Source organism: Sphaerisporangium krabiense (genome assembly GCF_014200435.1).
Taxonomy (GTDB): Bacteria; Actinomycetota; Actinomycetes; order Streptosporangiales; family Streptosporangiaceae; genus Sphaerisporangium; species Sphaerisporangium krabiense.
In genome coordinates, this window is the sequence record NZ_JACHBR010000001.1 from 5,242,511 (window position 1) to 5,299,184 (window position 56,674).

General features: G+C 72.0%; 49 protein-coding genes and 1 pseudogene (2 of these 50 cut by a window edge). 31 read left to right on the forward strand and 19 right to left on the reverse strand.

The genetic code is table 11. The features are described 5' to 3' along the window. Window positions 1-1,133, reverse strand: the 5' portion of a protein-coding gene (locus tag BJ981_RS23020; protein WP_184613626.1) for a serine/threonine protein kinase. The gene continues 820 nt to the left of window position 1, outside the view; the window shows 1,133 of its 1,953 coding nt (coding positions 1-1,133); its start codon is at window positions 1,131-1,133; its stop codon lies off the left edge, out of view. A gap of 403 nt (window positions 1,134-1,536) precedes the next feature. On the opposite strand from BJ981_RS23020, the gene BJ981_RS23025 reads away from it, so the two are divergent. From BJ981_RS23025 to BJ981_RS23045, 5 genes are all read left to right on the forward strand, one after another. After that, window positions 1,537-4,392, forward strand: coding sequence for a DEAD/DEAH box helicase (locus tag BJ981_RS23025; protein WP_184613628.1), 2,856 nt, complete (start codon window positions 1,537-1,539; stop codon window positions 4,390-4,392). A 241-nt stretch (window positions 4,393-4,633) separates the two neighbouring features. Next, window positions 4,634-6,520 (forward strand): DUF2075 domain-containing protein, encoded by a 1,887-nt coding sequence (locus BJ981_RS23030; protein ID WP_184613630.1) that lies wholly within the window; start codon window positions 4,634-4,636, stop codon window positions 6,518-6,520. Window positions 6,521-6,954: 434 nt separating this feature from the next. Next, window positions 6,955-7,776, forward strand: coding sequence for a CPBP family intramembrane glutamic endopeptidase (locus BJ981_RS23035; protein WP_184613632.1), 822 nt, complete (start codon window positions 6,955-6,957; stop codon window positions 7,774-7,776). Further along, the gene (locus BJ981_RS23040) at window positions 7,773-8,930 is read left to right on the forward strand and encodes a sensor histidine kinase (RefSeq protein WP_184613634.1); all 1,158 of its coding nucleotides are present in this window, start codon (window positions 7,773-7,775) and stop codon (window positions 8,928-8,930) included. Before BJ981_RS23035 ends, BJ981_RS23040 begins: the two co-directional genes overlap by 4 nt. Then, a complete protein-coding gene (locus tag BJ981_RS23045; protein ID WP_184613636.1) occupies window positions 8,927-9,586 on the forward strand; it encodes a response regulator in 660 nt (219 codons plus the stop codon). The genes BJ981_RS23040 and BJ981_RS23045 overlap by 4 nt, the downstream gene beginning before the upstream one ends. Before the next feature lie 15 nt (window positions 9,587-9,601). Here BJ981_RS23045 and BJ981_RS23050 read toward each other — a convergent pair whose 3' ends face one another. Both BJ981_RS23050 and BJ981_RS23055 read right to left on the reverse strand, forming a co-directional pair. Continuing rightward, entirely contained in the window at window positions 9,602-10,390 is a 789-nt protein-coding gene (locus tag BJ981_RS23050) for a TetR/AcrR family transcriptional regulator (protein WP_184613638.1), read from the reverse strand. 145 nt (window positions 10,391-10,535) lie between these two features. Continuing rightward, window positions 10,536-10,739 carry a hypothetical protein gene (locus BJ981_RS23055; RefSeq protein WP_184613640.1) on the reverse strand — a complete coding sequence of 68 codons (204 nt, stop codon included), beginning with the start codon at window positions 10,737-10,739 and terminating at the stop codon, window positions 10,536-10,538. 445 nt (window positions 10,740-11,184) lie between these two features. Here BJ981_RS23055 and BJ981_RS39690 point away from each other — a divergent pair. Both BJ981_RS39690 and BJ981_RS23065 read left to right on the forward strand, forming a co-directional pair. Beyond that, window positions 11,185-11,544 (forward strand): annotated as a pseudogene (locus BJ981_RS39690) (GDSL-type esterase/lipase family protein); the annotation flags it as partial. A gap of 152 nt (window positions 11,545-11,696) precedes the next feature. Then, window positions 11,697-11,942 (forward strand): hypothetical protein, encoded by a 246-nt coding sequence (locus BJ981_RS23065; protein WP_184616459.1) that lies wholly within the window; start codon window positions 11,697-11,699, stop codon window positions 11,940-11,942. Window positions 11,943-12,033: 91 nt separating this feature from the next. Here BJ981_RS23065 and BJ981_RS23070 read toward each other — a convergent pair whose 3' ends face one another. The 4 genes from BJ981_RS23070 to BJ981_RS23085 form a co-directional block, all read right to left on the reverse strand. After that, window positions 12,034-12,693 (reverse strand): hypothetical protein, encoded by a 660-nt coding sequence (locus BJ981_RS23070; RefSeq protein ID WP_184616460.1) that lies wholly within the window; start codon window positions 12,691-12,693, stop codon window positions 12,034-12,036. Between the two features lie 125 nt (window positions 12,694-12,818). Next, a complete protein-coding gene (locus BJ981_RS23075) occupies window positions 12,819-13,529 on the reverse strand; it encodes an NADPH-dependent F420 reductase (protein WP_184613642.1) in 711 nt (236 codons plus the stop codon). A gap of 91 nt (window positions 13,530-13,620) precedes the next feature. Then, on the reverse strand, window positions 13,621-14,304 hold the full coding sequence (locus tag BJ981_RS23080; protein WP_184613644.1) for a response regulator: 684 nt from the start codon (window positions 14,302-14,304) through the stop codon (window positions 13,621-13,623). A gap of 80 nt (window positions 14,305-14,384) precedes the next feature. After that, window positions 14,385-15,626, reverse strand: a complete 1,242-nt coding sequence (locus BJ981_RS23085; RefSeq protein ID WP_239139001.1) for a sensor histidine kinase — start codon at window positions 15,624-15,626, stop codon at window positions 14,385-14,387. A gap of 175 nt (window positions 15,627-15,801) precedes the next feature. Here BJ981_RS23085 and BJ981_RS23090 point away from each other — a divergent pair, with 175 nt between their 5' ends. The 3 genes from BJ981_RS23090 (at window position 15,802) to BJ981_RS23100 (ending at window position 18,458) form a co-directional block, all read left to right on the forward strand. Then, window positions 15,802-16,839, forward strand: coding sequence for an AF_0692 family protein (locus BJ981_RS23090; RefSeq protein ID WP_184613653.1), 1,038 nt, complete (start codon window positions 15,802-15,804; stop codon window positions 16,837-16,839). 111 nt (window positions 16,840-16,950) lie between these two features. Next, window positions 16,951-17,511: a dihydrofolate reductase family protein gene (locus BJ981_RS23095; protein ID WP_184613655.1), complete on the forward strand. Its 561-nt coding sequence runs from the start codon at window positions 16,951-16,953 to the stop codon at window positions 17,509-17,511. A 131-nt stretch (window positions 17,512-17,642) separates the two neighbouring features. After that, entirely contained in the window at window positions 17,643-18,458 is an 816-nt protein-coding gene (locus BJ981_RS23100) for a DUF899 family protein (protein WP_184613657.1), read from the forward strand. A gap of 25 nt (window positions 18,459-18,483) precedes the next feature. On the opposite strand, the gene BJ981_RS23105 is transcribed toward BJ981_RS23100, so the two are convergent. The 4 genes from BJ981_RS23105 to BJ981_RS23120 all read right to left on the reverse strand — a co-directional run bounded on the left by BJ981_RS23105 (window position 18,484) and on the right by BJ981_RS23120 (window position 21,983). Then, on the reverse strand, window positions 18,484-18,840 hold the full coding sequence (locus BJ981_RS23105) for a nucleotide pyrophosphohydrolase (RefSeq protein WP_184613659.1): 357 nt from the start codon (window positions 18,838-18,840) through the stop codon (window positions 18,484-18,486). Between the two features lie 26 nt (window positions 18,841-18,866). Continuing rightward, window positions 18,867-19,217: a DoxX family protein gene (locus BJ981_RS23110; RefSeq protein WP_184613661.1), complete on the reverse strand. Its 351-nt coding sequence runs from the start codon at window positions 19,215-19,217 to the stop codon at window positions 18,867-18,869. 145 nt (window positions 19,218-19,362) lie between these two features. Next, window positions 19,363-20,409 (reverse strand): class A beta-lactamase, encoded by a 1,047-nt coding sequence (gene bla / locus BJ981_RS23115; protein WP_184613663.1) that lies wholly within the window; start codon window positions 20,407-20,409, stop codon window positions 19,363-19,365. Between the two features lie 269 nt (window positions 20,410-20,678). After that, window positions 20,679-21,983 (reverse strand): serine hydrolase domain-containing protein, encoded by a 1,305-nt coding sequence (locus BJ981_RS23120; protein WP_184613665.1) that lies wholly within the window; start codon window positions 21,981-21,983, stop codon window positions 20,679-20,681. A 277-nt stretch (window positions 21,984-22,260) separates the two neighbouring features. On the opposite strand from BJ981_RS23120, the gene BJ981_RS23125 reads away from it, so the two are divergent. Both BJ981_RS23125 and BJ981_RS23130 read left to right on the forward strand, forming a co-directional pair. Then, the gene (locus tag BJ981_RS23125; RefSeq protein WP_184613667.1) at window positions 22,261-23,994 is read left to right on the forward strand and encodes an ABC transporter ATP-binding protein; all 1,734 of its coding nucleotides are present in this window, start codon (window positions 22,261-22,263) and stop codon (window positions 23,992-23,994) included. A 25-nt stretch (window positions 23,995-24,019) separates the two neighbouring features. After that, on the forward strand, window positions 24,020-26,008 hold the full coding sequence (locus BJ981_RS23130; RefSeq protein WP_184613669.1) for an ABC transporter ATP-binding protein: 1,989 nt from the start codon (window positions 24,020-24,022) through the stop codon (window positions 26,006-26,008). A gap of 7 nt (window positions 26,009-26,015) precedes the next feature. Here BJ981_RS23130 and BJ981_RS23135 read toward each other — a convergent pair whose 3' ends face one another. From BJ981_RS23135 to BJ981_RS23145, 3 genes are all read right to left on the reverse strand, one after another. Next, entirely contained in the window at window positions 26,016-27,113 is a 1,098-nt protein-coding gene (locus BJ981_RS23135; protein WP_184616337.1) for an ADP-ribosylglycohydrolase family protein, read from the reverse strand. Between the two features lie 90 nt (window positions 27,114-27,203). Further along, window positions 27,204-28,088: an SCO6745 family protein gene (locus BJ981_RS23140; protein WP_184613671.1), complete on the reverse strand. Its 885-nt coding sequence runs from the start codon at window positions 28,086-28,088 to the stop codon at window positions 27,204-27,206. 261 nt (window positions 28,089-28,349) lie between these two features. Continuing rightward, window positions 28,350-29,261, reverse strand: coding sequence for a hypothetical protein (locus BJ981_RS23145; protein ID WP_184613673.1), 912 nt, complete (start codon window positions 29,259-29,261; stop codon window positions 28,350-28,352). Between the two features lie 240 nt (window positions 29,262-29,501). Between BJ981_RS23145 and ppk2 the strand changes: the two genes are divergently transcribed. The 4 genes from ppk2 to BJ981_RS23165 all read left to right on the forward strand — a co-directional run bounded on the left by ppk2 (window position 29,502) and on the right by BJ981_RS23165 (window position 34,035). Continuing rightward, the gene (gene ppk2 / locus BJ981_RS23150; protein WP_184613675.1) at window positions 29,502-30,350 is read left to right on the forward strand and encodes a polyphosphate kinase 2; all 849 of its coding nucleotides are present in this window, start codon (window positions 29,502-29,504) and stop codon (window positions 30,348-30,350) included. A gap of 336 nt (window positions 30,351-30,686) precedes the next feature. Then, entirely contained in the window at window positions 30,687-31,805 is a 1,119-nt protein-coding gene (locus BJ981_RS23155) for a glycosyltransferase (protein WP_184613677.1), read from the forward strand. Next, window positions 31,802-32,767, forward strand: coding sequence for an SGNH/GDSL hydrolase family protein (locus BJ981_RS23160; protein ID WP_184613680.1), 966 nt, complete (start codon window positions 31,802-31,804; stop codon window positions 32,765-32,767). Before BJ981_RS23155 ends, BJ981_RS23160 begins: the two co-directional genes overlap by 4 nt. A gap of 83 nt (window positions 32,768-32,850) precedes the next feature. After that, entirely contained in the window at window positions 32,851-34,035 is a 1,185-nt protein-coding gene (locus BJ981_RS23165) for a glycosyltransferase family 4 protein (RefSeq protein WP_184613681.1), read from the forward strand. Here the strand turns inward: BJ981_RS23165 and BJ981_RS23170 are convergent. Continuing rightward, window positions 33,993-34,850: an NAD(P)H-binding protein gene (locus BJ981_RS23170; RefSeq protein WP_184613683.1), complete on the reverse strand. Its 858-nt coding sequence runs from the start codon at window positions 34,848-34,850 to the stop codon at window positions 33,993-33,995. The genes BJ981_RS23165 and BJ981_RS23170 overlap by 43 nt on opposite strands. Before the next feature lie 338 nt (window positions 34,851-35,188). On the opposite strand from BJ981_RS23170, the gene lepB reads away from it, so the two are divergent. Then, window positions 35,189-36,037, forward strand: a complete 849-nt coding sequence (gene lepB, locus BJ981_RS23175) for a signal peptidase I (RefSeq protein ID WP_372436882.1) — start codon at window positions 35,189-35,191, stop codon at window positions 36,035-36,037. A gap of 25 nt (window positions 36,038-36,062) precedes the next feature. Here lepB and BJ981_RS23180 read toward each other — a convergent pair whose 3' ends face one another. After that, the gene (locus tag BJ981_RS23180) at window positions 36,063-37,136 is read right to left on the reverse strand and encodes a glycoside hydrolase family 18 protein (protein WP_239139000.1); all 1,074 of its coding nucleotides are present in this window, start codon (window positions 37,134-37,136) and stop codon (window positions 36,063-36,065) included. 407 nt (window positions 37,137-37,543) lie between these two features. Between BJ981_RS23180 and BJ981_RS23185 the strand changes: the two genes are divergently transcribed. From BJ981_RS23185 to BJ981_RS23220, 8 genes are all read left to right on the forward strand, one after another. Next, window positions 37,544-38,608, forward strand: coding sequence for an NrtA/SsuA/CpmA family ABC transporter substrate-binding protein (locus BJ981_RS23185; RefSeq protein ID WP_184613685.1), 1,065 nt, complete (start codon window positions 37,544-37,546; stop codon window positions 38,606-38,608). Window positions 38,609-38,612: 4 nt separating this feature from the next. Further along, window positions 38,613-39,497 carry an ABC transporter permease gene (locus BJ981_RS23190; protein ID WP_184613687.1) on the forward strand — a complete coding sequence of 295 codons (885 nt, stop codon included), beginning with the start codon at window positions 38,613-38,615 and terminating at the stop codon, window positions 39,495-39,497. Then, window positions 39,494-40,234, forward strand: a complete 741-nt coding sequence (locus BJ981_RS23195) for an ABC transporter ATP-binding protein (RefSeq protein ID WP_184613690.1) — start codon at window positions 39,494-39,496, stop codon at window positions 40,232-40,234. Before BJ981_RS23190 ends, BJ981_RS23195 begins: the two co-directional genes overlap by 4 nt. A gap of 17 nt (window positions 40,235-40,251) precedes the next feature. After that, window positions 40,252-41,295: an ABC transporter substrate-binding protein gene (locus BJ981_RS23200; RefSeq protein ID WP_184613692.1), complete on the forward strand. Its 1,044-nt coding sequence runs from the start codon at window positions 40,252-40,254 to the stop codon at window positions 41,293-41,295. Continuing rightward, window positions 41,292-42,359: an LLM class flavin-dependent oxidoreductase gene (locus BJ981_RS23205; protein WP_184613694.1), complete on the forward strand. Its 1,068-nt coding sequence runs from the start codon at window positions 41,292-41,294 to the stop codon at window positions 42,357-42,359. Before BJ981_RS23200 ends, BJ981_RS23205 begins: the two co-directional genes overlap by 4 nt. Then, window positions 42,349-43,518 carry an LLM class flavin-dependent oxidoreductase gene (locus BJ981_RS23210; protein ID WP_184613696.1) on the forward strand — a complete coding sequence of 390 codons (1,170 nt, stop codon included), beginning with the start codon at window positions 42,349-42,351 and terminating at the stop codon, window positions 43,516-43,518. The genes BJ981_RS23205 and BJ981_RS23210 overlap by 11 nt, the downstream gene beginning before the upstream one ends. Window positions 43,519-43,567: 49 nt before the next feature. Further along, window positions 43,568-44,485, forward strand: coding sequence for an aliphatic sulfonate ABC transporter substrate-binding protein (locus BJ981_RS23215; protein WP_184613698.1), 918 nt, complete (start codon window positions 43,568-43,570; stop codon window positions 44,483-44,485). A 117-nt stretch (window positions 44,486-44,602) separates the two neighbouring features. Next, on the forward strand, window positions 44,603-45,463 hold the full coding sequence (locus tag BJ981_RS23220) for a PHP domain-containing protein (protein WP_184613701.1): 861 nt from the start codon (window positions 44,603-44,605) through the stop codon (window positions 45,461-45,463). 7 nt (window positions 45,464-45,470) lie between these two features. Here BJ981_RS23220 and BJ981_RS23225 read toward each other — a convergent pair whose 3' ends face one another. After that, a complete protein-coding gene (locus tag BJ981_RS23225) occupies window positions 45,471-46,253 on the reverse strand; it encodes an aminotransferase class IV family protein (RefSeq protein ID WP_184616340.1) in 783 nt (260 codons plus the stop codon). A gap of 145 nt (window positions 46,254-46,398) precedes the next feature. Here BJ981_RS23225 and BJ981_RS23230 point away from each other — a divergent pair, with 145 nt between their 5' ends. The 3 genes from BJ981_RS23230 (at window position 46,399) to BJ981_RS23240 (ending at window position 51,409) form a co-directional block, all read left to right on the forward strand. After that, window positions 46,399-47,004, forward strand: coding sequence for a cadmium resistance transporter (locus BJ981_RS23230; protein WP_204070000.1), 606 nt, complete (start codon window positions 46,399-46,401; stop codon window positions 47,002-47,004). A 326-nt stretch (window positions 47,005-47,330) separates the two neighbouring features. Continuing rightward, window positions 47,331-49,991, forward strand: a complete 2,661-nt coding sequence (ppdK, locus tag BJ981_RS23235) for a pyruvate, phosphate dikinase (RefSeq protein ID WP_184613703.1) — start codon at window positions 47,331-47,333, stop codon at window positions 49,989-49,991. Window positions 49,992-50,170: 179 nt separating this feature from the next. Continuing rightward, the gene (locus BJ981_RS23240; protein WP_184613705.1) at window positions 50,171-51,409 is read left to right on the forward strand and encodes a deoxyguanosinetriphosphate triphosphohydrolase; all 1,239 of its coding nucleotides are present in this window, start codon (window positions 50,171-50,173) and stop codon (window positions 51,407-51,409) included. Window positions 51,410-51,439: 30 nt separating this feature from the next. On the opposite strand, the gene BJ981_RS23245 is transcribed toward BJ981_RS23240, so the two are convergent. After that, a complete protein-coding gene (locus tag BJ981_RS23245; protein ID WP_184616342.1) occupies window positions 51,440-52,318 on the reverse strand; it encodes a M23 family metallopeptidase in 879 nt (292 codons plus the stop codon). A gap of 154 nt (window positions 52,319-52,472) precedes the next feature. On the opposite strand from BJ981_RS23245, the gene dnaG reads away from it, so the two are divergent. The 3 genes from dnaG (at window position 52,473) to BJ981_RS23260 (ending at window position 56,462) form a co-directional block, all read left to right on the forward strand. Beyond that, window positions 52,473-54,365 (forward strand): DNA primase, encoded by a 1,893-nt coding sequence (gene dnaG / locus BJ981_RS23250; protein ID WP_184613707.1) that lies wholly within the window; start codon window positions 52,473-52,475, stop codon window positions 54,363-54,365. Between the two features lie 145 nt (window positions 54,366-54,510). Beyond that, a complete protein-coding gene (gene rpoD, locus BJ981_RS23255) occupies window positions 54,511-55,641 on the forward strand; it encodes an RNA polymerase sigma factor RpoD (protein WP_184616343.1) in 1,131 nt (376 codons plus the stop codon). 341 nt (window positions 55,642-55,982) lie between these two features. Continuing rightward, window positions 55,983-56,462: a hypothetical protein gene (locus BJ981_RS23260; RefSeq protein ID WP_184613709.1), complete on the forward strand. Its 480-nt coding sequence runs from the start codon at window positions 55,983-55,985 to the stop codon at window positions 56,460-56,462. A 109-nt stretch (window positions 56,463-56,571) separates the two neighbouring features. Here the strand turns inward: BJ981_RS23260 and BJ981_RS23265 are convergent, their stop codons facing one another. After that, window positions 56,572-56,674, reverse strand: partial view of a YtxH domain-containing protein gene (locus tag BJ981_RS23265; protein ID WP_184613711.1) — the 3' end only. It continues 200 nt past the right edge of the window; the window shows 103 of its 303 coding nt (coding positions 201-303); its start codon lies beyond the right edge, outside the window; the stop codon is at window positions 56,572-56,574.

A 56,674-nucleotide genomic window follows, 5' to 3' on the forward strand; every position in this document is an offset into this window, starting at 1 on the left:
GGAAGATTCGGAGCCTGTGGCATTGCAGGTGTCTTCAGATGCACTGATTCCGGCGGTTCGGCGGCACCGGCACCGGCACCGGTCTGCGTGTCCGTCACAGCGGTGGGCGAGGCCACGGATGCGCGGACCGACGGGGTCGTGGACTCGGTCCTGTCGGAGTCCGCGGCGGAGAACAGCGTAGGGGGAGCCGCCGCGGGCGGGCTTGAGGAAAGCAACTCGGTGGCGGATGGGGCGGGCCAGTCGGACGCCTGGTCCTTCGGCATCACCCACGTGCGCTGGAGCAGCGTTGTGATGTCGGAGGTGGCAGGCGCCTGCTTCCCCTCCTCGGTTCGCCAGATACGGGTGACCGTGGCCAGCACATCGTCGGCCGCCGGCCTTGCCTCCGGTTCCTTGGCGAGCGCACGGCCCACCAGAACGCGCAAGCCCTCGGGTACGGCTTCAAGGTCCGGGGTCTCCTGCCGTACCCGATAGGCCAGTACTTCCGGACGGCCGGTGCCATAGGGAGGCTCGCCGGTAGCGGCGAAGAGCACCAGCATGCCCCAGCCGTAGACGTCGGCCGGGGTTCCCACCAGGCCATCCCCGTACTCCTCCGGACTGATCCAGCCGGGGGAGCCGATCAGCGTGCCGGTGTGGGTCATCGCGGTGTCGTCCAACACTCTGGCGATGCCGAAGTCGATCAGGCGCGGTCCTTCCGAGGAGAGGATCACATTGGACGGCTTCAGGTCGCGGTGAACGACGTCCGCGGCGTGCACGGCCACCAGCGCCTCGGCGAGCCCGGCGGCCAGACCGTACAGCGCGTCGCCGCTGAGCGATCCCTGCGCCCGTACGTGCTGTTCGAGCGTGGGGCCGGCGATGAACTCGGTGGCCAGCCATGGACGCTCGGTGCCGGGGTCGGAGCCGAGGACGCGAGCCACGCAGGCACCGTCCACCTCACGCAGTACGGCGATCTCCCTGCTGAACCGCCGCCGGAACTCCAGGTCCGTCGACAGCACCTCGTGCACGAGCTTGAGGGCGACCCGTTGCCCCGTGTCGTCCACCCCCGCGTAGACCGAGCCCATGCCGCCCGCCCCGAGACGTCCCACAACTCGGTACGGACCGATCTCCTGGGGATCGCCCGCTGACAGCGACTGCACGCGCCCTCCGGATGACGTGGGTGGTCGGAAATTCGATGTAAACCGCCCATCTCCCATGGGCGTCATCAGATCGGCGCAGTGAATCTCCTGGCGGACGTGCAACAGGGCTTTGGTGGCGGCCAAAGCGTCTCGGCCGAGTGGGAACACTGTTTCTCATGGCTGTGAAGAATCGACCGGAGCGGCTATTAGAGCGCACGTGACGGTGAAACGCAAGTGACGCGGGAGGCTTGGACAGGACATCTCGTCTCCTCTATCTTCATCATCGTCTTCCTTCGGGCAGGCGTCGGTGAATAACGAAATTCAGTCGGTTATCCGGCGGCGCAGGCCGACCACGGCGGCCGGCAGTGGACGGCCGCACTGCTGCGCCGGCCGGTGTCGGAGCGCTGACCAGGAGCGGGGCGACATGGGGATAGGCGCGAAGCGGAAGCTCATCGATATCATCCAGAAAGCGTTGTCCTCTGGTCCGATGACGCAGGATGCTCTGCTCGAGAGCGTTCATCGGGCCGGTTTACGACGAGTCGACGTGGGCGATCTCTACGAGGTCTGTGCCCGGCACTCACTCGCCGAGTTCAGGGACGGTATATGGGTGCCGCGTATTCCTGTGACGTCCGAGGGCAACGCCGTACCCCCCGAGGACTCTTCAAAGGAACAAACGTATAAAGACGGCGTGCTGCATCGGCCTGATGAAACGGAGGCCGCCGCCGAAGCGGAGCGGCTCGTCCGTCAGTTGGGACTTCCCGCCGTCGAGCCGGCGCCGCCACCTGGCCCCGTGCCCAGTGGGTGGGCGGACGCGGCGAAGGACGCGGCTCGTGCTTTCGGTGATGAGCTCCAGGCGGTCTCGAAACGCCGCACGCAGACGGACGTTCCGCTCACCATGGGCAGTGAGGCCGGACAGGCAGGAGGCCGGAAGATGATGCGCTTCGAGGCGGAGGGAGATGTGGGCGTCACCGAAGGCACTCCCGCCCTCCTGGTCATCAGACACGCGCACTTCGAGGTCGAGGTCGTTTCCATGTTCGGCAACGTCCTCACGCTGTCGGCGCCTTCGGACACTCCACTGGTGAGTGAGGCGACTCTGCGCATCGACCTTTCATGGCTGCTGGTCGCCCAGAGCCGGCGTCTGAGCGAGCTGGCTCATGGTGGGCCGGGCTTCGACGCCGGCGCGGCCTTGGCGGCCGTGACAGCCGGCGAGCGTCACGTCATGGCATCCCAGGCCGAGTTGCCCGTACAGGCGGTGGACGGGTTGAACGAAGGTCAGCGCGACGCGGTGAACCTGGCGCTCAGACCAGGGCTCACCTGGCTCTGGGGACCGCCTGGCACAGGCAAGACGACGACGATCTCCGCTCTCGTAGCCGAACTGTGCGCACGGAGAATGCGCGTCCTGCTCGCCGCGCCGACCAACGCGGCGCTGGACGTGGCGATCGGGGCGGTGTTGAAGAAACTTCCCGGCGCCGCCGAGGGGATGCTGGTACGCCTCGGGCAACCGGCGGACCCGTCGCTGGTCGACAGGAACGCCGGCCGGGTCCTCGTGGACGAGATAGCCGCGGCTCGCGGAGCACCGGTCGCGCGGCGACGCGTGGAGGCGGGTATAGAGCTCAGGAGCTGCCGCCAGACGCTGGCCGCGCTCAAGCGTCGCCGTGAGAAGTTGACGCCCGAGGAAGAGGCCACCCGGCTCGGAGCCGAGACGAAGATCACCTATCTCCGGGCTCTCCAGCGGGAGCTGGACAGGTGCATGGGCGAGGTGCGCCGCCAGGTCTGCAGGGAGGCCGCCATCGTGGCGGCCACCGCCCACCAAGTGGTCCTCGAGACGCTCAAAGAGCTGACGTTCGACGTGGTCATCCTGGACGAGGCCAGCATGACCACGGCGGCGCTGGCGATGCTGGTGGCGGGCGCCGGACGAGGCCACACCGTCATCGCGGGTGACTTCCGTCAGCTTCCGCCGATCGCCGTCGCCGAGACCCCGGCGGCGCAGGAATGGCTGAAGCGAAGTCCGTTCGAGAAGGCGGGCATCTCGGCGGCCGTCGCCCGGGGGCGCCCGCCCGCATCCTTGGCGGCGTTGACCGAGCAGTACCGTATGCGCGCGCCCATCGGCGACGTCGTCAGTACCGCCTTCTACCCGGAGAGCCCTCTGGTCACGGCACCCGCCGTGAAGACCAGGGCGGTACGGAGCCGGGTCTCATGGGCGGGCAGTCCTCTGGTGTTCGTGGACACCTCGAATCTGCGAGCGCGGACGGCCCGCAGGCAGGGCATGCACTCCAGGTACAACCTGATGCACGCTCAGCTGGTCGCCGCGATGGTGGGGGGCGCCACCGCCGATCTCCACGATCTGGCTTTGATCACTCCCTTCGCGCCTCAGGCACGGCTTCTGGAGTCGCTGCTGCCGGACGCCCATCTCGACGAGTGGGCGGCCTCTACCGTCCACCGTTTCCAGGGTGGTGAGCGTGACATCGTCGTGTACGACACGGTCGACACCGGCCACGGCGTCTCGCCGATGCATCGGTGGTTCACGGAGGGGAGCGCGGGCAGCGAGGGTGCCCGCCTGCTCAATGTCGCGGCCAGCAGGGCCCGGGACGATCTCGTCGTCATCGGCGCCCTCGACAGCCTGCACCGGCGTGGTGCATCTCGTGACGCCGTATGGACGTTCTTCGCCCACTTGCTCGACCGGGCCGACCGACTCCCGTGGGAGAAGCTGCTGACCTCTTCCGGTGTCACCGAACTCGTGTCGGCTGCGGCGGTCGCGGAGCGGCTCGGTGACGACCTGGCCAGGGCCGCGACCGTCGAGATGTGGCTTCCGCGGGCGCCGTTGCGTGAACTGCCCGGCCTCATTCCCGCCCTGAGCGCTGTACGCGGCGCGGATCCGGAAACCGAAGCCGTGACCGTCTGGGTAGAGCCGGACCAGGACGGCTATCTGCCGGCCGAAGCCCTCCGCGCTCGGCGTGAGGGTGTCAACATCCGGCCGCTCACGCCGATCCTGGAGTCCGGCGCGGTGATCGGCGACGTCGTCTGGTCCTCGTCCGGGACGCTGCTCGGTGGCACGCCGGGAGTGGTGTTCCGCACCGAGCATCGTGTTTTCGCCGACGCGGTGCGACGCGCGCAGCGACGGCGTTCCGGGAGGATCCCCGGAACGGGACAACTCGGCGATGACTGCGGTCGCTGCCAGCGGATGATGGTCCGTACCGAGGCCGGTCGGCGAGGTGGCACGGACCTCAGATATGAGTGCGCCGTGTGCGATCACCCTTCGAGGAGAAGCCCCAGACGGTAGAGAGCGAAGGCGACGACGGTCTTGGGTGGAGCGTCTGCGGTGACCAACGGTCAGGGAAACATGGCCAAGACGCTGCTGTGGGTTGGACCTGGGAACCCTCCTGATTGAGCCGATATTTGCCGCTTGATCGCTGTAGCCTGCCTGACACATAAGTGATGCGGCCCGACGGGCTTCCGCTGATCTACTGATCACGGACATGCCCCCATACCGCACGAGAATTCGTGCTGCGTGGGGGTAGTTCGTGACGGCGTTTCGGCAATCTGCCGAGGGTTTGGTCAAGCTCGCGTCGGAGTCGCTCCCGGAACGGCGGTTGAGTGAGCGACTTGTCGAACATCTGCGGATGACCACCGGAATCACACCCTCGCAGTCCGAGCGCCGGTCGTGGGACCGCAGCGTTCCCGTGCTCGCGAACGACCTGGTCGACGCAGGGCTTGGCGCGGTCGAGATGATGGTCGAGTACCAGCTACCCCTGACCAGCAAGCGAGCCGACGTGGTGCTCGCCGGCGTCGATCGCCGGACGGGCGGTGACGCCTACGTGGTCGTCGAGCTCAAGCAGTGGAGCCAGGCCGACCTTTACGAGGACGATCAGAAGCTGGTCCTGGTCGGAGGCATGTCCCAGCCGAAGCTGCACCCTTTGCTGCAGGTTCAGGGGTACTGCGAGTACATCGCCGACTTCGCCGCTGTTCTAGGGGGCGACCAGGAGGCGATCGGGGGCGTCGCCTATCTCCACAACGCCGCCGACCTCGATGTCCGCGACCTGTACGACCTCGTCCACGACGATCGCAGCCGGATGTTCACCAAGACCCGGCGAGGGGCGTTCCTCGAGTACCTCCAGGACCGGTTTGCTCCGCGGCCCGGCGCGGAGGCCGCCGACCGGCTGCTCACCACCGCCGTGCGCCCCTCCAAGCAGCTCCTGAAACTCGCCGCCGCGGAGATCAAGGACCGCGAGCAGTTCAAGCTGCTCGCGGAACAGCGCCTCGCGTACGAGCTCGTCCTGCACGACGTGGAGCAGGCCCGCCGGTCGAACTCCAAGGAAGTCGTCATCGTGTCGGGCGGGCCCGGCAGCGGGAAGAGCGTCATCGCGTTGGCGCTGCTGGGCGAGCTGACGCGCCAGGGACGGACGGCCTTCCACGCCACGGGGTCCAGGTCGTTCACGCAGACCATGCGCCGCTATGTCGGCAAGGGGTCGAAACGCGTGCAGTCCCTCTTCAAGTACTTCAACGACTTCGCGAAGACGGAGCCGAACGAATTCGAAGTGCTGATCTGTGACGAAGCACACCGGATCCGCGAGAACTCCTCGAACCGCTTCACGCGACGCAGCGACCGCACCGGCCGCCGCCAGGTGGATGAGCTGATCGCGGCCGCCCGCGTTCCGGTCTTCTTGCTCGACGAGCACCAGGTCGTACGTCCCGGAGAACTTGGCACGGTCGCGGACATCAGGAAGCACGCCGAGTCTCTTGGGCTGCGGGTACACGAGGTGTCGCTCGACGCGCAGTTCCGCTGTGGAGGCAGCCGGACGTACGAGAACTGGGTGCTCGGTCTTCTGGGGCTGGGCGGACGTACTCCCGAGGAATGGACGGGCGACGACCACTTCGAGGTCACTCTGGCCGACTCACCGCACGACTTGGAGGCGTTGCTGCGGACCAAGCGCGACAGCGGCTACTCCGCCCGCATGACCGCCGGCTTCTGCTGGAAGTGGAGCAACCCCAAGAACGAGGCCTTGGTCCCCGATGTGCGGATCGGTGATTGGGAACGTCCGTGGAACGTCAAGGACGAGCGGGCCGTGGGCGACGCCCCGCCGAGCGCGCTGTGGGCCACGGAGCCCGGCGGCTTCGGCCAGGTGGGCTGCGTCTTCACCGCCCAGGGCTTCGAATACGACTGGAACGGCGTCATCATCGGCCCGGACCTCGTGGCTCGTGACGGCAAGCTGGTCACGGTCCGCTCTGCGAGCAAGGACCCGGCGCTCACGAAGAAGGTCAGTGACGCGGAGGCGGACCGGCTGATCCGCAACAGTTACAAGGTGCTGCTCACCCGCGGCATGGTCGGCACCGCGATATACGCCGTGGACCCGGAGACCCAGCGGTACTTCGCCACCATGATCGACCAGCCGCAGACAATCGCGGAGTGAGTTCATGGGCGTGCCTGCGGTTCGATTGCGGATATCGGCACGGGGCCACGCCCTCCGTCCTGCTGGATCAGAACATGCTGAACCGTGCTGGTTCCCCGAGGACGGACGCCGCTCCGTCCAGGTCGGCGAGGCGGGCGGCCAAGGTGGCGGTGGCGAGGCGGTGGGGGAGGGCGACGCTGAACTTCAGGCCGCTGAGCGCCCATGGGTGCGGCTTTTCATGTGAATCGCCGCGTGGCCGATGATGAGGCAGGTGCCGAAGCCGAGTGTTAAGAGGGGACGACCGCCCAACGAATTGCAGGGGCGGCTGTCCCCCGTGCGAGCTACCGGTGAATGTCCACCGTGCGGGGACGATTGCGGATCGGCGAATCCCTAGCGTTACTCGGCGAGCGGCGGTGTCTTCGTCGCTGAGCCCCCACACGTGTAAGGGAGTCGTCATGCGGTTGTTGAAACAGCTCGTGCCCGTCGCGCTGGTCGCGTTCGTCGGCGTCGCGGTCGTGAGTGCGGTGAAGGGGAACGCGTTTCTGGCGCTGCCGCTCGGCGTGGCGACGGCCGTGGCCGCCGTGCTCGTGTACGCGCGGGTGGTGCGGTGGTCCGAGCGCCGGACGCCGATGGAGGTGGCGGCGGAAGGCGCCGCGGGCGGCATCGCACGAGGGACGCTGGTCGGGGTCGCGCTGTTCGCGGCCGTCATCGTCAACATCGCTCTGGTGGGCGGCTACCGGGTCGACGGTCCGGGTTCGCCGGCGGGCGCGGCCGGGCTGCTCGGCCTCATGGCCGCCGTCGCGGTGACGGAGGAGCTGCTGTTCCGCGGCATCCTGTTCAGGATCGTCGAGGAACGCTTGGGAACGTGGCCGGCGCTGGCGCTGACCGGGGTGCTGTTCGGCCTGTCGCACCTGTTCAACGAACATGCCAGCTTGTGGGGCGCGATCGCCATCGCGATCGAGGCGGGCGGCATGCTCGCCGCCGCCTACGCCGCCACGCGCACCCTGTGGGTGCCGATCGGCGTGCATTTCGGCTGGAACTTCGCGGCGGCCGGCATCTTCGGCGCCGAGGTCTCGGGCAGCGGGACGCCGCAGGGGTTGCTGCACGGCGTGACGTCGGGTCCCGGCCTGCTCACGGGCGGTGAGTTCGGGCCGGAGGGGAGCCTGTACGCGGTGGTGGCCGGCCTGCTGCTGACGGGCGTGTTCATGTGGATGGCCCATCGGCGCGGCACCATGGTCCCGCTCCGGCGCCGGGCGACCGTTACGCTCGCCGAATGACCCATCTACGACGGCTCGCCGACCTGTGGCGGCGGTGCGATGTCGTGGTCAGGGATCTGCCGCTCGTGCTGCTGCTGGCCGTCGCATCGCTCCTGCCGGCGCTCCACGGCAAGGGGACGCAGGTCGGAGACCTCCCGGCCCGCCCCTTCGACGCGCCGGCGCTCGTGCTGATCGCTCTGGAATGCCTTCCGCTCGCCGTGCGCCGGCGGTGGCCGGCCGCGAGTCTGGCTCTGGTGTCACTCGGCTTCGCCCTCGACCAGCTCAGCGCCTACCACGTGTTCGCGAGCAACGCGATGCCCATCGCGCTCATCAGCGCGGGCGCCCACCTGGAGCGCCACCGGCGTGTCACCGTGGTCGTCCTGTCCCTGGCGTACGTGCCGCTGGCGCTCGCGGTCGGCCGGCTGGGCGCGACCGAGAGGCCGGAAGGGTACGTGGTGTTCTACCTGGCCTTAGCCCTCGCGTGGGGCACCGGGGCCTGGCTGCGCTCCACCCGCGCCGCCGAGGCCGAACGCCGCCGCCACGTCGCCGAGGCCACCCGGACCGCCGAACGCACCCGGATCGCCCGCGAACTGCACGACGTCGTCACCCACCACGTGACGGCGATGGTCGTGCAGGCCGAGGCCGCACGCTACCTGACCGCCGCCCCCGACCGCTTCGACGCGGCGCTGAGCAACGTCGCCGACACCGGCCGGCGGGCCATCACCGACCTGCGGCACATGCTCGACCTGCTCAAAGCCCCTCACGACACCGACGTCGGCATGCCTTCCGCCGGTGGGCTCCACACCCTCGTGGAGCGGACCCGCCAGGCCGGGCAGCCGGTGGACTTCTCCGAAGAGGGGACCCCGGCGGAATCGGCGGGCAGCGCCGAGTTCGTCACCTATAGGGTCGTCCAGGAGGCCCTGACGAACGCCCTCAAACACGCCCGCGGCAGCCCCACTGTGGTTTCGGTGCGCTACGGCGAGAAGGAGATCAGCGTGGAGGTCGGCACCGGCCCCGGCATCGGCCCCGGGGCCGCCTCCCCCGGTGGGAGCGGGCGGGGTCTGGCCGGGCTCCGCGAACGGGTGGAGGCCCTGGGCGGCGAGTTCAGCGCCGACCGGGGGCCGGGCGGCGGCTTCCTCGTACGGGCCCGCATCCCCGCGGGGAGCCCGTCGTGACCGCGCCGATCCGGGTGCTGGTCTGCGACGACCAGGCGCTGATCCGCACCGGCTTCGCGACGATCATCGACGGGCAGCCCGACCTGGAGGTGGTGGGCGAGTGCGGTGACGGCCGCACCGCGGTGGATCTCGCCCAGCGGCTGCGCCCCGACATCGTGGTGATGGACGTGCGGATGCCGGTGCTCGACGGCATCGAGGCGACCCGCCTGCTGGCCGGCGCCGGGGTGGAGCATCCGGTCAAGGTGCTCGTGGTGACCACGTTCAACCTGGACGAGTACGTCTACGAGGCGTTGCGGGCCGGGGCGAGCGGGTTCCTGCTCAAGGACGCCCCACCGGCGCAACTGCTGCACGGGATCCGCATCGTCGCGGCGGGCGCCGCGCTGCTGGCACCGGAGGTGACGCGGCAGCTCGTCGGCCGGTACGCGTCGCGGATCCGCCCCGCCGAGGCCGCGCCGGAGCACGCCGCGCTGACGCCGCGTGAGCTGGAGGTGCTGCGACTGATCGCCGACGGCCGGTCCAACAGCGAGATCGCCGCCACGCTGGTGATCAGCCAGGAGACCGTCAAGACGTACGTGTCGCGCATCCTCACCAAGCTCGACCTGCGCGACCGCGTGCAGGCGGTGGTCTACGCCTACCGCAGGGGCCTGGTGACCTGACCCGCGGCCCGGCCGTTACCGCGGATCGTGAGGCGTCTGATCGACGGCCGCCTCGCTGGATGGATGGCGGGTGGTGATGCCGGTGAGGACGAGGTCGATGCCGGCGAGGAACTGTTCGCGGTCGTCGTGCCCGCGCATCTGCTCGGCGATGGCCCGGACGAACGGGTATTCGCCGGGGTCGAGGTCCTGCCAGGCCTTGGACGCGGTGTCGAGGAACCGGGTGCGGTCGGCTTCGGAGAGGGGGGCGCTGTCGTCCCCGGTGTGCTGGGAGTTCTGCGTGGTGGCGCCGAGGATGTAGTGGATCAGCGCCGAGGACGTGGTGAACCAGTCGCCTCGCGGTACGCCCAGTGTGCGGATCGGCCGGCCGATGCTTTCGAACATCCGCAATGTCACCGGTCCCCAGGGGTTGCGGATGAGCTGCGCTCCGATCTGGGCGGCGAGCCATGGGTGTTCGGTGACCGCGTCGAACAGGGAGAGCGCGACGGCGCGGATCTCGTCCTGGGGTGTGCCGCCGGCCCTTCCGGCGTCGGTGGTCTCCGCGCCCTCGGCGGGCTCGGCCGGCGGGGCGGGGCGCGTGGGCAGGGCGGCGGCGAGGACGGTGTCGGCCGCCGCGTCCAGCAACTCGTCCATGGTGCCGATGTGCCAGTAGATCGCGCCGGATCCGGTGGCCAGGCGGCGGGTCAGCGCCCGGACCGTCAGGGCGTCCTTCCCCGCCACGTCCAGCAGTTCGACGGCGGTCTCCACGATGAGCTCCCGGGTGAGCACCTGCCTGCGTCGCGGTGAGCGAGGTTTCCGTACGGCCATGCTTGACATTCTGGCATGTTCTGGAGCATCGCTCCAAGATGGAGCAGTACTCCATGTTGGAGCGATGCTCCAGAATGCGTCTGGGCTCTCATGCGGCGGTCTTGACCGAAGGACCCGAAGGAGGCGCGACACGCGTGACGCGTTGTCACGCGGTCATTCGTAAATTGCAACCATTGTTACGCCACGTCCTGATCTCATGCTGACCACCGCGATAGTGACGTGCCTCGCTCCCGCCCTGTTGGCGCGAGCGGCCGACCGGGATGTCACCATCACCCTCAACGCCGGCCGGGGAGATCACCACCGCCGGTTTCTGGCAGACGATCGCCGGCACGGCCATCGGCGTGATCATCGGCTACGGGATCCAGGCGCTGTGCGTCGCCTCGCTGACGGCCAGCGGAGTGGGCGCCGCGATCATCCCGGTGGTCTGCACTCCTCTCCAAAGCGCGCTCACCGGCATCATGTCGCCGCTCCTGACTCACGCGTTCGACGAAGACCTGGGCAGCATTGAGGCGACCAGGGACATCATCCTGGGCGGGCTACTGGGGCTGGCCGGGGGGTATACCTGGGAGAAGTATCTCCTTCCGTGGGCGAAGAACGGGTTCCCCGCGGCCATCAAGAAGGCCGGCGGGTGGATCAGGAATCAGGTGCCCCGGCTCGACCGCTGGTTCGGTGGCACCGTCGGCCAGAGAGTGCAAGATCTCGGCGGGCGGTTCGAGGACCTGGAGCAGCTGATCGCCGATGAGACGGCGGCATGGGCCGGAGTCGGATCGAACCTTCAGCGGGAGCTGCGCGTCATGCCGCTGGGCGACTCCATCACCTATGGCACGGGCAGTTCGAACGGCGGCGGTTACCGGCCGACCCTCGACAGGCTGCTGCGAGAAGACGGGGCCGGCGTCGCGTTCGTCGGCTCGCAACGCTCCGGTCCGGCGCCCGACGCCCACGAAGGACGCCCCACCTGGACGATCTCCCAGCTCGCCGCCATCACGGACTCGGCGATGGCCACGTACCGACCGACCGTGGTGCTGCTGCACATCGGCACCAACGACATGAGCAACGGAGACGACCCGGCCAGGGCGTCGGCCAGGCTCGGCGGCCTCATCGACCAGATCCTCCGGGCCGACCCCAAGGTGATCGTCCTGGTCTCGACCCTCGTCCCGTCCTACTGGGGGCCGACCCAGACGAGAATCCCGCGGTTCAACGAGGCGATCCGATCGGAGATCGGGGCGCGGTGGGGATCCGGCAAGCACGTCTCCATGCCTTCACCGGCGCGCCGAAACTCGCACCCAGCGGTGTCGGGTCCTTCTACATGCGCAAGAACCACTTCATCCAGGCATGGTGCAACGACAGCGATGTACGGCGCCGCGCCGTACAGGAACGCGTCCTCGGCATGGCACGCCTGTACGAGGTACGAACCCGAGCCGACCTGGCGGCTCGCGCCGAGGCACTCGCAGGTCAGTTGGAGGTGCCGCCCCCCTCCATGGACGACCTACGTGCCTACGCGCGGACGAACGAGATGCGCGATCACTTACGTCACTTGGACGCCCTCGAATGATCCTGTCTTTTCCTGGGCTCGCTCGCGATGTGGCACGCCGCCAAGCTCACGTCTTACCCTGCGCCGGCGAACTGCGGTTCGGCACGGTGAGTCAGGTCAACGGCACCATGTCGTCGATCAGGATGAATTTGTTGCCGGTCGCGTAGGTGACCTGGAAGTCGCGGCGCAGGCCGATGGCGGCTGCGGAGAAGTAGAGAGGGCGGTGCCGGAGCAGGTACTTGGCCTTGCGGAGTGGGTCGTTGCCGCGATCCGGCGCGTCGAGGTCGACGCCTGCGTGACCGTGTGCGGCGAGGCGTTGCAGGAAGGCGGGTATCTCGGCGGCGCGTTCCTGGACCTCGATGTCCCACTGCAGCGTTCCGCTCGCGTCGGAGACGGTGATGTCCATGAGCCGGTCCTCCATGGCGATGAGGTATCCCTTGGGAGCCAGTGCCGCATAGAGCCGGGCGTATTCCACGGCCTGGACCAGATACTCCCAATTGATCGATGGCGTCCGCTGTTCGTTATGGCGGCTTACCCAGGCGTAGGGCCCCTTCCCGGGCGCCAGACCGAGCAGCGTGAAACGGTAGCCGCCGACCGGCTTGATGACTCCATCATGGTGGGCCGCCGCGACCAAGGCTCGTACCCCTGCGGGAACCCTTTGATGGACGGCGGCGAAGTAGGAGTCGGATACCTCGGGATAATTCCACTCCTGGCACGCCGCGCGCACCCATCCATGAACGAGGCTCAGGAATGCGTCTTCTGTCACGCCCACCCCGCAACTCTGCCATGGGAGCCTCTGCCATCACAGATCCGTGAACAGCGTTCAGATCACAGGTTTCCGCTTGTGACGGACTACGCGGAATCACGGCGCCGACCCTGGGCCGGCGACGACGCCCGTCAGTCCCGTGCGGTGTCGCTGTGGCGGCGGGCGCGGGAGAGGGCGGTGCGGAGGGTGTCGGCGGTGACGGGGGAGCCGGGGTCGTCGGCTGTGAGGCCGAGGTTTTGGGGGTTCTTCGCGTAGAGGGTGGCGTAGGCGGGGGTGTCGCGTTGGAAGCGCCAGCCTTCGGACAGGGGGCCGGCGTCTACGGTGTCGAAGCCGAGGGTGTCGAGTAGGGCGGTGACGGCGGCTTTGGCGGTGGGGTCGTCACCGGCGATGGGGAGGGCTGAGCGGTCGGGGGCGCCCGCGGGGCGGGCTAGGGCGGTCAGGTGTTTGAAGTAGATGTTGTTGAACGCCTTGACGACCTTGGAGTTCGGCAGGTGCCGCTGGACCAGTTCGCTGGTGGTGGTCTGGTCGGTGTCGAGTTCTGGGATCTGGCCGTCGCGGGCCGGATAGTAGTTGCCGGTGTCCAGGACGATCTTGCCTGCCAGCGGCTCCGCCGGGATCTGGCGGTAGGCGTGGAAGGGGACGGTGACCACGACCCAGTCGCCTGCCGCGGCGGCCTCGGACGGGGTGGCGGCGCGGGCGCGCGGGCCGAGTTCGTCGACGAGTGCGGTCAGCGTGTGCGGGCCACGGGAGTTGCTCAGCACGACGTCCAGGCCGGCGGCGACCGCCAACCGGGCGAGGGTGCCGCCGATGTTCCCACTGCCGATCAGTCCGAGAGTCGTCATGACCGCGACAACCAGGCTCCGGGACCCCGTTATTCCTACCTGGAATGTGCCACGGCCCCAGCCGTCATCATCGAGCCGACGTTCCGGGCGGTTAGCCGAAGGCGGCGTCGTGGACGATGAGGGCTAGTTGGACGCGGTTGTCCAGGTTTGTTTTGGTGAGGATGCGGGAGATGTAGCCCTTCACGGTGCCGACGCTCATGTGTAGTTCCGTGGCGATCGTCGCGTTCGGCTTGCCCTGGCCTACTGCCAGGGCGACCTCGCGTTCTCGGTCGCTCAGCCGTGTCAGTATCTGACGGGCGTCGGCACGGCGTTGGTTCTCCTCCTCGGGCATCAGGTGGGCGATCAACTTGCGGGTGACGCTCGGCGACAGGATCGGTTCGCCCGCCATGACCTTGCGGACGGCGTCCACGATGCCCTCGGGTGGGGTGTCCTTGAGGAGGAAGCCGCTCGCCCCCGAGCGCAGCGCCCTGAACACCAGGTCGTCGGCGTCGAACGTGGTGAGCACCAGCACCTCGGGCGCCCCGACACCGGCCCGCAGCCGCCGGGTCGCCTCGATGCCGTCGAGGCCGTTCATCCGGATGTCCATGAGCACCACGTCCGGCCCGTGCTCGGCCACGGCGCTCCGCACCTCGCCGCCGTCGGCGACCGCGCCGACGATGTGCAGGTCGGGGGCGGCTCGGAGCATCAACGTCAGACCGGCGCGCACGAGGGGGTCGTCGTCCACGATCAGCACCCGGATCGGCGCGCTGCTCCCGTCGGCTGTCACCCGGGCCATGCTAGTCAGGGCCTCACCGCGGCGTGGCCACGTTCTCACGGCGGTGTCGGTCATGTTCTCACGGTGGAGTGCCCACGTTCTCACAGTGGCCACGGCAGCCGGGCCGTCAGCCGGAACCGGCCGTCTGCCGTCTGCCCGTACTCCAGCCGGCCACCGGCCAGCGACGCCCGCTCGGCCAGTCCGGCGAGCCCCGCGCCGGCCCCGGTCGACGCCAGTCCGGCCGGCTCCGCCCCGGACCCAGTCCCCGCCGATCCGGCCGGCCCCGCGCCGGACCCGGTCCCCGTGAGGGCGGTCGGTCCGCCGTGCAGCGGGTTGTGTACCTCGACCACGAGTTCGGCACCGCTCGTGCCCGAGACGAGCACGGTGACGGGCTGTCCGGGTGCGTGTTTGCGTGCGTTGGTGAGGCCTTCCTGCACGATTCGGTACGCGGCGCGGGCTACCGCGTCCGGCGTCTCGGACAGGCGTATCCCGTGATCGCGCAGTTCGACCCGCATCCCGGCCCGCCGCGACTCCGCCACGAGCGCCCCGAGGTCCGCCCCGTCGGCCGACGGCGACCCGGTGTCCCGTGCCGGGTCGCGGAGGACCGAGACGACGGTCCGTAGCTCCTCCAGTGCCAGGCGGGCGCTCGACCGGATCACCCCGGCCGCCTCCGCGACCTCGGCGGGCGTCGCGTCCCCGTTGAACTCCAGGGCGCCCGCGTGTACCACCAGCAGCGACAACCGGTGGGCGAGGACGTCGTGCATCTCCCGGGCGATCCCGAGCCGTTCGGCGCGGCGGGCCTCATCGGCGCGCAGCCGCTGGTCGGCCTCCGCGCGGCGGGCCCGTTCGGCGAGCGACAGCACCAGTTCCCGGCGGGTGCGCGCCAGCATCCCCCACGCGGTCACCGCCACCCCGAACAGCACCCCGACCAGCGCCCACACCGGATACGGCGCGAGCCCGGGCGGCCGCAACGCGAACCTGACCAGGGTCGCCGCCACCCCCGCCGCTCCCACCGCGATCGCCACGCGCGGCCGCCGGTACAGGGCCGCGATCAGCGCGGCGATCCCCGCCGCCACCGACGCGGACGCGGCGGGCACCGACAGCGCGATCACCCCCAGCCCCGCGGACACGGGCCACCGCCGGCACAGCCACACCCCCGCGCAGGCCAGCGCGCCGCCCACCAGGTCGGCGACGAGGTACCAGCCCGGACCGCGCGCCAGGTCGCCCCAGACCACCGCCACCGCTCCGGCGAGCGCGGGCACGAACCCGCCCAGGTCCACGATCCGGCCGCGCCGCGACCACATCCCGCCGATCCGCACCTCGTCCGCGCTGGTCAGGAACACAACCGTCGATCGTAGCCCGCGCCGGAGCCCCGGAGGAGAAACCGAGGTCGCCGGCGGAGCACGACGAAAGTCGCCAAGAGGGGGGCCGGAAGTGTCCGGCGGAAGCGACCTGGGCTGACACGTTCCGGCCGTCCGCCGGCAGAGGCGGGCTCTCGCCGCCCGGCACGCTGGCCCCATGAACGCACGCGACCTCCCCAAGGGCCGCCGGCGCGCCGCGTCGCTGCTCGCGGTGATCACCCCGGTCATCGCCGAGCTGACGCTGGGCAACCCGCCGCTCAGCAGGATCTGGCTGATGCTGCTGTGGATCCCGATCTACGGCGCCGGCACGGTGCTGATCCGGGAGCTGGTGCGACGGCGCCGCGGGGGCTGGCCGTCGATCCTGCTGCTCGGACTGGCGTACGGCATCGTCGAAGAGGGACTGGTCCTACAGGCGCTCAGCAGCCCGACCATGTACGGGGTGGCCGGGTGGGCGCCGAGGTTCCTCGGGATCAACAGCGCCTACGCCGAGCTCAACCTGGTCTACCACGCCGTGTTCAGCGTGGCGCTGCCGATCCTTCTGGCCGACCTGGTGTTCCCGTCCCTGCGTGACCGGCCGTACCTGAAGCGGACGGGGGTCGTGGTGGCCGGAGTGGTGTTCGTGCTGGGCGGGCTGCTGTTGCGGGTGACCGTGGCGACCTCCATCGACCCCGGTTACCAGGCGCCGGTCACCGTGCCGGCGGGGTGCGTGGCGGCCGTGGCACTGCTGGCGGTGGTGGCCCTGCGCGTGCTCCCGCCCCCTGCCCTCGACGCGTCCGTTGCCTCTCCATCGTCGGTGGACGGTACGCGGGCCGGGGCGGTGCCCGGATCCTGGGCGGTGGGGGGCTTCGGGGTGGTGGCGGGGTTCGGGTATCTGGCGCTGCTGTTCCCGTTCGGCGGGGCCGATCAGCCCGCCTTCACGCATGGCGGCTGGGTGGCGGCGCCGATGCTGGGCGCGGCGGTGCTCGCGGTGGTGGCCGGGTGGCTGGTGCGCCGGTGGACGGCGAGCGGCGGGTGGACGGACCGGCACGGCCTCTGCCTGGCCGGCGGGGCGCTGGTGGGGCACACCGCGTTCGGAGTGGTGGCCAACGCCGCCACCCTCGCCGACAAGCTGGAGCTGTCCGCGCTGGGGCTGGTCACGGTCGGTCTGCTGGCGCTGCTCGGCCGCCGTCGCCCGGCTCCGGCGCGGACGCGGTAGCTCGAAGAAAAATCTTGCCGCCAGATGTAGAGGACCTCGTCATGGCTCCGACTCACCTGCGAAGGCGGAGAGAACAGAAGCCGGACATACATCAGCAGAAGGAAGAAAGACATGCGTAAGATCATTTTCTGGGTGCACACCTCGATCGACGGCCACATCGACGGCCCGAAGGGTGAATTCGACTGGCCCGTGATGGGCGAGGAGCTGTCGGCGTACTCCGAGGCGCTGAGCGACCGTTGCGACACCTTCCTGTACGGGCGCGGCGTCTGGGAGGGCATGGCGGCCTTCTGGCCGAACGCCGAGTCGATGTCGGACCACCCGCACGTCCTGAAGTTCGCCCCTCTCTGGCGCGAAACGCCGAAGATCGTCTTTTCGAGGACGCTGAAGGAGGCCCACTGGGCCACCCGGATCATCGGCGACGACCTCGCCGAGCAGGTCGCCGAGCTCAAGCGGCAGGACGGCAAGGACCTGCTGCTCACCGGCGGCTCCGGCCTGGCCGCCGCGCTGACCGACCACGGCCAGATCGACGAGTACCACATCGCGGTGCACCCGGTCGTGCTCGGCGGTGGCCGGCCGCTGTTCGTCCCGCGCGACGAGCGCCTGGGGCTGCGGCTGACCGAGTCGCGCACCTGCGATTCTCAGGTGGTGGTGATGCGGTACGACCGCGTCTAGCGGAGTGTGGCCGGGACCGCTCGGCAAGACGAGCGCCGACCCCGCCACGGCCCCCTACGCACCCACGTTGTACCGCCGCGCCGTTACCGTGTCTACGGCGCCGCCCGGTACGAGACACCACGGAGGACACCATGACCACCATGCCGAGTGACCCGGCCGCCGCGCTGCCCGGCCGTCCGCCCATCGTGGACCTGGCCACCTGGCAGGCCGCCCGTGACGAGCTTCTGGTCCGCGAGAAGGCCCACACCCGCGAGGGCGACGCCATCGCCGCGGCCCGCCGCCGGCTGCCGATGGTGGAGTTCGACGGCACGGTGGAGGTCGTCGGACCCGACGGGCCGGTCCCGTTCCTGGACCTGTTCCAGGGCCGCGAGGAGCTCGTGGTCTACAAGCACATGTGGTACGACGGCGCGCCGCACCAGGGCCAGTGCGAGGGCTGCACCACCACGGCCTGGGCCGTGAACGACGCGGTCTACCTCAACGCCCGCGGCGTCTCGTTCGCCGTCCTGACCACGGGCCGTTGGGACGAGGTGGCCCCCTACGTCGGGTTCATGGGTTACACCCAGCCCTGGTACTCGGTACGCGACGTGGAGGAGCCGGTCGGCGGAGAGATGGGGTACATCGCCTCGTTCCTGCGCGACGGCGACCGTGCGTTCCTCACCTACTCCACGACAGGCCGGGGCAACGAGCCGGTCAGCGGGTTCCTGGGCCTGCTCGACATGACGCCCTACGGCCGCCGCGAGGCGTGGGAGGACAACCCCGAGGGCTGGCCCGAGGCCCCGCAGGTCGGCGCCCCGGTCGGCGGGCATGGCGCGCCGATCTGCTGGTACTGGCGCACGGGCGCCGACGGCGTCGCCACCTGGGGCCCCACCAGCCGCCCCGCGCCGCAGTGGACCCGCCCCGGCGTGACCCCCGAGGACGACCTCGGCCGGAACGGCCACCACCACTGACGCGCCGACATCGACGGCCGGGCGCTCAGGTGAGGGGCGGGGCCTTCCTGGCCGAACCGCGGTATTCCTCCACGGTGTAGCGCCTGTCGCTCTCGTCCAGCTTGGCGTGTGCCGCCTCCAGGAGGTCGATGTCCAAGGCGTCGGCCAGGCGGACCAGGTAGAGCAGCACGTCGCCGATCTCGGCACGCACCCGAGCCGCCGCCTCCGGATCGTCCATGACCGTGGACGATTCCGCGGGCGTCAGCCACTGGAACTCCGCGAGCAGCTCCCCGGCCTCACCGGCCAGCGCCATCACCAGATTCTTCGGCGTATGGAACCGCCCCCAGTCCCTGACCCGCACGAACTCCCGCAGCCGCTCGGCCAGCCCGTCAAGCTCACTCATGCGAGCACGCTACCGGTACGACCGAATCACCTGATCAAGAAAAGGATGAAGGTGGCCAGGGCCAGGGCGAGGTAGGTGGCGGGGAAGGCGAGGTTGTGGAGGACGTGGGTGCGGAGGTGGACGGCTACCGCGCCGATGAAGAAGAGGACGAGGCCGGTGGCGGCGGCAGGGCCGATCAAAGGGAGGCCCAGCAGACCGAGGAGGAGGCCCGCGGCGCCGGCGGCTTTCAGGGCGGCGAGGAGAGGGATGAGGCGGTGGGGGACTCCTACCTCGGCCGAGTTCGCGAGGACGAACTCGGCTCGGCGGAAGTCGGCCACGGCTATTCCGGCGTTGGCGATGATCGTGATGATGGTGACGATCACGTAGGCGGTGTGCATTCGTCCGTTCCCCCGTGCGGAGCCGACAGGTCATCCCTGATGACGTCGCCGCCGCGGGAAAGGTGACCGGGGGAGGAGCGGACGCGCGCCTGTGCCGCGTCTCAGCTTGCCGAGGGCGCGGGTGAGGGGCGGGTCCTGAGGCGGGTCACAGCTTGCCGAGGGCCCGCGCGAGGATGGTGGCGGAGGTGGCGACGGTCTTGTCGTCGTAGGGGGCGTCGGCGGCGTGGCGGCTGGTGTAGATGGCCATGATCAAGGGTGCGCCGCCCGGCGGGTGGGCGATGGCGATGTCGTTGGCGGAGCCGTAGGACGAGGATGAGCCCGTCTTGTCGCCGACCAGCCAGGTTTCGGGGAGGCCGGCGCGGATGCGGGTGTCGCCGGTCTTGTTCGCGCGGAGCCAGGCGTTCAGGCGGGCGCGGTCCCGGGGATCGAGTGCGTGACGACCGGCGGGGCCAGGCGGGGGTGCGGTGGTGAGTTCTCGCAGGGTGCCGGCCATGGCGGCGGGGGTGGTGGTGTCCCGCTTCTCTCCGGGGCGCCACTCGTTGAGCTCGGTCTCCCGTCGGTCGAGGCGGGAGACCTTGTCGTCGAGCGCGCGGAAGTAGCGGGTCAGCCCGGCCGGTCCGCCGATCTGCTTCAGCAGCATGTTGGCCGCGGTGTTGTCGCTGCGGGTGAGGGCGGCCTCGCACAGCCGGGCGACGGTCAGGCCGTCCTTCACGTGCTTCTCGGTGACCGGCGAGTTCGGCTTCACCTCGGCTCGCGTCCAGTGGACGACCCGGTTCATGAGGCCGGGGTCGGACGTGCGGGCCTTGTCCAGGACGGCCGCGGCGGCCGTCGCCTTGAAGGTGGACAGCATGGGAAACCGTTCGCCGGAGCGGTGGGCGAACGTCCTGCCGGTGGCCGTGTCGATGGCGTACGCGCCGATGCGGCCCTTGAACGACTTCTCCAGCGCGCGCAGGCGGCGGCGGGCGTCGGCCTCGCGGGAGGGGGCCTGAGGGTCTTCGCGGACGGACGGCGCAACCGCGGCCGTTCCGGGCGGCGTGGTCCCGGCCGTTCCGCGCGGGGCGGTCGTGGCGGGCGTCCGGGGTGTCGCCGAGGCCGAGGGCGTCCCGCAGGCGGCGCCTGGCAGCAGGAGGGAGATCGCCAGGCCGGTCGCCTTGAGGGCCGCGGCGACGCGGCGGGGTGACGGGTCTCGCATTTCACTTCCTTCGCTCTCGATCGACGGAGTGAAAGAAGGACATCAGACCGAAATGGAGACCGTCCAATATCGACGGCGGTCGATCATTGATATCGGTCTCCGTATCGGCACTGTTCAGGGCACGGTTTCATGGCCTGTGCCGCAGGGATTTCCCGGTCGGGTCCCCGGCTCGTCCGCCGGTCGTGACCTCCCGCCGATGCGGTACCCCGCCGGTCCGGTGTTCCGGCGGGCGCGGGAGAAAGGTGGCCGTGCGCGCCCGCCGGAGTTCGCTAGCGGGTCTTGGCCGCGAGGCTTTCGGTCGGGAAGGGGGTGAAGGGAAGCCGGGTGAGGGTCGTCGGGGTGGAGGGGCCGCAGAGGGCTTGGAGGATGTGGGTGCCGAGGGCCAGGTCGATCGGGTGTTCCTCGACGTTCCCGTTCTCGTCGATGCGCTGGTACTTCATGAGGTTGATGCCGAGCGAGACCTGGCGCGCGCCGTCGGGGCTGGACAGGGAGAAGGTGCCCGCGCCGAACACGGCGCCGTCGTGGCCCCAGAACTGGCCGCAGGGCATGTTCTGCGCGTAGATGCCGAGGCCGTAGCGGATGACCACGTTGCCGTTCTCGTCGGTGACCGGGACGGTGCGCTGCATCTCGGCCAGTTCGCGCTGTCCGAGCAGGTGGCCGCTGAGCAGCGTCCGGTAGAAGGTGTTGAGGTCGCTCATCGTGGAGACGACGGCGCCGGCCGTGGAGTACCAGGAGCCGTCGTAGACGCTGTAGTCGCGCGGCGGGTCGATCAGGCCGTAGAGCGACTCGTACATCTTGGAGTGCGGCCCCGGGATGAACGGGGTGCGGGGGATCACGGTGTCCTTCAGCCCCGCCTTGCGGATGACCTCGCGCGTGATGTACGTCGCGGCGTCGGTGCCGGTGACCTTCTCCAGCAGGAGGCCCGCGATGACGTAGTTGGTGTTGGAGTACGACCAGACCTTGCCCGGCTCGCCGGTCGCCGGGGCATTGAGGCCGATCCGCGCCAGTTCCTCGGGACGGGCGGTGCGGAACCGGTTCTCGTCGAGGCTCGCCGGGGATCCTTGTGCGAGAGAGGGGAACGCGCCGAGGATGTAGTCCCCGATGCCGCTGGTGTGGTTCAGCAGCATGCGGACCGTGACGGCCTGGCCGCGCGGGCCGGGCACCAGGTCGGGCAGGTAGCGCCCGATCGGCGCGTCCAGGTCGACCCGGCCGCGGGCGACCTGCTGGAGCACGGCGACGGCCGTGAAGGTCTTGGAGATGCTGCCCACCCGTTGCAGCATGCCGGGGGTTACCGGCCGTTTCGTCCGGACGTCCGCGACCCCGGCCGCGCCCTGCCATCGTTCCCGCGTGTCGCGCACGCTGGAGTAGGTGCCGTACATGCCGGCGTCGACGACCGCGCCGAGCGTCCTGGCGAGGGCCTGCCGGTCGAGCGCGGTACCGGCGGGCGCGGTCCGGGGGGGCAAGGTCTGCGCGGTCGCGGGTGGCGCGGTGACCGCGGTCCAGGTTAAGAGCGCGGTGCCGGCGCCGAGTACGGCGGTGACCGCCTTGCGGAGGGAGAAGCGAGCGAACGCCATCGCGGGTGTTCCTCCTGTGATCCGGATTGGTTGCGTCGCTTCGAGCCTCGCAACCGTTCGCGGGCCGCTCCTCCTCTTCGGGACGGATCTTTGACATCGTCCTTCGTCGTACCGTGAGCTGAATGGTCAGCCGGATAGACCCCGGTGGACGGGGCGTAATGTCGGTTCCGCCGCGTTCCGCTGACGGAAAAACCAGAGGAGCCGCTGACAGGTGCTGCTATAGCCTGACCCGAGTGACTTCGTCCTCTAGTCGTGCCGGGGTCGCCGGGGTGGACCCGTGCTGAGCCGGTTGTTGCGCACCCACCTACGGCCCCACGCGGCGGCGCTGACCGCCGTCGTCGTCTTCCAGCTCATCGGCACCATCGCCGCGCTGTACCTGCCCAGCCTCAACGCCGACATCATCGACCAGGGCGTGGCCAGGGGCGACACCGGTTACATCCTGACCGCGGGCGGCTGGATGCTCGCCGTCTCGCTGCTGCAGATCGCCTGCTCGATCGCGGCGGTCTACTACGGGGCCAGGGTGGCGGCCGGGTTCGGGCGTGACGTGCGGTCGGCGGTGTTCCACCGGGTGGTCGGGTTCTCGACCCGTGAGGTGTCGCAGTTCGGGGCGCCGAGCCTGATCACGCGGACCACCAACGACGTGCAGCAGGTGCAGATGCTCGTCGTGATGACGTGCACCATGCTCGTCTCCGCGCCCATCATGGGGTTCGGCGGCGTCATCATGGCGCTGCACCAGGACGTCGGCCTGTCCTGGCTGATGCTGGTGTGCGTCCCGGTGCTGCTCGCCTCGATCGGGCTCATCGTCGTCCGCATGGTGCCGCAGTTCCGCGCCATGCAGACCCGCATCGACGCGGTCAACCGCGTGCTGCGCGAGCAGCTCACCGGCATCCGGGTCGTGCGGGCCTTCGTCAGGGAACGCGAGGAGACCCGCAGGTTCGCCGAGGCCAACGACGCGCTGACCGGGACGGCGCTGCGCGTCGGCCGGCTCACCACGCTCATCTTCCCGACCGTGATGCTGATCCTGAACGCCTCCAGCGTCGCGGTCCTGTGGTTCGGCGCGGCCCGGGTGGACAGCGGCGAGATGCAGGTCGGCGCGCTCACCGCGTTCCTCATGTACCTGATGCAGATCCTCACCGCGATGATGATGGCCACGTTCATCTCCATCATGATCCCGCGCGCCGCCGTCTGCGCCGAGCGCATCGTCGAGGTGCTGGACACCGAGTCCTCCGTGCGCGCCGCCGAGCGTCCCGTGACGGAAGGGCGCACGCGGGGCGAGCTGGAGTTGCGCGACGTCGGGTTCCGGTACCCGGGGGCGGAGGCGTCCGTCCTGTCGGGCATCTCCTTCCGCGTCGCGGCGGGCACCACCACCGCGATCATCGGCAGCACCGGCTCGGGCAAGTCCACGCTGATCTCCCTGGTGCCGCGGCTGTTCGACGTCACCTCCGGCGTGGTGCTGGTGGACGGCGTTGACGTCCGCGAGCTGGAGCCGCAGACGCTGTGGACGCGCATCGGCCTGGTGCCGCAGAAGCCGTACCTGTTCAGCGGCACCGTGGCGAGCAACCTGCGGTACGGCAACCCCGACGCCACCGACGAGGAGCTGTGGGAGGCGCTGGAGGTCGCGCAGGCCCGCGACTTCGTCGAGGAGATGCCGGAAGGGCTGGAGGCCCCGATCGCGCAGGGCGGCACCAACGTGTCCGGCGGGCAGCGGCAACGCCTGTCCATCGCCCGCGCGCTGGTCAGCCGGCCCGAGATCTACCTGTTCGACGACGCGTTCTCGGCGCTCGACCTGGCCACCGACGCCCGGCTGCGGGCCGCGCTGCGCCCGCACACGGCCGAGGCCGCCGTCGTCATCGTCGGCCAGCGGGTGTCCACCATCGCCGACGCCGACCAGATCATCGTCCTGGACGACGGCGTCATCGTCGGGACCGGGACGCACGAGCACCTGCTGGACACCTGTCCGACCTACGTCGAGATCGTGGAGTCCCAGATGACCGCGGAGACCGCCGCGTGAGCCGGATCCGGGAAGAGGGGGCACAATGAGCGACCGGACCGTGGCGCCCGCGCGTCCGAGGCCGCCCGCGGGCGGCGGCCCGTTCGGGCGGGGGCCCTTCGGGGGCGGGATGCCCGCGGAGAAGTCGATGGACTTCGGGCCGTCCGCGCGGCGGCTGATCCGCCGGTTGGACCCCGAGCGCCCGCGGATCCTCGCGGTGATCGCGCTCGCCGTGGCCGGCGTGGCGTTCTCCGTCATCGGGCCGAAGATCCTCGGCCACGCGACCGACCTGATCTTCAGCGGCATCGTGAGCAGGCAGTTCCCCGCGGGGACGACCGCCGAGCAGGCCGTCGCGGCCGCACGGGCCTCGGGCAACGGCAATCTCGCGGACATGCTCGCCCGCATGCACCTCGTCCCCGGCCACGGCATCGACTTCGCGGCGCTCGGGACCACCCTGGCGTGGGCGCTCGGCCTGTACGTGGCGGCGTCGGCGTTCATGTGGTTGCAGGGCTACCTGCTCAACGACGTGACCCAGCGGACGGTGTACCGGCTGCGGGCGGAGGTCGAGGACAAGCTCAACCGGCTGCCGCTGAAGTTCTTCGACGGCCAGCCGCGCGGCGAGCTGCTCAGCCGCGTCACCAACGACATCGACAACGTCTCCCAGACCCTGCAGCAGACGCTGAGCCAGCTGCTGACCTCGCTGCTGACCGTCGTCGGCGTGCTCGCCACGATGATCTTCATCTCGCCGCTGCTCGCGGTCATCGCCCTGGTCACCATCCCCGTCTCGATGGTCGTCACCAGCATGATCGCCAAGCGGTCGCAGAAGCTGTTCGTCGCCCAGTGGGCGCACACCGGCTCCCTGAACGCCCACATCGAGGAGGCGTTCACCGGCCACGAGCTGGTCAAGGTGTTCGGGCGCGGCCCCGAGGTCGAGGAGGTCTTCCGGCAGCGCAACGAGGAGCTCTACAAGGCGGGCTTCGGCGCGCAGTTCATCTCCGGCGTCGTCATGCCGACGATGATGTTCATCGGGAACCTCAACTACGTCGCCATCGCCGTCGTCGGCGGCCTGCGCGTCGCCACCGGGGCGATGAGCCTCGGCGACGTCCAGGCGTTCATCCAGTACTCCCGCCAGTTCACCCAGCCGCTCACCCAGGTCGCCTCGATGACGAACCTGCTGCAGTCGGGCGTGGCGTCGGCCGAGCGGGTCTTCGAGCTGCTGGACGCCGAGGAGCAGACCCCCGACCCGGCCGAGCCCGCGCTCCCCGCCGCCCGCCGCGGGCGCGTGGAGTTCGAGAACGTGTCCTTCCGGTACGACCCCGAGCGGCCCCTCATCGAGGACCTGTCGCTGGTCGCCGAGCCGGGGCACACCATCGCGATCGTCGGCCCGACGGGCGCGGGCAAGACGACGCTGGTCAACCTCGTCATGCGCTTCTACGAGCTGGACGCCGGGCGCATCACCCTGGACGGCGTCGACATCACCGCCATGCGCCGCGAGGACCTGCGGGGGAGCATCGGCATGGTGCTCCAGGACACCTGGCTGTTCGGCGGCACCATCCGCGACAACATCGCCTACGGCGACCCCACGGCCACCGACGAGCAGATCCACGCCGCGGCCAGGGCCACCTACGTCGACCGGTTCGTCCGCACCCTGCCGGACGGCTACGACACCGTGATCGACGAGGAGGGCGGCAACGTCAGCGCGGGCGAGAAGCAGCTCATCACCATCGCGCGCGCCTTCCTCGCCGACCCGTCGCTGCTCATCCTGGACGAGGCCACCAGCTCGGTCGACACCCGCACCGAGGTCCTGGTGCAGCACGCCATGGCCGCGTTGCGCGCCGACCGGACCAGCTTCGTCATCGCCCACCGGCTCTCCACGATCCGGGACGCCGACCTGATCCTCGTCATGGAGGCCGGGCGCATCGTCGAGCACGGCACCCACACCGAGCTCCTCGCCGCCCAGGGCGCCTACCACCGCCTGTACGCCTCCCAGTTCGCCGGAGCCCTCACGGGGGACCCCGCGCCAGCCGGGGGGTGACAGGTTCTCAGAAGCCGGGATAGGCGTCCGGGTCGGCCTGGCCGGTGGTGAGCCAGGCCGTCAGGTCGTCCGCCAGCGCCGTGATGGTGTCGCGGCCCTCCAGCCGCGACACCCAGCGCCGGGGGAGCGCGGCCTCGCCGTGCAGCGCGCCGAGGATGTTGCCGCAGATGGCGCCGGTCGAGTCGCTGTCGCCTGAGTGGTTGACGGCGAGCAGCAGCGCGCGCTCGGCGTCGGCCTCGTGCGCCAGCGCGCAGTAGACGGCGATCGCGAGCGCCTCCTCGGCCACCCACGCGCCGCCGAGCCGCTCCACCGCCTCGGGCGTGGGGTCGCCCTTGGCGGCCAGCTTGACGGCGGCGTCGAGCGCGGCGGTCGTCTCGGCGTTCGACGGCTGCTCCGCCAGCAGGGCGAGCGTGTCCCGCAGTGCCCCGGCGAGCGTGCCGCCGTAGGCGATGGAGGAGACCAGGGCGGCGAAGGCGCCCGCGGCGAGATAGCCGGTGGGGTGGCCGTGGGTGATCTGCGCGCACGCGGCGGCCAGCCCGAACGCCCGGCGGGGATCGCGGAACGCCAGGCCGAACGGCGCCGACCGCATGACGGTGCCGCAGCCCTTGGAGTCGGGGTTCACCGCGCCCGGCGTCCCCGGCGCGGCCGGCGCGCCGAGGTCCTGCCCGAGGCCCGACAGGCAGGCGTTGCCCGGCGCGCGCTGGTCGTACAACCACGCCTGCTCGCGCAGCCGCCCGCTGCGCACCCGGCCGTCGGCGGGAGGCGGCGCGCCGAACCGCTGGGTGTCCAGCCAGCGCAGGTAGGCGTCACGCACGACGCTCACCTCGCCGTCCGGATCCCCGGCGGCCCGGTCCCGGGCGCGGACGCCGGCGCGGATCAGTCCTTCCACCGTGAACAGCGTCATCTGGGTGTCGTCGGTGATCAGCCCCGCCCGTCCCCGCCGGTCGGGGACGAAGTCCGTGATGCCGCCACGCCCGTGCGCCGCCCGGATGCCCGCGATGGAGTCGAACTCGATCGGCGCGCCCAGCGCGTCCCCCACCGCCCCGCCGATCAGACAGCCGCGCACCCGGCCGCCGAACTCCAGCCCGCCGACCATGTTCACCATGCCCGCCACGATGATCCCCTCTCCGCCGGATAGAGCGACCGTAGCGGGATCGGGGGACGCATGTGACCGGTCCGGCGGCGGGGGCCGGCCTCAGCGGGACGGAGCGGGGATCCTGCCGATGCCGAGGGTGTTGGAGGACGGGAGCAGGCCCGACTCCAGGGCGGAGATCAGCAGGGGCATGAGGAGCTTGGCGAGCCGCTCGCAGCGCTCGGCGCCGAGGGCGCGCCACGGGGCGAAGGCCAGGTCGTCGGTGATCCGCTCGATCGACTCGCGCAGCTCGCGGCAGCGCTCGGTCGCGGCGCCGTCGCCGTCCAGCAGGCCGCGGGCGGCGAGCCGTTCGCACGCGGCGGCCCACTCCTCGTCCGTCCACCCCCGGCTCGCGAAGGTCTCCACCGGCGCGGCGCCGATCGCCGCGAAGGACACGAGCGCCTCGCAGGGGTCCAGGCCCGCGGTCAGCAGCGCCGCGACGTGCGCGTCGCCCCGGTGCTCGCGCAGCACGGCGATGGCCTGCCACAGCACCAGGTGCGGCTCGTCCGGCCACGGCTGGGCGGCGTTCGCGGCGGCGAGCGGGCGACCGGCGTGCGCGGCGGCCTCGGCGGCCTCCCGCAGCAGGCGCGCGGCCTCGGCGATCCCCGGGTCCCGGAGCCCTTCCTCGCCCAGCAGCGCCCGGTACATGCGGTCGACGGCGCGCGGCCGGGCCTCGAGAATCCGTGCCGGGGGCGCGACCGTCCAGGAGGCGGGGACGTGCTCGCCCACCATGCGCGGGCTGAAGCTGTAGAACGTGGACGCGACCAGCTCCGCGCCCGGCGCGCCGAGCGGCGCCGAGCGCCAGGCGAAGTAGCTCGGCCAGCGGCTCTCCACGTCGAAACCGAGCGCCGCCGCCTCGGCGAACACCTCGGGGGAGTACCAGAACGGCGCGTGCACGGGTTCGATCTGGTGCCACATCCGCCGTGCGAGACCGGGATCCTGGGTCATCCGATTTCAACCTTTCCTGCCAAGCACCCCTTCGGCCGCGGGGCGCCGCTCGACGTGCGCCTCCAGGGTGTGGCCTGGGCATGGTCCCGCGCCATGCCGTGCGGAACGGGCGGCGGGCGGTCCTGACCTCGGAAGGCACCTCATTTAAACAGCTCCGCTATCCAATGACCCCGCCGGGTACCGCACAGTGGCGCGCCGGTCGTATGACGCCACCACGGCCGGGCGGACGCGGAACGGCCTGAGCGGCAGGCGGCCGGGACGTCAGTTCGACGCGTTCGCGCGTTCGCGGGCCTGGCGGGTCTCGGCGGCGGTGTCCAGGAGGTAGCCGACGGTGCGCCGCGGCGCGCCGTCGCCGGCGGGGCGGTGACGGAGCAGGTCCTGCCGGACCTTTTCGCCCTCGCCGCGCAGCACCCGCAGCAGCAGCGCGTCCTTCTGGCTCGCGGGCAGGGCGGCGATCCAGGGCGCCTGGTCGACGGGCGTCTCGGCGGACGCGGCGACCGCGAGCAGGTCGGGGTCCAGGCGGAGGAACTCGGCCAGCGCCCGCTGCGGCTCGGTGAGCCGGTTCAGGCCGGACGGCACCGGAGGCTCGTGCTCGTCCTCGAAGTCCTCCTCGAACGCGTCCTCGTCCCGCTCCCAGGAGCCGACGGCCGCGAGCCAGGCCAGATAGAGGGGGCGCAGGTCGCCGGAGGCGAGCTCGGCGCGCACGCCCGTGACGGCGGAGGAGGACCCGCCGCCCGCCACGGTCCCGGCGGCCTTCCCCGGGTCGCCGGCGCGCGCGGTCCCGTTGACCAGGGCGGTCCCGTTCGCCGCGACGGCCCGGGTGTCGCCGTCCTGGCTGATGAGGTCGATGATGAGGTGGTCGCCGGAGGAGGAGACCCACGCGTCCACCTGGTCGTCGACCAGGTACGCCTCCACGGCGGGCAGGCCGGGCGCGTCCACGGGCAGGCGCAGCATCACCTCGCGGGTGCCCGCGCCGTCGGTGTAGAGGTGCGCGTCGTAGTAGCGCTCCAGCACCGCCGGGACGTCGCCGCCGAAGTCACCCGAGTCGTAGGAGTCGGCGAAGCGGGTCGCGGTGACCTCCGCGGTGGCCGACATGGCACGGACCTCCGCCTGTTCGTCCGGGGCGAGCGGGTGGTCCAGTGCGAGGAACTCGTAGTGCCGGTGATCGCTCATGAATGCCCGCCCGTCGGAGGTCGAAGAGAGGAGCGGCCGCCCGCCGTTCCGGGCCGCCGGTGGGTGATCGCCGTCGCGGCCGCCGCTCCGCTGTCCGGTACGGCCGGGTTGGTGCTGATCACGGGCGACGAGCATAGTAGAGGACGGCGCACGGCGTGCCGGGATCGGCGCGTCCCCGCCGCGTGCCTCCCGGGGCGGGACGGCGGGGGAGTGCCGGGACGGAACGGGAAGGTGGTCCGCATGGGCGGCGACGGTGGCGCGGGAAAGAGCGCCGAGGCCAAGGGGAAGGACGGGCGGCTCCGCAAGAAGGTCTACGAGGCCGAGCTGTTCCGCCTGCAGGGCGAGCTGGTCAAGCTGCAGGAATGGGTGCGGGCCGAGGGCGCGCGGCTGGTCGTGCTGTTCGAGGGCAGGGACGCGGCCGGCAAGGGCAGCGCGATCAAAAGGGTGACCGAGTACCTCAACCCGCGCGTCGCCCGGATCGTGGCGCTCCCGGTGCCGAGCGAACGCGAGCGCACCCAGTGGTACTTCCAGCGGTACATCCAAGAACTCCCGGCCGCCGGGGAGATCGTGCTGTTCGACCGGAGCTGGTACAACCGCGCCGGCGTGGAACGGGTGATGGGGTTCTGCACCCCCGAGGAGTACACGCGGTTCCTGCGCCAGTGCCCGCTGTTCGAGCGGCTGCTCGTGGAGGACGGCATCCTGCTGCGCAAGTACTGGTTCTCCGTCAGCGACGCCGAGCAGGAGCGCCGGTTCCGGTCGCGGCTGGAGGACCCCATGCGGCGGTGGAAGCTGTCCCCGATGGACATGGAGTCGATCACGCGCTGGGAGGACTACTCGCGGGCCAAGGACGAGATGCTGGTGCACACCGACATCCCGGAGGCGCCGTGGCACGAGGTCGAGAGCGAGGACAAGCGCAGCGCGCGGATCAACATGATCGCGCACCTGCTCGGCAGCGTGCCCTATCACGACGTGCAACGCCCGCCCCTGGAGCTCCCGCCGCGCCCGCCGTCGTCCGGCTACCGCCGCCTGCCGCGCAACGAACGCGGCCGCGTCCCCGACCACGCCGCCACCCTGCGCGCCCACGCCTGACACGTCCCGCCGAGCACTGACCTGAACCGGTCGACCCGGTCCGGTCGGGAGCGGGGAGGGGGAGGGGCCCGTATCGGCGGCCCAGCGAGCGCGCGGGCCGGCCCCGGTCGGCCGCGCGCCCGCGCCTGACGCCGTGTCGGCGCGGCCCACCGTCCATGCCGGAGTGGGACCGTCCGGGGGTCCAGGGCCGCGCCGGCCGTTGCCGGGAGGGGCGGCGGGGTGGGCACGGGCATGTTGGGCAAGGTTCTTAATTACGCAATATCGGGTTATCTCTACTGGTAGTCGGCACGCTCATCATTCGTCCCGTAGGCATCGAGAGGTGTACGGGGATGGCAGATGAGGATCGTCCGGCTGGCCAATTTCGTCGCCCCCCGGTCGGGCGGGCTGCGCACCGCGCTGAACGAGCTCGGATCCGGCTACCGGGCCGCCGGGCATGAACCGATCCTCGTGATCCCCGGCCCGGCGGCGGCCACGCGGGACACCCCGGCGGGCACCGTCATCACGATTCCCGGCCCGGTCGTCCCTGGCACGGGCGGATACCGGGTCCTCACCGCCCGCCGGCCGCTGCGGCGCCTGCTGGACGCGCTGCGTCCCGACCGGCTGGAGGTGTCCGACCGCACCACCCTGCGCTGGACCGGCCGCTGGGCGCGGTCGCGCGGCGTGCGCTCGGTCATGGTCTCGCACGAGAGCCTCGACGGCCTGCTGCGCCTGTTCGCCCCGGACGGGACGCCGGTCCGCCCGCTGGCCGACCGGCTCAACCGCGCCACGGCGGCGGACTTCGACGTCGTCGTCTGCACGACCGCGTGGGCGGCGGCCGAGTTCCGCCGGCTCGGCGTGCCCAACCTCGTCCAGGTGCCGCTCGGGGTGGACCTGGACCGCTTCCACCCGCGCCACCGCGACCCCGGGCCGCCCGGCGCACCGGGCGAACCGCTCATCGTCCACTGCAGCCGGCTGTCGGCGGAGAAGCGCCCGGACCGCCCGATCGACGCCCTCGCCGAGCTGCGCCGCAGGGGCGTCCCCGCCCGGCTCGTCGTCGCGGGGGACGGCCCCCGGCGCGCGGCGCTGCGGGCGCGGGCGGCGGGGCTGCCGGTGACGTTCCTCGGGCACGTCGCCGACCGCGACCGGATCGCCAGGCTCCTGGCCACCGCGGACGTGGTCGTCGCGCCGGGGCCGGTGGAGACGTTCGGCCTGGCCGCCCTGGAGGCCCTCGCCGCGGGCACGCCCGTCGTGGTGTCCCGGCACGGCGCGCTGCCCGAGGTGGTCGGCGACGCGGGCGCGGCCGTGGACGACGACCCGCGCGCGTACGCCGACGCGATCCAGGACCTGCTGGCCCGTGACGAGGGCGAGAGACGGCGGGCGGCGCGCCGCCGCGCGGAACGGTACGGCTGGCCGGCCGCGGTCGGCGGCTTCCTGGCCGCGCACGCGGTCCCGGACTCCCAGGGGGCGCGCCGATGACCGAGCCGATGACCGAGCCGATGACCGAGCCGATGACCGAGCCGATGACCGAGCCGATGACCGCACCGATGACCGCACCGGTGACCGCGCCGACGACCGCGCCGGTGACCGTGCGGCTCGTCGCGCTCGGCGACTCCGTCACCGTCGGGATGGGCGACCCGGCACCCGGGGGAGGCTGGCGCGGGTGGGCGGCCCTGCTCGCCGGATCGCTGCCCGGGACGGTCGAGTTCACCAACCTCGCCGACCTCGGCGCGACGGCGCGCGACCTCGCGTCCGGCCAGCTCCCGAGGGCCCTCGACCTGCGGCCGACGCTGGCCACGGTGCTCGCGGGCGTCAACGACACGCTGCGCGGCTCCTTCGACCTGGCCGTCATCGCCGGCGCCCTGGAACGCGTCGTCGCGGGGCTGCGCGGCACGGGCGCGACCGTCCTCACCGCCCGCCTGCCCGACCCCGGGCTCATGCTCGGCATCCCGGACTTCGTGCGCCGCCCGCTCACGCGCCGCGTGCACGGCGTGAACGCCGTCCTGGACCACCTGGCCGGCGCGTACGGGACCGTCCACGTCGACCTCGGCTCGCACCCGTCGCTGTACGAACGGCGCATGTGGGGGGTGGACAGGCTGCACCCGAGCGAGCGCGGGCACCGGCTGCTGGCCCGCCTGTTCGCGGCCGGGCTGGCCGAGCACGGTCACGCCGGCATCACGCCGCCGAGCCCCGAGCCGGCCGGGCGCGAGCCGTCGGCGTGGGCGAGCGCGCGGTGGATGGCCGTCGAGGGCACCGGGTGGGTCGTGCGCAGGTCCCGGGACTTCCTCCCTCAGTTCTGCGGGCTCGTCGCCAGCGAGGCGTGGCACGAGATCCGCGGCAGGACCGGGACGCTGGACGACCTGCTCCGCTCGGAGCTGGACGCCGTGCTGCGGCGCCTCGGCCCGCCCGGAGGCGCGCCCGCCGCCGCCTCCGGCGCGTGACCCCGTGCCTCCCGCCCCCGGCGCCGTGCGCGAGTGCGCGTCGCCCCGTCGCGTGCCGTCCGACGTTCGAGAGAAGTGAGGCCATGAGAGTCGCCATCGTCTCCGAGTCGTTCCTCCCTCAGGTCAACGGCGTGACGAACTCGCTGTGCCGTCTCCTGGACCACCTCGCGGAGCAGGGGCACGACGCGATGGTCGTGGCGCCGAACCCCGGCCCGAGGACGTACGCCGGGTTCCCCGTGCACGCGACGCCCGCCTTCCGGCTGCTGCCGTTCTACCGGTCGTTCCGCGTGGGCCTGCCGAGCCGCGTCATCCACCGGTCGATGGCGGAGTTCAAACCCGACGTCGTCCACCTGGCCTCGCCGACGGTGGTCGGCGCCGCGGGGTTGACGGCGGCGCTGCGGCTCGGCGTGCCCGCGGTCGCGGTGTTCCAGACCGACCTGGCCGGGTTCGCGCGCCAGTACGGCCTGCGCGGCACCGACGCGCTGATCTGGTCCTGGCTGCGGCACGTCCACGCGCGGGCCGCGCTCACCCTGGCGCCCTCGACGGCGACGATGCGCGAGCTGCGCGCACACGGCGTCCCGCGGGTGTCGCTGTGGGGGAGGGGCGTGGACCTGGACCTGTTCCACCCGCGCCACCGCTCGCCGGAGCTGCGGCGTGAGCTCGCCCCGGACGGCGAGGTCGTCGTCGGGTACGTCGGGCGGCTGGCCGCCGACAAGCGCGTGCACCTGCTCGCCGAGCTGGCCGGCCTGCCCGGCGTCCGGCTCGTGGTCGTCGGGGACGGCCCGGCCGAGCGCCGGCTGCGCGCCCTGCTGCCGGGCGCGGTGTTCTGCGGCCTGCGGACCGGGACCGACCTCGCGCGCGTCCTCGCCTCGTTCGACGTCTTCGTGCACACCGGGAGGAACGAGACCTACTGCCAGGCCGTCCAGGAGGCGCTGGCCGCCGGGGTGCCCGTGGTCGCGGCGGCGGCGGGCGGACCGCTCGACCTGGTGACGCCGGGCGAGAACGGCCTGCTGTTCCCGCCGGACGACCCCGCGGCGATGCGCGCCGCCGTCGCGAGGCTGGCGGGGGACGCCGCGCTCCGCCGCCGGATGGGCCTCGCGGCCCGCGCGTCGGTGCTCGGCCGGAGCTGGACGTCGCTGTGCCACCGGCTGTTCGGGTACTACCAGGCGGTGGTGGGCGAGCCCGCCACGGTCCCCGCCGCGTGGCCGGCGGGGACCGGCGGCGGTCAGCGGAACGCGTCGGCGTGGTCGGCCGCCCACTGGAGGTAGGAGGTGGCGGGGCGGCCGGTGACCTGCTCCACGGTCGGGGTGACCGGCTCGGGCGAAGCGGCCATCGCGGCCTGGCCGGCGAGGATCGCGTCCGCCATCTCCGCCGGATACCCGCGCGCGAGAATCCCCCGCCGCACCTCCTCCGCGGGCGTCTCCACCCACCGGACCGGACGGCCGATCGCCGTGCCGATGGCGGCGACCTGCTCGATCTGCGTCAGCGTCCGCGGCCCGGTCAGCACGTGCGCGGCGCCGGCGTGCCCGTCGTCGAGCAGCGCGCGCACCCCCACCGCGGCGATGTCGCGCTCGTGGATGAGCGAGCGCCCCGCGTTCCCGTACACCCAGCGGACGGTCCCGGTCGTGCGGATCTGCTCGGCCCACTGCAGGGTGTTGACGGCGAACCCGGACGGGCGCAGGAACGTCCAGGCCGCGCCCGAGGCCGCGATGAGGCGCTCCATGCGGGCGTGCGAGCCGAGGATGAACCCCTGGGACTCCTCCGGCGCGTCCGACACGCCGCGCGCGGACAGGTAGACGATGTGGCCGGCCGCCCCGGCGAGTGTCTCGACGGCGGCGGGCGCGGCGTGGTCGCCCGACACCGTGGGCCAGACCAGGAACACCCCGTCCACGCCGTCCAGGGCCGCCTTCAGGGAGTCGGGCTCGGTCAGGTCGCCGCCGACGGCCTCGGCGCCGTCGGGCAGGCGCGCGGCCGCCGGGTCGCGGGTCAGCGCGCGGACGCGCGCGCCCGCCTCCAGCAGCAGCGTGACGGCGTGGCGGCCGACGTTGCCCGTGGCACCCGTGACCAGGAACGTCGAGGACATCCTGTCTCCCCTCATCGGTGGACGTACGGCCGCCATCGTGAAACATCAACCTATGTTGAGGTCAAATGGTGCGACCTGACAGGTCTGGCGCTCCAGGAGGTCGGCGCAGCGGGGGTTCTCGTGTACGCGGGCCTTATCCCGAGCAGGGACAATGATCTGGTGGGCGTAAGGGAGCGTGAGGCCGTCGTGCGCGGGGCCGCGGAGACGCGGCGCCGGCGGGCACGAGTGGGCCCGGATCCGCGGATGCGATCGATGCCTGTGGGTATCAACACGTATCAGCAAACGTGGGTGAAAATGGCCATAGAGGGCGCTTGCCGCCAGTCGAGGACGGGGTGAACGTGGTCACCGAAGACACCAAGAGGCCCGCCAAGAGCGACAAGCGTAAGAAGGGCTCGTTCTGGCGTGAGCTGCCCGTTCTGGTGATCGCCGCCCTGCTGATGGCGCTGACGATCAAGACGTTCCTCGTGCAGGCGTTCTACATTCCCTCGGGGTCGATGGAGAACACGCTGCTCCTGAACGACCGGGTCCTGGTCAACAAGCTCGTCTACCACACCCGCGACGTCGAGCGCGGCGACGTCATCGTGTTCTCCGGCGTGGACTCCTGGAAGGGCGAGGTCGACGTCCCGCCGCCGTCCAACGTGGCCGAGTCCGTCCTGCGCTGGATCGGCACCGCCTTCGGCGTGACGCCCGGCGAGAAGGACTACATCAAGCGCGTGATCGGCGTCGGCGGCGACACGGTGAAGTGCTGCGACGACAAGGGGCGCGTCACGGTCAACGGCGTGCCGCTCGAGGAGGAGTCCTACCTCTACCCCGGCAACGCGCCCTCGGACAAGACCTTCGAGGTCAAGGTGCAGCCCGGCCGCCTGTGGGTGATGGGCGACCACCGGGAGATCTCCTACGACTCGCGCTCCCACCAGGGCGACAAGGGCGACGGCGCGATCCCCGTGGACACGGTCGTGGGCCGCGCGTTCATCATCGTGTGGCCGTTCTCGCGGCTGACCACGATCCCCATCCCGGACACCTTCGCCCAGCCCGCGCTCAGCGCCGTCGCCGCGCTCGGCGGGGCCACGCCGCTGGTCGGCGGCTTCGCCTGCGCGATGCCGCTGATGTGGTGGCGCAGGCGCCTGCTGGCCAAGCCCTACCACGACCGGCGCTCCGGCCTGGCGGCCCCCGTCCGCGACCTCTGACCGCCGCCGGTCCCGGCGCCCCTGCTCAGCCTGCGGGGGCGCCCCAGCCGGCGCGGTACTCGGCCCAGTCGGTCTCGGTGGCCGCGAAGTCCACGTACAGGGCGACGCCGAAGTCCCGCCGGTCGCCGGAGCCGAGGGCGAGGCGCACGCCCCGGATCGCGGCCCGCATCGTCTCCGCGGACGGGTGGTGGGTCCAGTTGTCGTCGTGGTAGGCGGGCACGCCGACCAGCAGTCGCGTGGACGGCGGCACGGCGGCGAGCGCCAGCGCGGTCTGGCGCCGGACGTACCCGGTGAACAGGGCCTCGGTCGGCTGGGCGGTGTCGTAGGTCATCAGCGCCACCTGGTGGACGCGGCGGGCGACCTGCGTCATGTACCCCGGCGTCCACCACCGCTCCTCGCCGAACACCAGGCCCTGGGCGGCGCTCATGCCGGGCAGCGGCTCCATCTGGTGCACCGACATCGACAGCACGGCGCGGGGGAGCGCCGCGCGCGTGCGGTCCAGCACGTCCAGCAGGCCCTGGTCGTCGTCGTCGACCGGCTCGAAGTTGTAGTGGATCCCGTCGAACCCGGCCGCCATCGCCTGCCCGGCCGAGCGGACGATCGCGGCGCGCGTCGCGGCCGAGGACAGGTCCATGAGCCCCGGGTCCAGCCGCTGCCCGAGCCAGGCGTGCACCCGCACGCCCGGCAGCGCGCGGCGTAGCGCGGTGACGGCCCAGGCGGCGCGGGGGTAGAGGGAGGCGGGCAGCGTGCCGTCGGTGGCGAGCGGCCCGGTGTGGACGTACAGGTCGCGCACGCCGGTGCCGCCGATCCGGGCGGCCAGGGCCGCGACCTCGGGGTCGCCGTTGCGCCCGTCCACCCACGCGTGCCCGAGCCAGACGGCGTCCCCGCCGCGCGTGACGGCGTGCGGCGTGCCCGTGCTGAGCAGATAGAGGGCCGTCCCCGACGCGACGAGGGCCAGCGCGGGGACCGAGACGACGATGACGGCCGCCGTCCACAGCCGCCGCCACCGCACCCGGCTACGGGGCCGCCCGGCGGCCGGCGCCGCGCCGGGCGGCTCCTGTTCGTCGCGGGCGGAGGCCGGAGAACCAGGCTGAGGCATGACGAAGCAGCATATCGGCCCTTATCGCGGACGGTCGCGGATCGGGCATACCTGGGGCGCGGTGTGTGGGCGCACTCGATCGTTGTCTCACCATATGAGACTGCACTTGACTGCCCTATTACCTACCGGAAATATAGGCAATGTGCCGATTGTGAACTTGACCGTCCGGCGCGCGATCGACTTCATGCACGTGGACAGCAGCCTCTGTCAGTGAACGTGTTCCGTCTCGCGCGGTCCTCGCGCTGGAGACGACGCCTCTCACCGCCTGTTCCCGACCCACCAGAACCGCCGTCAGGACCACGTCCTCGCCCCTGTCCGGGGGCCTACGCCCCATGCCCCGCGGCCGGTTCTCCACCGGTCCCGCCTGTCCTCTCACCGTGCTCTCTCGTCGTTAGGTACTCGCCATCATGTGGAAAACCCCCAGGCCGCACGCCCGTCCCCGGCGCGTGGCGCTCGCCGCGCTCGCCCTCACCGTCGCCGGGCTGGCGACCGCCTGCGGAACCTCCTCCGCGGCGGGCGGCCCGGCGTCCAAGGGCTCAGGAGCGGTCCTCAAGCTGCAGGACCCCGGAAACGCCGGCCCCCTGGCCTACGCCAAGCGCGAGGGCCTCCTGGAGAAACGCCTCAAGGCCGTCGGCGCCACGGTCGAGTGGGGCGGCTCCTACGCCTCGTTCACCGCCACCGTCGACGCCGTCCACGCCGGCTCGGTGAACATCCTCACCGGAGCCATCTCGCCCGCCATCGGCTACCTCGCCAACAGCCCCGACATCAGGATCTTCTCGGTCACCGACCCCGTCACCGACCCGGCGGCCCCGCAGACCGACGGCCTGGTGGTGCGGCCCGACAGCCCCGTCAGGTCCGTGAAGGACCTGGTGGGCAAGCAGGTCGCCGTCAACAAGGGCGGCAAGGGCGAGTACCTGCTCCTGCTCGCGCTGGAGAAGGCCGGCGTCCCCGTCGACCAGGTCAAGCGCGTCTACCTCAACCCCGACCAGGGCGCCGCCGCGTTCGCCACCGGCAAGGTGGACGCCTGGTGGGCCATCGTCCGCGCCTACCCCGAGGCCGTCGCCAAGGGCGCCCGGGTGATCGTGCACGGCCGCGACCTCGACGACAAGGACCTCACCATCATCGCCGCACGCAAGGAACTGCTCGACCGCGCGCCCGCGGCCGTCCGCGTCTACCTGGAGGTGCTCCAGGAACTGACCGAGGAGGCCAGGAAGACCCCGGAGAAGTTCGAGAACGTCTTCCTCACCCAGGGGCCCACCGCCGTCACCGGCGCCCGCCTCGCCCTGGACATCGAAACGGCCAAGCACGCCATCGTCCCCCGGTACGCCACCAAGGAGGACGGCGCCTACATCACCGCCGTGGCGGACCTGTTCCGCAAGTACGGGGTCGTCACCAAGCCCATCGACCCCGCCGACGTCCTCTTCGACCTCAAGGCCGCGACCACCTCCGCCTCGCCCGCCGCCTCGGGGTGACGCCATGACCATCGAGAAGGTACACGAGCCGCCCGCGCGGCGGCCCGCGCCCGGCCCGCGGGAGGGCCGGGACGGCGCGGCGGCGGGACTGGAGACGCCGAGGTTCCTCGGCGCCCGCCGCCGCCCCGCGGCCCTGTCCGCCGCGCTGCGGATCTCCGTCCCCCTGCTGCTCCTGGCCGCCTGGTGGTACGGGTCCGCCAGTGGGCGCATCCCGCCGGACGTGCTCGCCGCGCCCTCCGCGGTCCTCGGCGCGCTGCGCGAGCTGGCCGCCACCGGGCAGCTCGCCGACTACCTGCTCGCCTCCGGGCACCGCGCCGGGCTCGGCGTGCTCACCGGCGGCGGCCTCGGGCTCGTGCTCGGCGTCGCGGCCGGACTGTCGGCGCTCGGCGAGGAACTGGTCGACCCGACCATGCAGATGCTGCGTGCCGTGCCGTTCCTCGCGCTCGTCCCGCTGTTCATCTCGTGGTTCGGGGTCGGCGAGACCTTCAAGATCCTGCTCATCGCGGTCGCCGCCGCCATCCCGATGTACGCCTACACCTATCTGGGAGTCAGGAACGTGGACCGCAAGGTCGTGGAAGCGGCGCGCGGGTTCGGCCTGCGCGGGCACCGGCTCGCGCTCGGCGTGGTCGTCCCGAGCGCCCTGCCCAGCGTGCTCATGGCCCTGCGCATCAGCCTGTCGGTCTCGCTGACCGGCCTGATCGCCGCCGAGCAGATCGGCGCCACCGAGGGCATCGGCTACCTCGTCACGCTCGCCCAGCAGTACTTCCGCCCCGACTACATGGTGCTGTGCGTGCTCGTCTACGCCGCGCTCGGGCTGATCTTCGACGGCGCCATCCGCGTGGTGGAGCGGCTGGCCATGCCGTGGCGCGGCCAGGTGGTGGCCCGATGAGCGAGCCCGTCTTCCAGCCGCGCGGCGAGATCCCCGGCGAGCTGGCCGTCCAGGTCAGGGGGCTGCGCAAGGCGTTCGGCCCCAAGATCGTGCTGGACGGCGTCGACCTGGACATCCGCAGGGGCGAGTTCTTCGCGCTGCTCGGCCCGAGCGGCACCGGCAAGACCACGCTGCTGCGCATCCTGGCCGGGCTGGAGCTGCCCGACGCGGGCACCGTCCTCGCCGCCCGCCGGCGCACGACCGTCTACCAGGAGCCCCGGCTCATCCCCGCCCGGCGGGTGCTCGCCAACGTCACCCTCGGCCTGCCGTCCGCGGCCCGCGAGGCCGGGCGCCGCGCGCTCGCCGAGGTCGGCCTCGACGGGTACGCCCGCAAGTGGCCCGCGACGCTGTCCGGCGGCGAGGCGCAGCGCGTGGCCCTGGCCAGGGCCCTGGTGCGCGACCCCGAGGTGCTGCTGCTGGACGAGCCGTTCGCCGCGCTCGACGCCCTCACCCGCCTGCAGATGCAGGACCTGGTCGCCGAGCTGTGCGAACGGCACCGCCCGGCGGTCGTCCTGGTCACCCACGACGTGGAGGAGGCGGTCCGGCTCGCCGACCGCGTGGTGGTGCTGCGCGACGGCGCGCTCGCCGTCGACAGGACCATCGACCTGCCCCACCCCCGCGACCGCAACGCGCCCGAGTTCGCCGACGCCCGCCGCCTGTTTCTGTCCCACCTCGGCGTCACCGCCGCCGTCCACTGAGTCACCCGAGGAGTCCCATGACCTCCGTCGACAAGCTTTGGTACACCCGCTGCCCCGTCCCCACCGCCAGCGGCCTCGCCCACCACCAGGGCTGGCTCGCCGAGGAGTTCCGGGCCGCGGGCCTGGAGATCGGCATCCTGCAGGACGCGGAGCCCGAGCTGGCCGAGCGTCACTTCGACCACCGCCTGCTCGGCCTGTTCCGCGAGGGCGGCAACGTCCCCGCCCTGGCCGCGCGGTCCGCCGGGGCACCGACCCGGCTGATCGGCCTGACCTGGATCGAGGAGTGGCAGTCCATCCTCGTCCGCGCCGACTCCGGGATCACCAACGCCGCCGGCCTGGCCGGCGCCCGGGTCGCGCTGCCGGGCTGGGCCGAGACCCGCGGCAAGAGCTTCCCGCGGGCCATGGCCCTGCACGGCTTCAAGGGCGCGCTGTCGCAGGGCGGCCTCACCCTCGACGACGTCACCTTCGTCGAGGTCGCCGCCCAGGTCAGGCCCAGCGTGGGCCGCGACGCGGGCGCGCGGGCCTTCGCCTGGCCCGGCATCGCCGAGCTGGCGCGCGGCGAGGTCGACGCCGTGTACGCCAAGGGGGCGCGCGCGGCCGAGCAGGCCGCCGAGATCGGCGCGGTCGTCGCCGTGGACCTCGACGCCCACCCCGACGTGCGCACCCGCGTCAACAACGGCACGCCGCGGCCCATCACCGTCCACGAGCGCCTCCTCGACGAGCGGCCCGACCTGGTCGTCGGGTTCCTCGTCCAGACGCTGCGCGCGGCCGAGTGGGCGCGCGGCGACCTCGCCCGGGTCCGCGAGATCCTCGCCGCGGAGACCAGGTCCGGCGCCGACGCGGTGGCCACCGCCTACCGCGGGGACTTCCACCGCTCCCTGCACCCCGACCTGTCGGAGCACCGGCTGGACCTGCTCCGCGTCCAGAAGGACTTCCTGCTCGTGCACGGCTTCCTCGACGCCGACGTCGACGTCGCCGCGTGGGCGGCGCACGAGCCGCTCGCCGAGGCCCACAGGCGCCTGGCCGCCTGGGCCGACCTCGCCGGGGCGGTGGCGCGATGACCGAGACCCCCGAGTTCCTGGTCACCGTCCCCACGCGCGGCGACGGGCGCCACCCGCTGCGCCGCGACCGCGGCGACTGGGAGGAACGCCGCCCGCTGCCCGCCTTCGTCACCGACCCGCGCGGCGGGGTGTCCGGGCCGTCCGCCCACATCGCCCAGGTGGGCAGGGCCGCCGAGATCGCCGGCCTGGACGGCGCTCTGGTCCCCTTCGACCCCGAGGGCGAGGAGTCGCTGGTGCTGGCGGCCGGGTTGCTGCGCGGCAGCAGGCACCTGCGCGTCATCGCCGGGTTCCACGCCGGGATCGCCACCCCGGTGTACGCGGCCAAGCTGTCCGCCTCCCTGCAGCGGTTCACCGGCGGGCGGCTCGACTGGCAGATCGACGTCGCCCTCGACCCGGTCGTGGCCCGCGCGCACGGCGACTTCCTCCAGGGCGGCGACCGCTACGCCCGCGCCGAGGAGTTCCTCACCGTCGCCAAGGGCGTGTGGCACGAGGAGGGCTACACCTACGAGGGCGTCTTCTACCAGGTGCTCGCCGGCGGATTCCAGCCGCCCAACGCCGGCCTGCCCTTCCCGCGCGTCCACCTCAGCGGCATCGAGCCCGGCGCGCTCGCGCTGTCGGCCCGCCACGCCGACGTGCACCTGTTCGACCCCGGCCAGAACCTCGACGTCGGGATCGCCGGCCTGGGCGACCGCGCGGCGGCAGAGGGACGCGCGGTCGCCTACGGCCTGCGGCTGCCGGTCCTGGCCCGTGAGGACGAGGAGGAGGCGTGGCGCGAGGCCCGCGGCCTGTGGGCGCTGGCGGGCGGCGCCGACGAGGACTTCCCCCGCCCGGACCCGAAGACCGGCCTGTGGCCGGGCTTCGACCGGATCGCGGGGCCGGGCGCGCTCGGCCTGGTCGGCTCCTACGAGGGCGTCGCCGCCGGGATCCGCGCCTACCGGGACCTCGGCGTCACGACGTTCGTGCTGTCGGCCCGGCCCACCGTCGAGGAGGCCTACCGGCTCGGCGAGCGCCTGCTGCCCCTGTTCGCGACGGAGTCCCAGAAGGAGACCGCGCATGTCCATTGACATCTACTGGCGCATCGGCACCCACGGCGACCAGCCGTCGCTGCGCCGCCGGGTGACCAGCAGGGGTGAATGGGCGCCCGTCGTGCCGGGCAGCCTCGCCCCCGGGGTGCGGCACGGCCGCCGCGACGGCTACTCCTACGTCGAGCACATGGCCGACGTCGCCCGCGCCTCCGAGGTCTCCGGGTTCGTCGGCGGGCTGCTGCCGTCCTTCCCCTTCACCGACGACCCCTGGGCCACGGCCGCCGCGCTCGCCCGCGAGACCACGACCTACCGGTTCATGATCGCCTACCAGCCGGGGTTCCTGCACCCGGTGCAGGCCGCGCGCATGTCGGCCACGTTGCAGCGGGCGACCGGCGGGCGGCTCGTCTACAACATCATCTCCGGCGGAGGCGGCCCCGCCCAGCTCTGGTGGGGCGACCGCGTCGACCACGACGACCGGTACGCGCGCACCTCGGAGTTCCTCGACGTCCTCAAGGGCGTGTGGAACGGCGGGCCCTTCGACTACGAGGGCCGGTTCTACCGGGTCGAGGGCGCCGGGCTGCCCGAGCCGCTCGCCCGCCAGCCGTTCCCCGAGATCTACTTCTCCGGGTCCTCCAAGGCCGCGATCGAGGCGGCGGGCCGGCACGCCGACTACTACCTGTCCTGGCTGGAGCCGTTCCCCGACCTCGCCGCCAAGTTCGCCCAGGTGCGCGAGCACAGCGCCGCCCTCGGCACCGCCCCGAAGTTCGCCGTGCGCATCGACGTGCTGGCCCGCGAGACCGAGGAGGCCGCCTGGGACGAGATCAGGCGCGGCTGGGAGCACGTCGACCCGTCCGCGCTGGCCAGCGCGGACGGCGACTCGGTGGGCTGGCTGCGCAGCCAGTCGTTCGTGTCCTGGCCGGTGCGCCACCACCGGGAGCTGGAGGTCTCCCCGAACGTCTGGGGCGGCTTCCACCTGCTGCGGGGCGGCCCGGCGTTCGGCCTGGTCGGCAGCTACGCGCAGGTCGCCGAGCGGCTGGACGAGCTGATCGGCCTCGGCGTCGGCGCCTTCATCCTCGCGGGCGTCCCGCACCTGGAGGAGGCCTACCGCGTCGGCGAGGAGGTCCTGCCCCTGCTCAAGGGCCACGACGTGCGCGTGGCCTCCCCCCTCACGGCGGCGCTGTCCGACTCCCGCGCCTGACCCCCTGTCCCGACCTCCGTCCGCGACCACGCTTGAGAAAGGCTCGAACATGAGCGTCCGTGTCGGCTACTTCCCGCACAACAACTCGCTGTGGGTGCTGCGCCACCGCGGCATCCTGGAGCGCTCCCTGCCCGACGTCGAATGGGTCGACCTGCGCTCCCTCCCGTCCGGCGAGCGCCCCGACCCCACCAGGTCCCTGCCGTCCCTGCACGGCGACCACCTGTTCGACGGCGGGTACGACTTCATCGGCACCGGCTCCACCCCGCCGGTCACCGCCCAGGGCAAGGGCCACGACATCGTCTACGTCGCGGTCTCCGGCTCCCGGCACGAGAACGGGCGGCTGGTCGTCAAGCAGGACTCGCCCATCCACTCCCTGGAGGACCTGGCCGGCAAGCGCGTCGCGCTCGGCCACGGCTCCTGGCAGACCACGCTGCTGCTGTTCGCCCTGGACCGCGCCGGGCTCACCTGGAAGGACATCGAGCCCGTCGACGTCTACGGCGACGCCGCCCAGCTCTTCCTCGACGGCGAGGTGGACGCCTGGGTCGGCTCCTACCCCGCGCTGACCCGCGTCGAGCGCGAGACGACCGTCCGCGAGCTCGTCGCCACCGACGGGCTGTTCAGCCACCGCTCGCTGTGGTTCACCCGCCGCGACTTCGCCGCCGATCACCCCGAGGAGCTGGCCGCCATCGTCGCCGCCCTCCAGGAGTCCGACGCCTGGATCCGCGAGAACCCGCGCGCCGCGGCCGAGCTGTTCGCCGCCGACGACGGGGGAGACCTGGACGCGTGGGAGCACGCCCTGCGCACCCGCCCGTTCGGCCTCAACCCGGTCACCGAGGACTTCGTCGCCGAGCAGCAGCGCGCCGCCGACCTGTTCCACGCGAGCGGCCTCATCGACCGCAAGATCACCGTCTCCGAGGCCGTCCTGCCGGAGCTCAACCGCCTGGTCGAGTCCACCCGCCGCCCCTGACCCCGGCCGGGCCCGGTCGCGCGGAGAGGCGAGGGCCGTCCCGGGGGACCGGCCGCGATCCGGTCTCCCGGGACGGACGGCGCCACGCCGGGGCCCGATTGCTGACAGGCTCGGGGCATGCGGATCGATCTGCACACGCACTCCACCGCGAGCGACGGCACCGACGCCCCCGACGTCCTGATGAGGCACGCCGCCGGGGCCGGGCTCGACGTGATCGCGCTGACCGACCACGACACCACGGCCGGATGGGCGCGGGCGGCCTCGGCCGTGCCGCCGGGGCTGACGCTGGTGCCCGGCGCCGAGCTGTCGGGACGGTGGTACCGGGACGAGCCGACGATCGGCCTGCACCTGCTGGCCTACCTGTTCGACCCCGGCCACCCGGGGCTGACGGCCGAGCTGGCCGCGGTGCGGCGCTCACGCGACCGGCGCGCCGAGGCGATCGTCGAGATGCTGAACGCCGACGGCGTAGACCTCACCATGGACGAGGTGCGCGCCCTGGTCGCGGGCGGCACCGCCGGCCGCCCGCACGTGGCCCGCGCCCTGGTCGCCCGCGGCCTGGTCGGGTCGGTGGACGAGGCGTTCGCCCCCCAATGGCTCGGCGGGCGCTACCGGCTCCCCAAGACCGACATCGACGTGCTCACCGCGATACGGCTGATCGGCGAGGCGGGCGGCGTGGCCGTGCTGGCCCACCCCATGGCGGGCAGCCGGGGCCACGTCCTGCCGGACGCGCTGATCGCCGGCCTCGCGGACGCCGGGCTGTGGGGCATCGAGGCCGATCACGTCGACCACGCGCCCGAGGACGCCGCCCACGTCCGCGCGCTGGCCCGCGAGCTGGGGCTGCGCGTGACCGGGTCCAGCGACTACCACGGCGACAACAAGACCGTCCGGCTCGGCGCCTTCACCACCGGCCGCGAGGTCTACGAGGACCTGGTGTCCACCGCGACCGGCGCCGTCCCCGTCCAGGAGCCCGCCCGGTGAGGACCGGTCAGAGCGGGTCGCCCGGGAGGGCGGCGTACTCGCGGCGCAGCGTGGTGAGGATCGGGTCGTCGACTCGCAGCTCCGCGCCGTCGATGGAGCGGACGGCGCGCGGGCCGGCCGCGGCGTTGGTGACGAAGGCGGCGGTCATGCCGGGCAGGTCGTCGACGTCGATCTCGGCCTGGGAGGACGGGATGCCCGCGCGCTCGGCGATCCGCTCCAGAAGGCGCATGGTGACGCCGTTCAGGCGGTCGAAGCCCGGCCAGAGCACGCGCCCGTCCCGGATGAAACCGATGTTCCACGTCGGCCCCTCGGTGACCCGCGCCCTGCCGTCGGTGAACAGCACGTCGTCGTAGCCGCCGAGCAAGGAGAACCGCCGCTGGACCAGCGGCCCGAACAGGCCGGTGTGCTTGAGCTCCGGCAGGTCGCGCTCGTACTCGGCGGTGCCGAGGGCCAGGGGCGGCAGGTCGCCGGGGACGGGCCGCGTGCCGACCAGGATCTCGGGGTTCGCCTTGGCCGCGGGCCTCGCGATGTCGAACTCGGGATCGAAGACGGTGACGCGGACGACCACCGGCGGGCCCCCGGCGGTGGCCCGCCGCACCAGGTGGCGGACCCGGTCGAGGTCGAGGTCGGCGCCGTGCAGGACGCGGCAGTCCCCCTGCAGCCGGTCGAGATGGAGCGACAGCCCGCGCACCCGGTCGTCCTCGACCCGCATGGTCGTGAAGTGCCCGTAGTTGTGCGACGCGAGCGCGCCGAGCTCGCCGGCGGTGGCGGGACGCCCGTTCAACTCCATCATGCGGCCATCCTGACACCTGCCCGAGGCCCGCGAACCCCGGCGGCGGCCGTGTTCGCCGCCGGCGTGACCGCCCCTGGCGTGACCGCTCCGGGCGCGCCCCTGCCGGGTCTCGGGCGAAGGGAGAGAAGGTAGGGTCTGCCGGGTGGGCGAGGTGCTGGGGACGGCCGGGACGGCGGTGGGCATGTTCGCCGGCACCAACGTCGACGACATCATCGTCCTCACCGTGCTCTTCCTGGCCGCGCGGGCCGGGGGCCGGCCGCGGCCGTGGCACATCTGGGCGGGGCAGTACGCCGGCATCGCCGCGCTCGTCGCCCTGTCGGCGCTCGCCGCGCTGGGGCTCACCGTCCTGCCCGACCGCTGGGTGGGCCTGCTCGGCCTGGTGCCGCTCGGCCTCGGGCTGTGGGGGCTGGTCAGGGCGGTGCGCGGCCGTGGCGGCGACGGCGAGGATCCCCCCGCGGTGGCGACCGGGCCGCTGTCGGTGGCGGGCGTGACGCTGGCGAACGGCGCGGACAACATCTCGGTCTACACCCCGGTCTTCCGCTCCATCGGAGCCGCGGCCACCGTCCTGACCGTCGCGGTGTTCGCGGCCGGAGTGGCGGTGTGGTGCCTGGCGGGGTCATGGCTCGGATCCCACCCCGCGGTGGTCGGCCTGGTGCGGCGGCACGGCGGGTGGATCGTCCCCACGGTGTTCACGGCGATCGGCGCGGTGATCGTTCTCGGCTCGGGTGTGCTCGGCGAACTGCTCTAGCCGGCGGCGTCCGGAACCGCGGGGCACGGGACGGCCGGAATGCCGGGGCCCGGCGCCGGCCCAGAATGGTCTACACCAATAGGCGTCGCGGGAATGGGGAGTGAATCTTCGCGGCGGCTTCCCGTAATTGGTATATACCAGGTGGCCGGGCGTTCGACTTTGGCGTCCGAGGGCTTCCGCAGGGGAATGGATTAGACCGCTATATTGGGGTCTAGCTGCGAAGACATCGTCCCGAAACGTGGGTGACGTTTCCCGGTCAGATTCATAGGTAGAGTCCCCGGCAACGAGGCGGAATCGTACGCCGCGAAGTCGTTGAAGGAGCTCGAGTGCCCAAATACGTGTACGACTTCACCGAGGGGAACAAAGATCTGAAAGATCTTCTCGGTGGTAAGGGTGCCAATCTCGCGGAGATGACGAACCTGGGTCTGCCCGTGCCTCCGGGGTTCACGATCACCACCGAGGCGTGCCGCGCCTACCTGCGCGAGGGCGGCCTTCCCGAAGGGCTCGACGAGGAGGTCGAGGCCCACCTGGAGGCGCTGGAAGGGCGCATGGGCAAGCGGCTCGGCGCCGCGGCGGACCCGTTGCTGGTCAGCGTGCGCTCCGGGGCCAAGTTCTCCATGCCCGGCATGATGGAGACCGTCCTCAACATCGGCCTCAACGACGAGTCCGTCCAGGGCCTGGCCAAGCAGGCCGGCGACGACCGCTTCGCCTGGGACTCCTACCGCCGCCTCATCCAGATGTTCGGCAAGACCGTCCTCGGCCTGGAGGGCGACCTGTTCGAGACGGCGATCGACGACCTCAAGCGCGGCAAGGGCGTGGTCAGCGACCTCGACCTGGACGCGGCGGACTTCCAGCGCCTCGTGGACACCTACAAGGGCATCGTCAGGGAGCACACCGGCGGCGACTTCCCCTCCGACCCGCGCGAGCAGATGCGCCAGGCCGTCCGCGCCGTCTTCGACTCCTGGAACGCGCCCCGCGCGATCATCTACCGCCGCCAGGAGCGCATCCCCGAGGAGCTCGGCACGGCGGTCAACATCGTGGCGATGGTCTACGGCAACCTCGGCATGGAGTCGGGCACCGGCGTCGCCTTCACCCGCGACCCCGGCTCGGGCCAGCAGGGCGTCTACGGCGACTACCTGCAGAACGCCCAGGGCGAGGACGTGGTCGCGGGCATCCGCAACACCGTGCCGCTCCAGCGGCTGGAGGAGATCGACCCCGCGTCCTACCAGCGGCTCCTTGAGATCATGAAGACGCTGGAGGACCACTACCGCGACCTGTGCGACATCGAGTTCACGATCGAGCGCGGCAAGCTGTGGATGCTGCAGACCCGGGTGGGCAAGCGCACCGCGGCGGCGGCGTTCCGCATCGCGACCCAGCTCGTCGACCAGGGCCTCATCGACATGGACGAGGCCGTCAGGCGGGTCAGCGGCGCCCAGCTCGCCCAGCTCATGTTCCCCCGGTTCGACGGGGGCGCCGAGAAGAAGACCATCACCAAGGGCATGAACGCCTCCCCGGGCGCGGCGGTCGGCAAGGCCGTCTTCTCCTCCGAGCGCGCCGCGGAGCTGGCGGGCAAGGGCGAGGACGTCATCCTGGTCCGCCGCGAGACCACCCCCGACGACCTGGCCGGCATGATCGCCGCCAGGGGCGTGCTGACCAGCAGGGGCGGCAAGACCTCCCACGCCGCCGTGGTCGCGCGCGGCATGGGCAAGACCTGCGTGTGCGGCGCGGAGGAACTGGACGTCGACGCCAGGGCCGGGCGCTTCACCGCCCCCGGCGGGCTGACCGTCCAGGAGGGCGACGTCATCTCGATCGACGGTAGCACCGGCGAGGTGTTCCTCGGCGAGGTGCCGGTCGTGGACTCCCCGGTCGTGGAGTACTTCGAGGGCGTGGGCGGGACGGCCGACGAGCTCGTCCAGGCCGTGGACCGCGTCATGCGCCACGCCGACGAGCGCCGCCGCATGGCCGTGCGCGCCAACGCCGACAACCCCGAGGACGCCGCGCGCGCCCGCAGGTTCGGCGCCGAGGGCATCGGCCTGTGCCGCACCGAGCACATGTTCCTCGGCGACCGCCGCCGCCTCGTCGAGGACCTGATCCTCGCCGAGTCGGACGAGGACCGCCGGGCGGCGCTCGGCGCGCTGGAGCCGCTGCAGAAGTCCGACTTCGTGGGGATCCTGGCGGCGATGGACGGGCTGCCGGTGACGATCCGCCTCATCGACCCGCCGCTGCACGAGTTCCTGCCCGACATCACCGCGCTGTCGGTGAAGATCGCGGTGGCCGGGGACGAGGCCGAACCGCGGGACCGCAGGCTGCTCACGGCCGTCAAGCGCCTGCACGAGCAGAACCCGATGCTCGGCCTGCGCGGCGTGCGCCTCGGCCTGGTGATCCCGGGCCTGTTCACGATGCAGGTGCGGGCCATCGCCGAGGCGGCGGCCGAGCGGCGCGCGGCCGGGGGAGACCCGCACGCGGAGATCATGATCCCGCTGGTGAGCGCCGTCCAGGAGCTGGAGGGCGTACGCGACGAGGCCGAGAAGATCCTCGCGGAGACCGGCGTCGAGGCGCTGATCGGCACGATGATCGAGGTGCCGCGCGCGGCCCTGACCGCCGGGCAGATCGCCGAGGCGGCGCGCTTCTTCTCGTTCGGCACCAACGACCTCACCCAGATGACGTGGGGCTTCTCGCGCGACGACGTCGAGGCGGCGTTCTTCTCGCGCTACCTGGACCTCGGCATCTTCGGGGTGTCGCCGTTCGAGACGATCGACAGGAGCGGCGTCGGCCGCCTCATGCGGATCGCCGTCGAGGAGGGCCGGGCCACCCGTCCCGACATCAAGCTCGGCATCTGCGGCGAGCACGGCGGCGACCCCGAGTCCGTCCACTTCTGCCACGAGATCGGCCTGGACTATGTGTCCTGCTCGCCGTTCCGGGTGCCGGTGGCCCGCCTGGAGGCCGGGCGGGCGGCGCTGTCGGGCGGGGAGTCCGAGACCCGCTGAGCGCGGGACTCCGGCCCGGGCCACCGCTGGGGGTGCTCGGGCCGGGGTGGGACCGCCGGTGGGCTGGGGTGGCCTACGGGGCGGATGATCTGCGAAAATACCGGAAATGCCGTGGATGCCGTGAGTTTCCCGCATGTTAGTAATTACCGACCCGTCGCGCGGGTAGCATCCCGCTACCGATGAGAGCCTACGACCACTCCGATCAGGCCAGATGGGTACCGGAACCCGCCGGCAACCCCGAGCGCAGCGCGTTCGAACGCGACCGGGCCCGCGTGCTGCACAGCGCGGCGCTGCGGAGGCTGGCGGCCAAGACGCAGGTGGTCGGGCCGGGCGACGTCCCCGACCACGGCCGCCACATCCCGCGCACCCGCCTGACCCACTCCCTGGAGTGCGCGCAGATCGGCAGGGAGATGGGCAAGGCGCTCGGCTGCGACCCCGACCTGGTCGAGACGGCGTGCCTCGCGCACGACCTCGGCCATCCCCCCTTCGGGCACAACGGCGAGACCGCGCTGAACGAGCTGGCCGCCCGCTGCGGCGGCTTCGAGGGCAACGCCCAGAGCCTGCGCCTGCTCACCCGGCTGGAGGCCAAGGTCCTCACCGCCGACGGCCGCAGCGCCGGGCTGAACCTCACCCGGGCGACGCTCGACTCCGCGCTGAAGTACCCCTGGACCTCCGCGCACGGCGCCAAGTACGGCGTCTACCCCGACGACATGCCGGTCTTCGCCTGGGTCAGGCAGGGCGTGCCCGCCGGCAGCGTCAGCTTCGAGGCCCAGGTCATGGACTGGTCCGACGACGTCGCCTACTCCGTCCACGACCTGGAGGACGCGCTGCACTCCGGCCACGTCCTGCCCGCGACCCTGCGCGACCCCGGCGAGCGGCGTGAGGTGTGCGAGCGCACCCTCAAGTGGTACGCCGACGACAGCGGCATGACCGAGCTGGAGGAGACCTTCGCCCGGCTCATCGAGGAGCCGCTGTGGCCGTGGCGCTTCGAGGGCAGCATGAGCGACCTGGTCGCGCTGAAGTCGTTCACCAGCGCGCTGATCGGCCGGTTCTGCCTGTCCGCGCAGGCGGCGACCCGCGCGGCGTACGGCGCGGGCGCGCTCACCCGGCACGGGGCCGAGCTGGTCGTGCCAAGGACGACGCGGCTGGAGTGCGCGCTGCTCAAGGGGCTGACGGCCCACTACGTGATGGCCAGGGACGAGCACAGCGCCAACCAGGCCCGCCAGCGCGAGCTGATCGCCGAGCTGGCCTCGATGATCATGCTGGGCGCCCCCGCCACCCTGGAGCCCGCGCTGCGCCCGGCGTTCGCCGAGGCCGGCGACGACGCCGCCCGGCTGCGCGTGGTCGTCGACCAGATCGCCTCGCTCACCGACGGCTCGGCGGTGAGCCTGCACCGCGGCCTCGGCGGACGCCGCTAGCCGCCTCTCCGCGCCCTGGGACGCCGGCCCTCAGCCGCGCGTCACGTCCGGTTCGCCGGTCTGCGTCGGCACGGGCTTCTTCGGCGGACGCTTCACCGGCTTGGAGGCGCACAGCGTGCGGCAGGGCGGCGTCGCGCCGACCGCGGCGCGCACGGCGGCCACCCGCGCTGCGGGCGAAAGGGTGGCGTTGCCGTTCAGCCAGGCGTCCAGGTAGGTCCACGGGTCCACCATGCCCCGGCGCACCCACCAGTACTTGGCGGAGGTGGACCACGACACCGCGAAGTACAGGTTGGTCCCCTCGTCCTTGGCGTTCCCGGAGTCGCCGACCCGGCCGAGAAGCTGCCCGGCGGCGACCCGCGCCCCCGGCCGCAGGCCCGGCGCGACGCTGTCGAGGTGCCCGCCGAGGTAGCGCACGCCGTCGTCGCCGACGATCGAGACGAAGCGGCCCTCGCGGTCGGCGCCCCTGTCGGTGGAGGCCGTCCAGCGGTTCCTGGCGTTGACCTCGTGCACGACGCCGCCGACCGGCGCGACGAACGCGCAGCCCTTCCCGGTCCAGATGGTGGCCTTCGGCAGCACGAGCCGGCCGCGGGTGTAGGTGGCCCGGCAGCCCTTCACGGGGAAGGCGTAGGTGAAGCGCGACAGCTTGGGCGGGGGCACCCGGACCGGCTCGTCGCCCGCGGGCGGGGTCACCCGGGCCTGCGGAGCGGGGGTGACGGTCGGGCCGAGCGTGGCGGCGTCGATCGGGCCGCGCCCGGCGCTCGGGGAGGCCTCGAAGGCCGCGGGCGCGCTCGGCACGTCCTGCGGGACGGACGTCGGCCGGGTGCTGATGCCGGCCACTCCGCCGGGCGCGGCGCAGGCGGTGGCGACGAGCATCGTCGCGGCAATGGCGGCGAGTCGCCCCGATCGCATGATCTCCACCCGTGTGACGTTACCGAAACCAGCTCCGAACCAAGCGTTCTCTTTCTAACCGACCTTCAACCCCGACACGACCCATTCGCGAAAAATCCCCCATCACGGACGCCGCGTGCCCAGCGTGCGGGCGCCGAGTCGTAGACTCACCGGCGTGGCAGGGCGGATCAGTGACGAGGACATCGCGCTCGTGCGGGAGCGGTCGGCGATCGCCGACGTCGTAGGGGAGCACATCCAGCTTCGCAACGCCGGCGGCGGCAACCTCAAGGGGCTGTGCCCCTTCCACGAGGAGAAGACGCCGTCGTTCAACGTGACCCCCTCCCGTGGCTACTGGTACTGCTTCGGCTGCGCCGAGGGCGGGGACGTCATCACCTTCGTCCGCAAGCTGGAGCATCTGTCCTTCACCGAGGCGATCGAGCGGCTGGCCCAGCGCGCCGGCCTCCAGCTCCGCTACGAGCAGGGCGGGTACGTCCCCGGGCGCGAGCACGGCGAGCGCAGCCGCCTCATCGAGGCCCACAAGGCCGCCGCCGAGTTCTACGCCGCCCAGCTCGCCGAGGCCGAGGCCGCCCCCGGCCGCCGGTTCCTGTCCGAGCGGGGTTTCGAGCGCGTGGACGCCGAGCACTTCGGCGTGGGCTACGCCCCGTCCGACTGGGACCGGCTGAGCCGCCACCTGATGGGGCGCGGCTTCACCGCCGCGGAGCTGATCAAGGGCGGCCTGGCCAGGGAGGGCCGCCGGGGCCCGGTGGACCGCTTCCGCGGCCGGCTCGTCTGGCCGATCCGCGACATCACCGGCGAGACGATCGGGTTCGGCGCCCGCAGGCTCCTGGACGGCGACGACGGGCCCAAGTACCTCAACACCCCCGAGAGCCCCATCTACAAGAAGAGCACGGTGCTCTACGGCATCGACCTGGCCAAGCGCGAGATCTCCAAGCGCTCCCAGGCCGTCGTCGTCGAGGGGTACACCGACGTGATGGCCTGCCACCTGGCCGGGGTGCCCACGGCGGTCGCCACGTGCGGCACGTCCTTCGGCGAGGAGCACATCAAGGTGCTGCGGCGGCTGCTGCTCGACCAGGCCGAGTTCCGCGGCGAGGTCGTGTTCACCTTCGACGGCGACTCCGCCGGCCAGAAGGCCGCCCTGCGCGCCTTCGCCGACGAGCAGAAGTTCGTCACCCAGACCTTCGTGGCCGTCCAGCCGGAGGGCCTCGACCCCTGCGACCTGCGCGTCAAGCACGGCGACGCCGCGGTCCGCGACCTGATCGCCGGCCGCGAGCCGCTGTTCGCGTTCGCCATCCGCAGCGTCATCTCCCGCTACGAGCTCGACACCAACGAGGGCCGCCTGTCCGCCCTGGACGCCGCCGCCCCGCTGGTCGCCGGCATCAAGGACCCCGCGCTGCGCGGCCGGTACGCCGTGGACCTGGACCGCTGGCTCGGCTTCATGGACGAGCGCATGGTGCTGCACCGCATCCAGGAGGTCGCCGGGGCCGGCGCGGGCGGGGGACGCCAGGGCGGCCGCGCCGCCGCCCCCGAGCGCGGCGGCAGGCGGGTCCCCGCGCCGCGCCCGCCGGCCGATCCCGCCGACCCCACGGTGCGCATCGAGTCCGAGGCGCTCAAGCTCGCCGTCCAGCGTCCCGCCCTCATGGGGCCGGAGTTCGACGCGCTCGGGACCGGCGCGTTCACGGTGCCCGAGCACGTGGCGCTGTACGAACTGATCATGACGGCGGGGGGGACGTCCTCGGGCGGCTCCGGCGGGCGCGACTGGGTGGACGCCCTGCTCGCCGTCACCGAGGACGACGCGCTGCGCGCGCTGGCGACCAGGTTCGCCGTCGAGCCGCTGCGCGCCGAGCTGGAGGGCGAGGAGCGCTACGGCGCGGCCGTGCTGGCCCGGCTGGCCGAGATCGCGGTGACCCGCGCGCTCGTTCAGGTGAAGGCCAGGATGGAGCGGCTGAACCCGATCGAGCAGCAGCAGGAGTACAACCGTCTGTTCGGGGAACTGGTGGCACTCGAACAACAACGGCGGGTGTTAAGAGAACGCGCCGTCGGCGCATAAGAATCTTTACTTTCCGCTGGTCACCGAGGCCAAACATTTGTTTGATATCGATTCGGTAATGAATTAAGCCTTACCATCGGTGACAAAAATAGGGCCTGCCGTTTTATGGCGGCCATACAGCAGACTATGCACCGTGGGTGCATCGGTGCTGCCAAGTGGACCGCCTTCGGTTGATCAGGTGGCGGATCTAGTCGCCAGAGGAAGAGAGCGCGGGAGCGTCACCGTCGACGACGTGGCCGCCGCGCTCGACCGCTCCGAGTTGCCACCCGACGCGCTGGAGCGCGTCGTGCGGATGCTCGCGGAAAAGGGCGTGGAGGTGCTCGAGCCGCAGGGCGACGACGACACCGCCCGCCCGGACGAGGAGGACGTCGGCAAGCGCGCGCCGACCAGCGACCTCGTCCGCATCTACCTCCGCGAGATCGGCAGAGTGCCCCTGCTCACCGCCGAGGAGGAGGTCGAGCTGGCGAAGGCCATCGAGGCCGGGCTGTTCGCCGAGGACAAGCTCTGCGAGTCCCGCCTGCCCACCCCGGAGTTCGAGGAGCTGGTCTGGGAGGGCGTGCGCGCCAAGCAGCGCCTCATCGAGGCCAACCTGCGGCTCGTGGTGTCGATCGCCAAGCGCTACGTCGGCCGCGGCATGCTCTTCCTGGACCTGATCCAGGAGGGCAACCTGGGCCTGATCCGCGCGGTCGAGAAGTTCGACTACACCAAGGGCTACAAGTTCTCCACCTACGCCACCTGGTGGATCCGCCAGGCCATCACCCGGGCGATCGCCGACCAGGCGCGGACGATCCGCATCCCCGTGCACATGGTGGAGACGATCAACAAGCTGGTGCGGGTGCAGCGCCAGCTCCACCAGGACCTCGGCCGGGAGCCCGCCCCCGAGGAGATCGCCCTGGAGATGGACCTCCCCGTGGACCGGGTGGTGGAGATCCAGCGCATCGCCCAGGAGCCGGTGTCGCTGCAGTCGCCCATCGGCGAGGAGGACTCCGACCTCGGTGACTTCATCGAGGACGCCGACGCCGTCGTGCCCATCGAGGCCGCCGCGTTCATCATGCTGCAGGACCAGCTCGACGACATCCTCGCCACCCTCTCCGACCGCGAGCAGCGCATCATCCAGTTACGCTTCGGCCTCTCCGACGGCCACCCGCGGACGCTGGAGGAGGTGGGCCGCGAGTTCGGCGTGACCCGCGAGCGTATCCGCCAGATCGAGTCGAAAACGCTCGCCAAGCTGCGTCACCCCACGCGCGCCCAGATGCTGCGCGACTATCTCGACTGAGATCGCGCGCCCGCCGGCGGCAGGCCCGGCGGGCGCGGCGATATCGCGCCATTCACGCGCCGCGGTGAAGGGCTCGGAAATGGACCCCGAACGGGGTCGCGCGGCACGGGTTTCGTTCATGGGCGATTCACGTTCGCCCCCATAGACGGTCGGAAAAGAGGAATCGGCGAGGGCGGGCGGGCGGCGTGAATCACCGGCCGCCGAAAAGGGCGGGCCGCCCGCCCGGCCACCGGCCTGGCCCGCGCGCCGTCCATGGTCACCAAGGCCATGGGCCGTGGACGGCGCGCGGGCCGCGACCGCCCGGTGGGCGACCGGCCGCCGTCGCCCGATAGCTTGCACGCATGAGACTTCCCTGGCGTTCCCACGCCCTTCCCGCTGAGGCCGGTGTCACGCTGGAGCCGGGGGAGCGGGCGCTGGTCCACGCCCGCACGCCGGACGGCGGCTACGTCGTGGTGACCGACCGCGCGCTGCGCCTGCCGGGCGAGGCCCCGCTGCCGTGGTACAGGATCGACCGGGCCCAGTGGGACGAGGAGGGGCTGCACGTCGTCGCGACCGACGGCGCCGAGTGGCGGCTCCCGCTGCCGGAGCCGGGGCGGCTGCCCGAGGCGGTGCGCGAGCGGGTCACCTCCACCATCCTGGTCAACCGGCACGTGCGGCTGATGGAGCGCGGGGGAGTGCGGCTGGTCGCGCGCCGGGTGCCCGGGCGGGACGACGCGCTGTGGGAGATGGTCTTCGATCCCGGGCTGGACGCCGCCGACCCCGGCCTGCGCGCCGCCGCCGACCAGGTGCTGGAGGGCCTGCGCCGCAACCTCGGCGTCTGAGGCCGGAGGTCACCGGGCGCCGAGGGCCCGTCCAGGGGGACGAGGCGCCGGAGACGCCAGGAAACGATCGAGGCCCGCGTCGCCGCGGGCCTCGATCGTGCGCGGGCGGTCAGGTGACCCGCTGGACCTCGGTGTCCGGCCACCCGGTGCCGGTGTCGGCCTCGCCGACGACCCGCCCGTTCTTGTGCAAGAAGGGCACCCGGTCGCCGAGG

Coding starts and splice junctions, on each gene's coding strand:
- BJ981_RS23025 (WP_184613628.1), top strand. CDS start 1,537: ATGGGGATAGGCGCGAAGCGGAAGCTCATCGATATCATCCAGAAAGCG.
- BJ981_RS23035 (WP_184613632.1), top strand. CDS start 6,955: ATGCGGTTGTTGAAACAGCTCGTGCCCGTCGCGCTGGTCGCGTTCGTC.
- BJ981_RS23040 (WP_184613634.1), top strand. CDS start 7,773: ATGACCCATCTACGACGGCTCGCCGACCTGTGGCGGCGGTGCGATGTC.
- BJ981_RS23050 (WP_184613638.1), bottom strand. CDS start 10,390: ATGGCCGTACGGAAACCTCGCTCACCGCGACGCAGGCAGGTGCTCACC.
- BJ981_RS23055 (WP_184613640.1), bottom strand. CDS start 10,739: ATGATCACGCCGATGGCCGTGCCGGCGATCGTCTGCCAGAAACCGGCG.
- BJ981_RS23065 (WP_184616459.1), top strand. CDS start 11,697: ATGCGCAAGAACCACTTCATCCAGGCATGGTGCAACGACAGCGATGTA.
- BJ981_RS23075 (WP_184613642.1), bottom strand. CDS start 13,529: ATGACGACTCTCGGACTGATCGGCAGTGGGAACATCGGCGGCACCCTC.
- BJ981_RS23080 (WP_184613644.1), bottom strand. CDS start 14,304: ATGGCCCGGGTGACAGCCGACGGGAGCAGCGCGCCGATCCGGGTGCTG.
- BJ981_RS23090 (WP_184613653.1), top strand. CDS start 15,802: ATGAACGCACGCGACCTCCCCAAGGGCCGCCGGCGCGCCGCGTCGCTG.
- BJ981_RS23095 (WP_184613655.1), top strand. CDS start 16,951: ATGCGTAAGATCATTTTCTGGGTGCACACCTCGATCGACGGCCACATC.
- BJ981_RS23100 (WP_184613657.1), top strand. CDS start 17,643: ATGACCACCATGCCGAGTGACCCGGCCGCCGCGCTGCCCGGCCGTCCG.
- BJ981_RS23105 (WP_184613659.1), bottom strand. CDS start 18,840: ATGAGTGAGCTTGACGGGCTGGCCGAGCGGCTGCGGGAGTTCGTGCGG.
- BJ981_RS23110 (WP_184613661.1), bottom strand. CDS start 19,217: ATGCACACCGCCTACGTGATCGTCACCATCATCACGATCATCGCCAAC.
- bla (WP_184613663.1), bottom strand. CDS start 20,409: ATGCGAGACCCGTCACCCCGCCGCGTCGCCGCGGCCCTCAAGGCGACC.
- BJ981_RS23120 (WP_184613665.1), bottom strand. CDS start 21,983: ATGGCGTTCGCTCGCTTCTCCCTCCGCAAGGCGGTCACCGCCGTACTC.
- BJ981_RS23130 (WP_184613669.1), top strand. CDS start 24,020: ATGAGCGACCGGACCGTGGCGCCCGCGCGTCCGAGGCCGCCCGCGGGC.
- BJ981_RS23135 (WP_184616337.1), bottom strand. CDS start 27,113: ATGGTGAACATGGTCGGCGGGCTGGAGTTCGGCGGCCGGGTGCGCGGC.
- BJ981_RS23140 (WP_184613671.1), bottom strand. CDS start 28,088: ATGACCCAGGATCCCGGTCTCGCACGGCGGATGTGGCACCAGATCGAA.
- BJ981_RS23145 (WP_184613673.1), bottom strand. CDS start 29,261: ATGAGCGATCACCGGCACTACGAGTTCCTCGCACTGGACCACCCGCTC.
- ppk2 (WP_184613675.1), top strand. CDS start 29,502: ATGGGCGGCGACGGTGGCGCGGGAAAGAGCGCCGAGGCCAAGGGGAAG.
- BJ981_RS23155 (WP_184613677.1), top strand. CDS start 30,687: ATGAGGATCGTCCGGCTGGCCAATTTCGTCGCCCCCCGGTCGGGCGGG.
- BJ981_RS23160 (WP_184613680.1), top strand. CDS start 31,802: ATGACCGAGCCGATGACCGAGCCGATGACCGAGCCGATGACCGAGCCG.
- BJ981_RS23165 (WP_184613681.1), top strand. CDS start 32,851: ATGAGAGTCGCCATCGTCTCCGAGTCGTTCCTCCCTCAGGTCAACGGC.
- BJ981_RS23170 (WP_184613683.1), bottom strand. CDS start 34,850: ATGTCCTCGACGTTCCTGGTCACGGGTGCCACGGGCAACGTCGGCCGC.
- BJ981_RS23180 (WP_239139000.1), bottom strand. CDS start 37,136: ATGCCTCAGCCTGGTTCTCCGGCCTCCGCCCGCGACGAACAGGAGCCG.
- BJ981_RS23185 (WP_184613685.1), top strand. CDS start 37,544: ATGTGGAAAACCCCCAGGCCGCACGCCCGTCCCCGGCGCGTGGCGCTC.
- BJ981_RS23190 (WP_184613687.1), top strand. CDS start 38,613: ATGACCATCGAGAAGGTACACGAGCCGCCCGCGCGGCGGCCCGCGCCC.
- BJ981_RS23195 (WP_184613690.1), top strand. CDS start 39,494: ATGAGCGAGCCCGTCTTCCAGCCGCGCGGCGAGATCCCCGGCGAGCTG.
- BJ981_RS23200 (WP_184613692.1), top strand. CDS start 40,252: ATGACCTCCGTCGACAAGCTTTGGTACACCCGCTGCCCCGTCCCCACC.
- BJ981_RS23205 (WP_184613694.1), top strand. CDS start 41,292: ATGACCGAGACCCCCGAGTTCCTGGTCACCGTCCCCACGCGCGGCGAC.
- BJ981_RS23210 (WP_184613696.1), top strand. CDS start 42,349: ATGTCCATTGACATCTACTGGCGCATCGGCACCCACGGCGACCAGCCG.
- BJ981_RS23215 (WP_184613698.1), top strand. CDS start 43,568: ATGAGCGTCCGTGTCGGCTACTTCCCGCACAACAACTCGCTGTGGGTG.
- BJ981_RS23220 (WP_184613701.1), top strand. CDS start 44,603: ATGCGGATCGATCTGCACACGCACTCCACCGCGAGCGACGGCACCGAC.
- BJ981_RS23225 (WP_184616340.1), bottom strand. CDS start 46,253: ATGGAGTTGAACGGGCGTCCCGCCACCGCCGGCGAGCTCGGCGCGCTC.
- BJ981_RS23240 (WP_184613705.1), top strand. CDS start 50,171: ATGAGAGCCTACGACCACTCCGATCAGGCCAGATGGGTACCGGAACCC.
- BJ981_RS23245 (WP_184616342.1), bottom strand. CDS start 52,318: ATGCGATCGGGGCGACTCGCCGCCATTGCCGCGACGATGCTCGTCGCC.
- BJ981_RS23260 (WP_184613709.1), top strand. CDS start 55,983: ATGAGACTTCCCTGGCGTTCCCACGCCCTTCCCGCTGAGGCCGGTGTC.